A 57,671-nucleotide genomic window follows, 5' to 3' on the forward strand; every position below is an offset into this window, starting at 1 on the left:
AATAATGCCCACCAAAGTTTTATGCCCGTCATTACCGCCACACGGCTGGCAAGTACATTGTCATTAGGGAGACTCTTAAAAAGTGCATAACCGATCCAGAGTAAGAAAATAGCAAGAAACGATTGCCAAAAGGCTATTTTTCCTGTTTTGCCAATGATGCCACAGGTAGCGAAGGAAATTACAATGATGGTCCACCAGGGAGCGATCATTTGTAAGAAAAAGCAGATTATTGCGATAACGATGAAAACCATTTTACCTATTTAGAAATTTTTAAACGAGAGATAACTGTGCCCGATTTATCGTCAGGACTTTGCATATAAAACAGATCGTATAGTTTACCATTTGCCCAGGTATCGATCATGTTATCATAGAATTTACTTCCGGGGTTACCCGATTGGCCCCCGGGATAAACACCGTGTCCTTTTGGCGTTTTACCAAGCTCAATCACCATTCTCCATGATGGTCCGTTGCTTTCTCCCAGTGCATTAATAGTCGATTTCGCACCTCCGATCTGTAGAATTTTAGATCCGAATCCCGGTATTTTGGCCAGGTGCGGTACATTGCTCTGCTTTACATTTGCCCAGTCCCAATCTTTATTTATCGGCCCAAAACGTCTCTCCAAACTATCGCAGCTATATTTAAAAGATTCATTTACCAGATCAGTAAGTGTTTCTTTTTTAGGTGTGTTGATGTTGTCGTACCAGGATGCATTTGGTTCTTTTAGAATCATTTCTACCGTGCGGTCTCTGGATGGGTAACGCATCGGGATTCCTTTTACCTCAAATTCATCCGCCCAGATATCGTAAGTTAAACGTTTAGTCCATATTTCGAATACGCTGGCTGCAATTTCGTGCGCATCATAACGTTTGTTCCATTTGTTCACATAAGATAATGCTTCCTTTTGCGTGGCGTTTAACTGTTCGTTATTTAATAAAGGTAATAATGCCGGAACCAGGTTTTGGGCCAAAATGCTGTAATTATCTGTCTGCATTAAACGAATGCTATCCATGGTGGCCTTGTTCATGGCCGATAAACGGTCGTTAATTCTCTTTCCACGTTCGTAAGGCGAAAATTCCCAGTTAATGTAATATGGATAAGTGGTATCGGTAGAAGATTGATTGGCCGAGCTTACAAAACCACGAGGCGGATTTTTTACCGTTGGGTTCTGCGTATTTGGGATCCAGCCCTGCCAATCGTAAGCCGGATCAGTACCATCAAGGATAAATTTACCCTGGTCTTTCCATTTCAAAGGAAATTTACCATTTGGGGTAATGGCGATATCGTTATCCACACTGGCAAAAACAAAATTCTGAGCAGGTGCCGTATAAAAAGTTAATGCTTTGCGGTAATCGTTATAATTTTTTCCCCGGTTGAGGTAATAAAAAGTCATCAGCTCATTCGATTCTTCATGGGCAATCCACCTTAACGCATCGCCAACCGGTACATTATCGGCCCTGCCATATTTTGGTTTCTGGAAATAAACTACTGGCCCGTGGTGGGTGTAATAAACGGTATCTATTTCATCTTTTTCACCGCGGATTTTGATCGTTTCCAGGCGTTTCTTTGTCGCTTTCCACTGGTTATTGTACCAGTACTCGTTATGTGATGAATCCTTAAACTTGATCTGATAAAAATCCAGTACATCGGCAGCTACATTGGTTACGCCCCAGGCAATTTTCTGGTTAAAGCCGATAATAACCCCAGGTGCACCAGGCAGGGAAACACCATATGTATTTACGCCAGGGGCATGTAGCTGGATCTGGTACCAGATTGATGGAAGCGTTAAATCTAAATGCGGATCGTTTGCCAAAATTGGGTAACCCGAAGCCGTTTTAGCCCCAGATAGCGCCCAGTTATTACTGCCAATACCTTCTACCTTTTCTTTTGTTTTTACTTCTCCCGTTTGGGCCTGCGTAAAGCTTTCTGGTGTTTTAGGGATTGTTAGAGGTGAGAAATTCCATTTGGTGCCTACCGGGATAATCGGATCTTCACGGAACGGATAATCTGGGAAAAGATTTTTGGTCACCTCCGGCCCGAATTTCTTCAGGATGTTGGTCATGTAAAATTCGTCTGATCCCATGGCCAAAACGGCCGACATCTGCTTTAGCAGTAAAGCACATTTTACAGGTGTCCAGTCTTCGGGTTTAAAATCGAGTATTTTATATTCTAAAGGATAATTGGCATGCGAAAGCGTTTTGATATAAGCATTGATCCCTTCGGTATAAGCGAGGATCATTTCTTTTGCTTTTGGATCGGCCATCATGCCTTTTAAAGAATTTTCGGCACCGTACACCATGCCCATTCTGCGTTGGTAACGGTCAACCTCAATGGCTTTACTGCCCACCACTTCACTGATTCTGCCTGCAGCAAAACGGGTCTGAAAATCCATCTGCCAGAGGCGGTGCATAGCGGTTACGTAACCTTGTGCCAGGTAAAGATCGTGATCGTTTTGCGCAAAAATATGGGGAATCATGCGGTCATCAAAAACGATTTCGATTTTATCTATCGCTCCTTTAATTTTCGCTTTATGGTTAAACATAAAGTGATTATTCTCTGCATTTTGCCAGAAACCCATAAAAGGATTAAGGAATTTTAACAAAGGAGGTGTACTACCTAATTTGGTATTAAATAAAAAAGCTAGTGCTATCGGAACGATGACGCAGAATAAGGCCTTAATTTTATTCATAATGGTTAGCTAACAAGTCAGTTCACTAAGATAGCGCAAAATGACGGTTTATGTTCAATGCAAAATACAACAAACTGTATATCAATCAAAATTATAATTTACATTGAGATTATTATGCTAACATAATTTGTTTAATTCAAAAAAAGAGTTTAAGTTTATATAACTAATAATACAAACAACAGAATTAACTAATCACCCAATAACCAAATTAACAATCTTTTATGAGCAGAATTTTTACACAGATCTTCTATGTGTTATTATTAATGTGTGCAATTAATGTTGCTGCACAGGCACAGAGCATTACGGTGAGCGGAACCGTGAAAGATAAGCAATCAAAAGAAGGCCTTGCAGGCGTAAGTTTAACCATCAAGGGACAGTCAGGCGGTACGGCATCTGCCAGCAATGGAAGTTTCAGTTTTACCACAACGGCAAAAGTCCCTTTTACTTTAGTAGCCTCTTATGTGGGTTACGGTACGGTAGAACAACAGATTACCGGAAGTACTACAGGTATTAACTTCGAAATTGAAACTGCTGTTGTATTAGGCGGCGATGTGGTGGTTTCGGCTTCACGTACGCCAGAACGTATTTTAGAATCACCGGTTTCAATCGAACGGATGAGTGCAGCCTCAATCAGGGAAATAGCCGCTCCATCATTTTATGATGCCTTAAATAATATGAAAGGTGTAGAAAGCAGCACACAGAGTTTAACTTTTAAATCAATCAATACCCGTGGATTCAACTCGAACGGAAACACGCGTTTTAACCAATATATTGATGGAATGGATAACCAGGCGCCGGGCCTGAATTTCTCGGTAGGTAATATTGTGGGCATCACCGAACTTGATGTAGATAATGTAGAGTTATTGCCAGGTGCTTCCTCAGCGCTTTATGGTGCTGGCGGAATTAACGGTACCTTATTAATGACATCAAAAGATCCTTTTAAATATCCTGGGAATAGTTTTCAATTTAAAACCGGTATGAACCATGTTAACGATGGCGACAGTAAAGTACAGCCGTTTAAACAATTAGATGTACGTGTGGCAAGATCGTGGAACAATAAGTTTGGGGTAAAAGCAGCATTCTCGTTTTTACAGGCCAAAGATTGGTTCGGTAATAACTATTCAAACTTTGACAGGGTAGCCAGAACGGCTAAATCCGGTGACAGAAGCAGCGATCCCAACTATGACGGTATCAACGTATATGGTGATGAAGTGAGCCAGAATATGCGTAATGTGGCTCAGAGTGTATTGGCAGCAGGAACAGCAACGTTTATTAAAAATTATGGATTAGCAACAGGTGGTGGAGTGCCAAGCCAGGCACAGATTACGAATTTTCTTGCTACAAATGCTCAAACGCAACCTTTTTATGTAGGTTTAAACACACCAGGATTAATTCCTAATCAAAATATATCAAGAACAGGATATAATGAAGAAAACCTGGTTGATTATGATACCAAATCGTTAAAAGCATCAGGAGCATTATATTACAACATCAGCAATACAGTTCAGGTAGTTGGTCAGGCCAATTGGGGCACTGGAACTTCTGTTTACACCGGTTCTGACCGATATTCATTGCGTAATTTTAACATCGGGCAATACAAACTGGAGCTAAAAGGAGAAGACTTTTTCTTAAAAGCCTACACCACCCAGGAACGTTCCGGCGATTCTTATATCTCTTCTATTTTAGGAAGTTATATCAATGAGGTATCTAAACCATCAACTACCTGGTTTCCTCAGTATATCGGTAATTATGTAGGTGCAAGGGCTGCGGGACAAACAGATGCACAGGCACAGGCTTTTGCCAGGAGTGTTGCCGATCAGGGACGTTTTGTGCCAGGCAGCGCACAGTATGAGGTAGCAAAAGATAAAATTTTGAACACTACTATCAGTGCGACCAATATTAATTCTGTTGATCCTTCTAAAAGTGTTTACGGCGCTAAATTCGATGATAAATCGAACCTGTACCACTACGAAGGCATGTATAACTTCACCAACCTTTTTAATAAGGTAGTGGAGTTTCAGGTAGGTGCATCTTATCGTTTATACGATTTAAATTCGGCAGGTACCATTTTTAATGATTTAAATGAATCTATCGACATTAAAGAATATGGTGCTTTCGCGCAGATTGGTAAAAAACTCTTTAACGATAAAGTTAAATTTACTTTTGCCGGCCGTTATGATAAAAGCCAGAATTTTGAAGGCAGGTTTACTCCAAGGATAACAGGTGTATTCACTGTGGCCAAGAACAATAACATCAGGGTTTCTTATCAAACAGGCTACCGTAATCCAACTACCCAGAACCAATATATCGACCTTTCGGTAGGTGGCGGATCTCAAAGACTGATAGGTGGTTTACCTGAAATTATGTTCAGTAAATATCATCTAGACAGCAACAAACCATTTACAGATGTAAGTTACCGTGCGTTTTTAGCTTCAGCAGCAAGCGGAGCGCCTAATCAGGCACTTTTACAACAATATACTTTTGATGCAAAAGGTGTCCGTCCGGAAAGCGTTCAGTCTTACGAATTAGGCTACAAAGGTTTAATCCTTCCTAATTTATTGATTGATGCTTATGGTTATTACAACATTTACAAAGATTTTATTACCGCTGTTGATGTATATCAGAACGTGAACGGAAGTTTTGTGAAATTCGGTGTTCCCGTAAATGCAGCAGGCAAAGTAACTTCATATGGTGCTGCTTTAGGACTGGATTATCTGGTTGGTAAATATGCCATTAGTGGTAACGTTTCTTATAACCAGATTGGCGATCTTCCTGAAAATTACATTAACGATTTCAATACGCCAAAAATCCGTTACAATCTGGGCCTTGGCAATAAAGAAATCATCAAAAACTTTGGTTTCAACGTTTCTTACCGTTGGCAGGATCAGTTCTACTGGAATTCTTCTTTTGCCTCAGGTCAGGTGCCAGCCTATAGCTCGCTTGATGCGCAGGTTAGTTTAAGAATCCCTTCGGTACAATCGGTAATTAAACTGGGTGGCTCGAACGTATTGAACAAATATTATTTTACTTCTTACGGAAACCCATCAGCCGGGGCAATTTATTATATAGCTTATAGCTTTAATCCATAAGAATTCTAATAATGCTTAAAGGCCCTTCATACATTACGTTTGAAGGGCTTTTTTGTGAAATACGCTTTTGTTCGTTTGATCTTGCTTGAAGAAAAGCCGTAAAATTTGTAGTTAATGATTAGGTCGCTAGTGGAACAGTGCTAGAGATTGTTTTTCAAAAACTCCTTTAATTCCACAGTGGAAAGTCCTGTAGCTACAATCTTACCTTGCTGGTTAACCAACAAACTTGTTGGGAAAATATGGACACCATATTTGCTGGTTTCAATGCCGTTCAAATCTAAATATTGAGGCCATGTTAGTTTATATTTATCGATAGCAAGTTTCCAATCTTCTACATATTTAGTTTTATCTGTTGATATTCCAATGATTTCGAATCCCTTATCGTGGAATGCATTTCTGATAGCTTTTAAGTCTTCAAACTGTGCGATACAAGGCATGCAATGGCTATACCACATATCTATAAGTGTTAATTTGTTTGAATCGTAATGGTTGCTTGCAATTTTTTTTCCTTTTAAATCAACAATGTTAAAGTTTGGTATTGTTTCTCCAATAGCTATCTGCTTCGAAGATAAAATCCGTTGCAAGGTAGCCTGGCCAAGCCTTGATGTTTTGAGCAAAGGTGAAAAACGTTCAAAGGTATTTCCCAAAGTAGCATTATAACCAAAATTTAAAAGGGCGTACAATTTGTAAAGCGCATAATAAGAATTTGGATTTTCCTTAACAAACGAGAAAAGTGTAGCATCGTGAACAAAATAAGTTGCTTTCAGCTCCTGCATTGATTTAAGCTCAAGTTCTTCGGGGAATTTTCTGCCATAAATATTAAACAAACTATCATAATGTAACCGGTATTGCTTGCGTTGGTCCTCTACGCTCTTAAATGCCTTGTCATAACTCTTAGCATCCTTCATAACCAGATTATCATTTATTGGATCTCCGTAATTTAATGCAGTATCAATAGAAATCTGCTGCGCTCCTGTGCTTATAGCTGTACCCGCAGATTGATATTTGTCTCCAATTTTAAAGTACATCCATACGGGGCCATCTATCTGTCCGTTAAATTTGAACTTTCCTTTATTTATTTTGGCCGTTACTGGTTTAAAGCCAGTTGGGTAAAGCGCTGTGTTTAATTCATTAGGGATGATTTGAACAGTTCCTGTATCAAGGTTTACCTCTCCGGAAATGGTAAAGTTTTTTAAGTTTTTTGTTTGCCCGAGGGTAAATAGTGGAAACGACGAGGCAAAGATTAAGGCGACGGCAATTTTTTTCATGTTAGCGCTATTGGTAAAGCTATTAATGGAGCATTATTAAAAATGTAATATAGTTTTTAATGAAAAGTTTTTTGCGGTAACCGATGTTATCTTATGTTAAAATTTGCCTTGATTTTTTTTAACGCTATTCTTTAGGTGATTCGGTTAATTTTATTTATCCATTGCTTCGGTTAGATCTTCCTTTATAAATTCCCAGATTTTTCCTTTTAGACAGATTGGATCAAAATCATTATCTGCCTGATGAAAATTAGTGAAGTTTTCCCTGATCTGAACTTCATCGTGCGTCCATTCGAAACGTTTTTTATGCAGTTCGATCATTGCTGTTGGGTTATAAATGTCTAAAAGTTCGTGCAGATCCCAAAAGTCTTTTTTTCTCCCGCCTCTTAGTACAATATCCATCTTCATTGCAATAATTTCTGGTATGGATGCCATCCGGATTTTTTCTTGATATACGGGTTTTTCAAAAAATGGATCCATACTGTAAAAGAGGTCAAGTTTAACAACATTGTCTTTTTCTGTGCCAACAAGGTAGGATTTTCCTAAACCGGCAAATAGTCCGAAATCGCCTTGAACATAATTGAACTTTTTTCTTAACAGTCTTTCAATGCGTTCAAAATCAATTGATCCGTACTTTGCATCAGTAAAAAGGTCTATGTCAACTGATAAACGATGACCAAGATAAAGACTTAGTGCAGTTCCACCAACCAATCTAAACTCTGCTAATTCGGGAACCTGCATCAGCTCAAGTAAAGTCTTTTTTAATAGTTGATTAACTGTATTCCAATACATAATTATTTATGCTATGATTTTCTTAGGTTAAAGGAATTATTGGTCATTTTAACCTCATCAACTTTTTGTTTCCCGTAAAATCTGATTATTTCATCTTTTTCATCATCATTTCCCCGCTCCATTACCCTTTTAATAACTGCTTGATATTGTTTTTGCCAGTTTATTTTTTCGAACTCAGTGTCCCAAAAGAGAATCTGTCTAATAATTGAAAAATCAGGTTTATCGTTTGAAGTTTTTTTGTCTTTTTCTTTTTGTATTTCATAATAGGCCTGGAGTAGGAACATCGTGCCTTCTTCCAAGCCAAGACTCTGGTCTAATTTAATCGAAAGAGAGGCTGTTATCCCTCTTTTGCCTTTTGTAATGTCATTTAAAGTTTGTGGATATTCATTCAGTGAAAGTGCGAACGGACCTTTTTTAAATCCTTTCCTTTTAAGTTCCCGTTCCAAAATAATCCCTGGATGGATTCCTTTAAATTTACTGATCAATTTTTCCATAATCAAAAATAAACAAAAATGTTTATAATTTATTGCTTATATTTAAGTTTTGTTTTCTCAAATGCCTTAACTGATTTTTAGTTTTTCAACCAGATCATGGAAATATTGTGTTGACCATATTTCGAGTTTTTTAGGATCCTTAATAAAACGTGAGATATCTGCCTTAACAAAATCTAATTTTACATGATTAATCTTTTCGCTTAATAAAGCCCTAAATTCTGCTTCACTGATTTTATCCTTTTTCCAATCGCCACTATCTATCGCTCGCAGGAGGAAGTGATTGAGGTTAAGTTCATAACCTTTTTTAATATACCATTCCATGTCGTACCAATCGCGCCCTTTAACATTGGTGCCCCATTTGCGGAATAAAAGTGCGTGCATTTTTCCAGCGAAAAGATCAGGAAGTGAAAGACACTTTACATAAAACGAAAAGGGTTGCAACAATAGTTTTTCTTCTGTTGCAAAACCCAGTGGCGGTTCTATGTCTACCTCGATTTTGATTTTGATATTTGCCATTTCTTTAAGCCCGTTTTGAGGGATAATCTCTTTCAAGACGAGTTCTTTCCAGATGGTTTCTGATTTTAAAAATGCTGAATTGATATTATTATTTATTGTTTTCTTTTTTTTAGTAATGGATACTTGCATGCCCAGTGCCGCAAATTCGTTTACAATAGCATCCTGGTATTTTTCTAAGGAAAAATCAGGATTTTGGGCGAGCAGGGAAAAATCCAGGTCTTCTGAAAAACGGTCTAAACCATAAAATATCCTCAACGCTGTTCCCCCATAAAATGCTGCCTTTTCAAAAAAGCCAGCCCGGTTTAGTCCGGCAAGAGCAATTTCCTGCATAATTTCCCTTAATGCATCTTTTGCCTCTTCTCTGTTAGCTGGATGATAGCTATCTAGCCAGTCTTTTATCATAGTGTCTCGATCATTTTAGTTAGCATTTCCAGGCTTGTACTTTTAGGGGCATGTTCAAGCCAGCTATTTATAGTTGATGTATCAAATTTTGCAATTTCAATTTCTTCCATCCGCAGATTTCTGAATACATAATCTTTTGCTGTGGAAACGCTCCTTAAATTAATACCTGCTGTTGTGACAATTTTATCACATAAGGCTTTTTCCGGGGTTGCAACCATTGCTTTCTGATCTTTGGAAAAGTTTATCATGGCCAAGCCGAAAGCATAGTAGGGCAAAGAAAGGTTTGTATAGGTGAATAGCCCTATTTGAGTTTCGAATTTTCTTGATGCCTTTGTTGTCATTGAGGTAACTGCGTAAACTTTTTCCGGGATGAGCCCGTAATGCGACAATGCGCTCTCCATCGAAAGATAACTCGGCCCGAGTATATGGTTAGCCAATAATGCGTTTTCAGGCCTCTCCGTTCCGACAGATCTCCCTACAATATAAAGTCCTTTTTTTATGGGTTCGATCAATCCATCAGCCTTTAATGCCAGTATTTTATCATTTGGTCTTTTATAATCTTTTAATAAATCGACCAACAGTTGATGGGTTATCGGTTGATGAGATTTGCCTATAAGAGCTGTCTGGATATTCATAATGTAAAAATTAAATAAGATAAACGATTTTTATCCGATTATCTTATGTTAAAATTACATTTAATAATTTATATTGCCAAATTTAAATAGGATAAACGGTTATTTTTAGTTTATCCTATGCTAAATTTACATATTTAAGTAGTCTTCGCTATAATAATTTATCATTCATCTCAGCCATATCTTACTTAAATGCCCTAGGTTAGTGTAAAACTTACACTATTAAATGCATCTTTTATAAAAAAGCTACATCCCTTTTATAAAATATTTGTATTATAGTACTTTCTTAAGCACATCCCGGTTTAAGAGCTATGAATTTAAAAATTTGAATAAATAAGGATGGAAGCGCAAAACGACAAACCGAATGAAACAAATGACCTGATCGAAAAAGAGCAGGAAATACAGCATTTAAACAATCCGGTTGATATATCGGTAAAACCAATCGTTAAACAATACCTCGGCGAAGTTAAAAAAGTAAAGAAAGAAGGTAACCGTTTTTATTTTTCAGATGGCGATGCAAGGGTAGAGGTAAGGGTAGTAAGTGATGATATTATCAGGGTGCGCCTTGCGCCACATGGCGTTTTTCTGGATGATTTTTCTTACGCTGTGCCGGAAGTAGATCAAAAAGTTTCTGTTTTTAAAATGCAGGAGCACGAAGATCACTATACCATTTCTACACACTCTGTAACCTGTAAGATCGAAAAAGCAAACTTTCATGTTTCTTTCTCTGATAATATTACCAATGTGGTGATGGTTGACGAAGCCAACTCCATGCACTGGGAAGAAAATGTAGATTTTGGCGGTTATTACATTTATGCAACTAAAAAATGCCATCCTGAAGAAAATTTCTTTGGCTTAGGTGATAAATCGGGCAATTTTAACCTGCGTGGCCGCCGTTTCGAAAACTGGAATACCGATGCTTATTCTTTCGGCTGGAACCAGGATCCGCTATACAGAACTATACCTTTCTATATCGGTTTACATAACCAGGCTGCCTATGGTATCTTTTTCGATAATACCTTTAAATCGTATTTTGATTTTGGGAACGAAGATGTAAATAAAACCAGTTTCTGGGCTGATGGTGGCGAACTGCAGTATTATTATATCCACGGTCCGCACATTATGGATGTGGTTAAACGTTATGCAACCTTAACAGGAACGCATCCTATGCCTCCAAAATGGACACTAGGTTATCAGCAGTGCCGCTGGAGTTATTATCCCGAAACAAAGGTTAAAGAAATAGCTAAACAGTTCAGAGACCGTAAAATTCCTTGTGATGCCATTTACCTGGATATCGATTATATGGACGGTTACCGCTGTTTTACCTGGAATAAAAAATACTTTCCAGATCCACGCAGGATGATCAAAGAACTTTCTGATGATGGTTTTAAAACCGTTGTAATGATCGATCCCGGAATTAAGGTTGATGATGATTACTGGGTTTTTAAAGAAGGTAAAGAGAAAAGATTTTTCTGTCGCCGCAGCGACGATTATTATATGGAAGGGCATGTTTGGCCAGGCCGTTGCCAATTTCCTGATTTTACCAATCCAAAAGTACGTGCCTGGTGGGGCAATCTGTACAAGGAACTGGTAGATATGGGCGTGGCAGGTTTCTGGAACGATATGAACGAACCTGCAGTATTCGGTTCGGGGACTTTCCCTAACGATGTACGCCATAACTATGATGGTTACCGTGGTTCGCACCGTAAAGCACACAATGTTTACGGTATGCAAATGGTACGCTCTACTTACGAAGGGCTTAAAAAACTGATGCGCAATAAACGTCCGTTTACCATTACAAGGGCAGGTTATTCGGGCATGCAGCGTTATGCCAGCGTTTGGACGGGTGATAATATTGCTACATGGGAACACCTAAAAATAGGTAATATCCAGTGTCAGCGCTTGTCTGTTTCTGGTGTGCCTTTCTGCGGAACTGATATTGGCGGCTTTAGTGGTGAACCAGATGGTGAATTGTTTACCCGCTGGATTCAATTGGGTACTTTTTCTCCTTTTATGCGGGCACACTCTGCAGGTGACACTGCCGAACGTGAACCCTGGAGCTTTGGCGAATTTTTTGAAGACATTAACCGCAAGTTTATCGAGTTAAGGTACCGTTTAATGCCTTACCTGTATTCTGTGTTCTGGGAACACCACCGTTATGGCTTCCCGATTTTAAGGCCGTTGGTCATGCTAGAGCAGGAAAATATCAGCAACAGTTTCCGTCAGGATGAATTCTGTTATGGTGATAAGCTGTTGATCTGCCCTGTTTTAGAACAAGGTGCAATCTCAAGAAAAGTATACCTGCCAAAAGGAACATGGTACAATTTCTGGACCAACGAAATCCTGGATGGCGGTAATGAATATACCGTTGATGCCAAGATAGACAGTATGCCAATGTTCGTGCGTGCAGGTACCGTTTTACCCGAATATCCGGTAATGCAGTATGTGGATGAAAAATCGATCACCGAGGTAATCCTGAATATTTATCATAGCGATTACGAAGTGAACTCGTACATGTACGAAGATCACGGCGATACCTTTGCCTACGAACAGGATATTTACCTGGAAAAGAAATTTACCGTAAAAGGAGATAGTCAGGCCATTAAGGTTAACCAGCGTAACGAAGGATTATATACACCAAATTACGAATTTTATGTTTGCAATATTATCGGCGTAAAATTCCAGGTTAAAAAGATCATCATAGATAATAAAGAAGTTCAGGATTTTTATACCGACGATCAGAACATCCTGCATTTCAAATGCAATAAAAATTTCTTAGAAATTCAGATCTTAAGTCTGTAACATTTAGCCCCAAATGCTGTTTAGTGTTTGGGGCTTCATTTATCTAGCCAAAATATCTATGTCAGCAAAAAAAGTTCCTGCAAAAAAAGCAGCCTTACCAAAAATCGATAAAAAGAAATCCGTTTGGGCACACAGTTTATTTACCGATTACGACATTGATCTTTTCCTTGTTGGGAAACATTTTAGGCTGTATGAAAAAATGGGCTCACATTTAATTAGTGTTGACGCTACAGCCGGAACCTATTTTTCAGTTTGGGCGCCAAATGCCATCAATGTAAGTGTGGTTGGTAATTTTAACGATTGGAGCAATTCATCGCATCCGCTAAACAAGCGCTGGGATAAATCGGGCATTTGGGAAGGTTTTATTCCTGGCATTGCAAAAGGCGAGGTGTATAAATACTTTGTTAAAGGCTTTGATGAATCAGAACATTTAAAAGGTGATCCTTATGCCCGCAGATGGGAACATCCACCGCAAACGGCCTGTATCGTTTGGGATACCGATTATACCTGGAAAGATAAAGCCTGGCTTAATAAAAGGGCAAAAATCAATGCTTTAGATCAACCCATTTCCGTTTACGAAATACATTTGGGTTCCTGGGAGCGTGATCCCGATAACCCTGAGCGCGTACTGAACTGTAGGGAAGTAGCCAGCAGGCTCGTACCTTATGTAAAAGAAATGGGTTTTACCCATGTAGAACTGATGCCGGTAATGGAATTTCCTTATTTTCCAAGTTGGGGATATCAGATTACAGGTTATTTTGGTGCCAGCTCGCGTTATGGTTCACCACAGGATTTAATGTACCTGATTGATGAACTACACAAAGCCAATATTGCCGTAATACTTGATTGGGTTCCTTCTCATTTCCCCGGCGATAGGCATGGTTTATATGAGTTCGATGGTACGCATCTCTACGAACACGCCGATATGAAAAAAGGCTTTCATCCTGATTGGAAATCCTACATTTTCAACTATGACAGGAACGAGGTACGCTCTTTCCTCATCAGTAATGCTTTGTTCTGGTTAGATCAGTATCATGCCGATGGATTGAGGGTTGATGCTGTGGCCTCTATGTTATACTTTAATTTCTCAAGAGAAGATGGTGATGCTGCCACTAATGAATACGGTGGAAGTGAAAATATTGGTGCCATCCAGTTTCTGCAGGATTTGAATGTGGCCGTTTATGGTAATTTTGAAGGCGTGCAGACCATTGCCGAAGAAAGCAGTACTTATCCGGGGGTAACCCATCCGGTGCATAATGGCGGATTGGGTTTTGGAATGAAATGGATGATGGGCTGGATGAACGATACGCTTAAATATTTTAAAGTAGATACCCTTGGCCGGAAACACCATCACCACCAGTTGAGCTTTAGCATGACTTATGCCTTTACCGAAAACTTTATGCTGCCTTTTTCGCATGATGAGGTGGTGCACGGCAAATCGCCCATGCTGTATAAAATGCCTGGCGACGACTGGCAGAAATTCGCCAACCTAAGGGCGCTTTACGGTTACATGTTTACCCATCCAGGAGCAAAATTGCTATTTATGGGCAATGAGTTTGGCCAAACCAACGAATGGAATTTTACACAATCTTTAGATTGGCATTTGCTGCAATATCCGCCACATAAAGGCATGCAGGAAACGGTTAAAGCCTTAAATTTCCTGTACAGGAAAGAACCTGCTTTATATCATTTCAACTTTAGCTACGAAGGTTTCCAGTGGCTCGATGCCGATAATGCAAACGAATCGGTATTTACCTATATGCGTAAAGGGCCAAAGGCAAAAGATACTTTGATTATTGCCATAAACCTCACTCCTGTAGTCCGCGAGAATTATAAAATTGGTGTTCCTTTTAAAACCAGGTGGAAAGAAATTTTCAATACTGATGATATTGTATATTATGGAGGTGGCATTAATAACCGAGGGGATATTGTGCCTCACTTAGAAGGTTATAATGGACAGGAATATTCGATAATTGTTGATCTGCCACCGCTAGCTGTGGTTATTTTCAAGAGCAAATAAAGTCATTTTCCTTTTTATATTACGCCAAAACTACCATTAAATGTATAGTTTTGGCGTGATATAGTTTTTTATAATACGCCAAAACAACTATAAAAAAACACTTTTGGCGTGATATAATTATTTGTAATACGCCAAAACTTATAAATTTATTACCTTTGTTGTTGTAAATTAATTGTTTATGGAGCAGGTAGTGGGTAGGACTGAAGAAAGATTGTTGTTAAATAAGATTGAGAAATCTGGCGAATCAGAACTGATCGCTATGTATGGACGTAGGCGGGTTGGAAAAACTTATTTAATCAGAAACGGTTTTAGCAAGGAAATTGCATTCGAATTTTCAGGAATTCATCATGCAACATTAAACCAGCAATTGGAAAATTTTAGTTTGGCGCTTACAAAAGCAACAGGAGGACTTCCGCTCGCCAAGCCCGAAAGTTGGATCGCTGCTTTCCAAATGCTTAGCCAATACCTTACGCCTTTAGTAAAAAAGGAAAGAACAATCATTTTTATCGACGAATTCCCATGGATCAATACCGCCCGGTCTGGTTTTTTGCCTGCTTTCGAAAACTTTTGGAACAGCTGGGCCTCTAAAGAAAAGAAACTTATTGTGGTGATCTGTGGTTCAGCTGCCTCGTGGATGATTAATAAAGTGATCAATAACCGCGGTGGCCTGCATAACCGTGTTACCCGAAGGATCAGACTTTTGCCATTTACCATTAGCGAAACAGCTGCTTACCTGAAACATAGAAAGATAAAATTGGATAAATACCAGCTTTTACAGGTTTATATGGCTATGGGCGGCATCCCCCAATACCTTAAAGAGATAGAACCAGGGGAGAGTGTTGCCCAGATTATCGATCGGTTATTTTTTACCAAAGACGGCTTGCTGCTAGAAGAATTTAAAAATCTGTATTATTCCCTCTTTGATAAAGCCGAAAACCACATTGATATTGTACAGGCATTGGCGAAAAAAAACAAAGGCTTAACGCGTACCGAAATTATTAATGCCTGTAAACTAAGCAGTGGTGGTTACGCCACACAATTACTTGCAGAACTGGCCGAATCGGGTTTTATTACACCACATATTCCTTTCGGTAAAAGCACTAAAGATGCCTTATACAAACTTACGGATGAGTATTCTATTTTTTACCTCAAATTTATCGACGGTAATAAGGCAACAGGAGCGGGTACCTGGTTAAAATTCTATTCGGGTGCCTCATGGAAAAGTTGGAGCGGATATGCTTTCGAGAGCATCTGTATGAAACATACGGCCCAGATTAAAAAGGCCATAGGGATAGAAAATGTTTATGCCGAGATATCAGTATGGCGTTACCTGCCTAAAAATAAAGAGGAGCAGGGTGCACAGATCGATCTTTTGATCGACCGTAACGATTCCTGTATCAATATCTGCGAAATCAAATTTTCAGTTGCAGCTTTCGAAATCAGCAAATCATACGAAAGAGAGCTGAATAATAAACTAAAAGTATTTCAATTACAAACTGGAACAAGAAAGGCGTTATTTTTAACTATGATTACCACTTATGGATTAAAGAATGCGACGAACTACCCAGGGTTAGTACAAAAAGAGATCACCATGGATATATTTTTTAAGGATTAACCAGGTTGATCTTAACCCTTGTAAATAAGAAAAGCCTCCCATTGCTGGAAAGCTTTCTTAAACTCTGGAGTGGAAGCTTCCAGAGAGGGTGCAAAGATACAATAACTCTTTTCTTATGCAAATATTATTTGCTAAATAATTTATGGCGATCAAGCTTCATTTTCAGATTTTTTTCAATAACCTCCCTTTAATTTTCTAATATTCCTGATTTGTTTGCTTTTTGTTTGTGGTCGCATGGTTTCTTAACATGGATTAAATGAGTGTTGTTTAGTTTTGTCGCGGTTAAAAAAAATAAAATGAATGTTTGAGAAAACCGTTTGTTTCATTTTTACGTAACCAAAAGATAACCCTGAATTTTTGCTCTCCCAAACAAATTGAAGCGGTTTTTTTGTCTATTCTTATTATTAGGACTGTTATTCGTCCTTTCCGGACCTTTGTATGCACAGTTGTGTACGAATCAAAGTCGTGTATACGCTAGTTTTCAGGATTCACAAAGTGCTCCTGCGGGGCTTGGATCGGTATCTATCAGCAATAATGCGAAGTCAGTTGATACGGATCCTTCAACAGCATCTACCTTATCTATAACTAATGTGCTGGGCGCTTCTTCCATTACACAATACCTCGAGTTTAGTACCGATGGTACCCACAACGGCAAGAGATTGCTTCCTGCAACTACACCAGTTATTATCAAGGTATCTATCCCATCTTCCTTTTTGGCTGTAGCAGCAACTATTGAGATAGGTACATTTGTTGATTTAAGTACAGCGACCAAAGTAGCCACCAGAACCTCACTTTATTCGGCCTCTACAATTGGGCTGTTAAATGGAGCAGGTGCTATCGAAATCCCTTTAACACCCACTCAAGCATATAATGGTGTTTATGTTAAATTTTCGGCACCCGTTATTTCAGTTGGGGCATCCGCCGAAATATATGGGGCCTATATTCTTGAGAGTAACCCTTCAGATATTGAGTGTGATAAAGGTATTGATGTATTAACAGGGGTAAATGGGGCAGGTTTGCTGAATGCTACTGCTTCGGTAAGCAATCCTTATGCCGCTATAGATGCTGATCCGGCCTATACGACTTATGCTACCATTAATACCGGATTGCAGGCTGCCAACGAAGCTTACCTCACTGCCATATTTGCCAAGGAAAGTCAACCGCTCGATTCGATCAAAGTTGTTTATGATGGCGGTGGAGGGTTAAGTCTGTTTAGTGGCTTTACCATTCAGCCCTATTTAGGCGATGCAGTTGCTGGCGGTGCTTTTAACAATGGAAATGTAACCATTAAAGCAATTCCAAACACTACAAAATTCGAAGTTTCCTTTCCGGTTTCAACTATTTTCGACCGTGTAAAAATCTCCTGGGGAGGGCTGTTGGCAATTGGCACCGAACTTCATATTTATAATGTAACCAAGGTAATACCCAAACCGATACCCTTAATTGATGGACAGCAGCTTTACAATGCTAATGTATGTTCTGGCCATGCTACAACCTTATCTATCAGTAATCTGCAAGACTGTACTACTTATAAGTGGTATGCAGATAAAACCACCACCACACCTTTGTTTACCGGCAGTACTTATAACTTGGGTATATTGCCTGTTGGCGATTATGTTTATTATGTAGAATCGAGACGCAATAACTGTATTTCGTCTATTTCGGAGCGGGTAAAAGTAACATTAAAGGTTAATCCGCTGCCTACGGTTTCAGCAACCAACGTAATTTCCTGCAGTGGCTCGGCGGTAAATCTTTCAGCAGATAATCCACTTGCCGGCATCACCTATAACTGGTATGATGCTGCCACGGGGGGTAATTTAAAATATACGGGTAATAACTATACCACACCTGTACTAACTGCTAATGCCACCTATTATATAGAAGCGGTAAACCAGACTACGGGTTGTGTGAGCGCTAACCGGGCAGCACTTGCTATTCAGGTAAAGCCACTTGCTGTGATAGGCTCTACAACCGGTATAAATAAAATCTGTATTGGTTCTGCAACTACTTTAAGCAATTTAAATGCTGGAGGCAGCTGGTTGAGTGCTAATCCGCTCATTGCCACTGTAAACGCTAATACTGGTGAGGTAACAGGCCTTGCTGCCGGCTCAACAGTAATCAGGTACATCATTCCTGATGGACCCGCTATCTGTTCAAATTTTACCGATTTTAATTTAACGATAGCATCACCCCCAAATTTAACATTAGGGCCAGCGCCAGAAATTTGCTCGGGCTTTACAAGTTCATCATTAAGTTATACCAATCCGGTAAACAGTCCGGTAACTTACAGTATCAGTTGGAGCACAGCAGGATTTACATCAATAAACAACCAGACTTTACCCCTGGGCAATATTCCTTTTACCGTGCCTTTTGATGCTGCAACAGGTACGCATTCGGGTATCCTCACCATCAAAAATGCCGATGGCTGCAGTACTCAGCTCAATTTCACAATTAAAATAAACCCTAAACCACCAGCACCGCATGTGTTGGTGCCCATAACATCACAATATTAATTAAACAAATTAAAAATCCCCATCCCCATGAACAGTACCATTAAAAAAAGCTTATTCGTAGTCGCATTATTGCTGATCTGTAACTTTTTACGCGTTTCTGCGCAAATTACACCAACCACAACAGGCGTTAATCTATTTTGCAAAGGTTCCGATCTTACCCTGCCTGCACCTCCCGCTGGCTCAAATTGGATTGTAAGGTTTAGCGCAGCGTCTACTACCACACCATCTGCCGTAGTTACCTTAGTAGGCGGAAACAAAATTGCGGCTGCAGATTTACAGAACGGATATTATTATTTAAGCTCAAAAGCCACCACAGCAGGTTCCTGCGAATCGGATATGCAGGAAATCCCGGTTTATGTGCTTAAACCATTGGTACCTGATTTTGCCGCGGCTAATTTTTGTGTGGAAACGCCGATCGCACAGGTTGGAAGTATTACCAATCCGGAAGATCCAACCATTACCATTTTGGCTTATCAATGGTACACTGTTATAGGTTCAACTGAAACTGCAATTGCTGGCGCAACCCAAAAAGATTATACACCAGCTTCGCCAACAGTGGGTATTACAAAATACCGCTTAAAAGTGGGTTATGTAATCAATGGTAATAAATATTGTGCGCAAACGGTAGACCATGATGTAACGGTAACAGCCAAACCAAGCAAACCAACCATCACACCTGCACAGATTTCGGGAACAGCCAGCGCAGTTACTTTTTAATTCAGGTAGATATCATTTTTCCTATTTGTAAATCTATAAATGAGGCTTAGGTTTTATACCTTCCTGTTTATGGCTTTTCTGTTATTTTCATTTATAACAGCATTTAGCCAGACCGTACCCAATGGGCGGCAGAAAATCACGATCAAAAAAGGATCGTCGGTTTCTTTGCGCGCAAATTCGGGAGGGGCAAGCACGTACATCTGGTATAAGGATGGCGTATTGGTGCCTGGTCAGAACAAGCAGAATCTCATTACCGCAACAGCAGGGATTTATAAAGTCGCGGCAATCAACAGTTTTGGATGTACATCAGATCTATCGGATGAGATAGAGGTTGAAGTGATAAATCAGCTTATGGCAGATGTAGCCATTACCAAACGATCGGAAACTAAAAATGTACTCAGCAACCAGGTTTTTGATTACTACCTGGATGTGCGGAACAATGGTGCAGATGATGCTACAATTGTTAAAGTGAAGGATGTTTTGCCTGATAACCTCATTTTCGAAAGCCTGGCACAACCAACGGATGGAGTTGCTAATTACGATCCAGCTACGAGGACTATTCAATGGGGGATAGCGCTTCTTGGTAATGGAAAATTTGCGGAACTCGTGGTGCATGTAAAAGCTAAACAACCTGGCATGGTAATCAATACCGCAACAGTGATTGCAACCGAGAACGATCCTATATTATCAAATAACACTTCAACCGATTTAAAAGAAATTTCAGGTTTAAGGATACCAAATGTATTTACACCCAATGGGGATGGGAAAAATGATACATTTTATCTCGAAAATCTGCAATCTTTTGAGTTTAACGAGGTAACGGTAATCAATAGGTGGGGGAGTACAGTATATCAATCAAACAAATACCTAAATGACTGGACTGCTCCGGGATTAAGTGATGGGACTTATTTCTATGTGGTTAAGGTGAAAAATGGTAATACCGATTGGTTGGAATATAAGGGATATATCACCATCATCAGGTAAATACAATTAAGCTAATATGATAAGTTTAAAGAAGATCATTTTTATTGTTGGCTGTTTTTGGTGTGCTAAACTGCATGCTCAACAGAACGCACAGTTTGGTCAGTATGTTTTTAACGGGATGTATATTAATCCGGCATATACCGGTTATAAGGAAGAGCTATATCTGCAGGCTTTTGCACGTGCACAGTGGACAGGCGTTAAAGGTGCACCACAAACTCTGTCTATTTCGGCTGATGAAGCCATAAACGATGAAAGTTTAGGCATAGGTGCAATTATTACCAAAGATAAAATCGGTGCGCAGAGTGCTTTAAACGCCTCAGCCAATTTTGCCTACCGCATTAAGTTAGACCGTACCGAAACGAATATCCTCGCTTTTGGTTTGGGGGTTGGGGTGATTCAAACCGGGTTGAACGGAAATCTGCTCGACCCGATTGAACAGGGCGATAACCGCATCCCAACAGGAAGCATTAGTCAGGTGATGCCCGATATCCGTGCAGGGATCCATTATTCTAACGAGAAATTTTTTATTGGTTTCTCTGCAGATAACCTTTTATCTAAATCTTTATCTGTTTTTACCGATTATAACCTGCTCAATGTTAAGGTACAGCCTCATTTTTATTTAAGCTCGGGCCTGGCACTTTCATTGAATGATGAATTTGTATTTAAACCCACTTTTTTAATTAAAGATGACCTCCACGGACCAACCTCTTTAGATTTAAATGCATTTTTACTGGTAAAAGAACGCTTTTGGTTAGGGGCAGTGTACCGCACTTCCGTTAAAATATATCCTAAGCAGAATTTGGAAAACAATCTTCGTGATCGTGCAGCTATTGGATTTATTACCGAACTTTTTGTTCGTCAAAACCTGCGCCTTGGCTATGGATATGATTATAGTTTAAATAAACTGGGCAACTATGATTATGGTTCGCACGAAATTTCTGTAGGGTATTATCTTGTTACCAAAAAAAGCAGAAGGCCAAAGTGTTACTTTTAGTTTAGCACTTTTAGGTGTACTCTTTTGGGTTGTTTGATTGCTGGGCCCCAGGGTAAACAAATCCATATTCTCCATGTTAAGTGTATAATAGCAATTTATCATGAATGTGTCAATTAATCGGGTAATAGGTCAAGATGCCAATCTCAAAGTATGGCTATCCGATCAAGAAGTCATCATCAGCAAGTTAAGAGCGCATGATGTAATTGCTTTCAAAATGCTTTATCAAAAATATGCTTCGGCCATCTATGGATCAATTATCAGGCAAGTTAGCGACGAAGAAAAAGCAAAATCAATTTTAACACAAACCTTTTGCGAGGTATGGCAATCTTTTGCTGATTACGACGAAACCAAGTTGCGGATATTTACCTGGATCAATCAACTTGCAGTGCAGAACATTAAAAAAGCTACCGTATAATAAGTTTTTGGCAGCACAATCGTCTCAATAGCCTATTTTATTTTTATGTTCCAGTTGGATTTGCTATTATTAAGGGTCTAAAGTCTATCCCTATATTGTATGCTCGAATCCCGCAAGGTATTTTTAGTTAATGCTGTATTGAATTATTTCAGCAGTTTAAGCCCGATAACGCCGGGTTTTATTCACGAAATTGAAAAAAATCTTCAACCCATCCTCGTTAAAAAGAATAAATACATTCTCTCACCGATTGATAATAATGATGATGTTTTTTTTGTGGTAAGTGGATTGGTAAGAGGTTTTATAAAAGATGATGGTAAGGAAATCACCACCTGGATCAGTTTAGGGAATGAATTTATCGGGGCAATTCAACATCCCGATGAAAACGTCCAGCCCTCAATTGAATATTTACAGGCCCTCGAAAATTCTGAACTGGTACCCATGCCACGTACATTTATAAACAAGTTGTACTCAAGTCATCAGGAAACCAATGTGATTGGACGAAAAATACTGGCCCTGCAGTATCATGCTGCTTCAGAGCGATCGATCCTGGCCCGTATCCCATCAGCCGAAAGGCGCTACGAAAAATTTCTGGAGCTAAATTCTTTTGATGTGTCCAAGGTCCCGTTACGCTGTATTGCAAGTTATTTAGGCATGCGCCTCGAAACGCTGAGCAGGATCCGTAGCAGATTGGTAAAAGAATTGGTATAGTTGTCTTGATTAAATCCTTATTTAGTATTATATTTAGAGTATGGAAGTAATCGTTGGATTATTATTTATGCTGCTATCCACTCAGTGGAAAAAGATAGGAAAGAAGCTGAAGTTTGAAAAATAACGTAAACTGAATATGAACGAATCGCTGTGAAATTAGGTCTTGCAATTTGATCTCGATAATCCAGCGGGCGAATATTCTTTTTCGGTTAGGCTGGCCAGTGAAAGCCGGTGGCGATTAACCAAAAAAATCTTTAATAAAATTTTCAATAAATTAAAATCTTCATCAAATCTTAATCTTTCTGCCGTAATATTGTAGGCATAAGGGGTGAGAGCCTTATATCAACTTCATAGTTGAGAGCGTTAATTTAGATAGAGGGTGTAGCCAGTGGCTACATCCTTTTTTATTTGGGTTACAACTTTAGCCCATTCTGAATATTGAAAAGAGCCAATTAAGATAAAATTCCGGTTATATTTTCCTTCAGACTAATTATATTTATACTTATATTATTAATTTCTGCCAGAAAACCGATTCTGTGTCGAAATTTACGAGCGAACAGGTAGATTATTTTTTCTTAAGAGATAGACAAAATTGGAACGTCAGTTTAAGTAATGATAAAATTAATACAATAATGACCCAGGATGATTCACAGGACTTTGTTCCCGAAACAGTACTTTTTGGGACTACTTTGGCAATTGCTGTAGCCACGAAGCTCAAGTCTGGCCTTTCGTTTGGTTACAGTCACCGCGATTATTGCGGTATGGGAATTTTGTTTCAAGATGGCATGTATTACTATGGCGAGATTTGGGATGGCTATTTGGAACCTATGCTTTCATTTGAAGGGGAGGTGGCATTTATTGCTTGGCTTGCTATGCAATCAACTTCATCACTCGCAAGGTTAGATGATGAAGAGTTCTTTCGTGGTAATCAGATTGTCAGCAGGTTGCGGCTGGAGGGTTTCCTAGAAGGAACATCGTCAATTCGTGACTATTTGTTGCTTTATCATAAATTATAACATCATTGAATTGACTGATACATCATTTTAATGACTACCTGCCTATAGCCTGACCTTAACCATTTCTTTTTTGTATAAAACGGCACATTTTGAAGAATAATTATTAAAATTCACCTTTAAAGTTTCCAGATCAGCTTTAGATATTTTATACCGGGGAACCTGATCAACCAGTCCTTTTTATAATAAAAGTAATTCCATTGACTGCTTAAAAAGGTTACTCCAGAATCGGCCTGGTCTGTTTTTATTATGCCAATGTCAGGTTTTCCTCTTCCAGTTGCTTTAGCAGAGCTGGTACCTCGTTCCAGTGATTAATCCGCTGGTGATGATCTTTTTCTACATTATGAAAAGCAGTAAACATTAAAGCTTTGCCTTTGCAGAAATCGAGGTTTTTGCAATGATCATCAATTAAATAATCAGTATCTATAATGCTTTTGTCGCCACATAAGATGATGTTCTTCCAACTGATAAAAGGGAAATGCTCTGCCAGCCATTCGTGTTTTTCGAAAAGCGATAAAGGAAATTCCATGGCTGCCGAAACTATATAGATTTCATACTCTTCCATAAGCTGTTTTACCGTTTCAACGGCACCTTCCATAACGGGCAGGTTCCTGAAAAAGCCCACCCTATTGCAAATTTTCATTACTACAGCTCTATCGGGGAAAAGTTCCTCTTCCGATTTGCCCTTAATATCATCGCGTGTTAGCGAAATGCCTGTTTCAGTATAATAAGTCTGTAATATATGATCTTCGATGTCGGCCAGGACGCCATCCATATCTATGCCTATTGTCTTTTTCATGATTTGCTATATTTTGCAACAAAAATAATTAATATTGCAATATATTGCAAATTGTAATGGATAAAAATTTTTATATTTGCAATATATTGCAGTAATATGGTAAAGGAAGAGCGACTACAAATCATCATAGATACCCTGGAAAAAGACAGTAAGGTAAGACTGGATGGGTTAAGTGCATTATTGAATGTATCAGAGGATACCGTGCGCCGCGACATTAAAGAGCTCGATTCGCAAGGGCTGCTCCTTGCAGTTCGCGGCGGTGCAATTTCCCGCTCTCCTATACCTCAACACTACAGGGATAGGGAAAAATACAACCAGCAGCATAAGCAAGTCATTGCCAACAAGGCTTTGCAGTTTCTGAAAGATGGCCAGGTAGTATTTTTTGATGGTGGTACTTCGGTAGTTGCACTTGCAGCGGCATTGCCAAAAGATTTAAAGATTACCATCATCACCAATAGCTTTCCGGTAGCTAATATTTTAGAAGATCATCCAGGTGCCGAAGTGATATTTGCCGGTGGAAGATTGCACAAAACTGCATTTACCACTATGGGGCAGGAAACCATTGATACTTTTAAGAAAGTGAGGGCCGATATTTGTATGTTGGGTATCTGTAGCTTGCACCACAGTATGGGCATTACATCCATTAGTTATGAAGATGCACAGTTAAACAACATCATAATCAACCAGGCGCAGAAAACCATTGCACTTTCTGCACTCGAAAAAATAAATACCGTAGAACCTTATTATGTTTGTCCGGTAACCGATGTCGATGTAATCATTACTGAAACCGATCCTAATGATGCTGCTTTAGCACCTTATAAGCATTTGGGGATTGAAGTAGTGTAGTGAATTTTTTATATCTTCATTAAATGAAAAACGCCTCCCTAATTTTTTTGGCTTTAATCTCGGTATACTCATATAGTAGCTATGCTCAAATCAAAACGATAGCTGCTTCCCAGCCTCATTATGAAAGTGCATTGCCTACCTATGCAAAAGGAGGGATGAGCGTTTTTTATAAATACTTAGATAAAGAGGTATTGTCTTTAATGAACAAAGAAAGTGGCAAGAATAGCTCATTCCCGCCAACAAGTTTAAAGATACTATTGTATATCAATGAGAAGGGAGAGATAACTGATGTTGGTTTCCCAGATGAAAGCCTGAGCAAAGTCTGCGAAACTAAAATGAAGGCAAAGCTTGTAGCATTAGAAGGTTGGAAAGCTCCGCTGGTTGATGGAAAGCCCATTAGAAGCACTTTCCTTTGCAATATCAGTTGTATTTTGTGGCAATAATAATTGTAGAAACGATTGAAAATACAAATTATCAGCGATCTGCATCAGGAATTTGGCGTTTCGGAGTTAAGTTTTGAAAATGCTGATCTGGTTATCTTGGCTGGCGACATTAACTTGGGTACGAAGGGGATAGAGTGGGTAAAGCAAAATATTTCTGATAAACCCGTAATTTATGTTTTAGGTAACCACAAATATTATAAAGGTACTTATCCAAATACACTCAATAAAATAGTTGCCCTGGCGAAAGGTTCGAATATTCACGTGCTGGAGAATAATTTTGTTGAATTTGAAGGAATCAGATTTCATGGCGCTACCTTATGGACCGATTTTTCCCTGTTAGGTAATCCTGTAGAATATGGCATTATTTGCCAAAGTAAAATGAACGATTATAAGTTAATCAGGCGTGATCCTTCTTATTCGAAGTTAAGAACAATTGATACTTACAAAATTCATCAACTTTCTAAAAACTGGTTACAAAAAAGCTTAGCAGAATCAAAGGGATATAAAAATGTGGTGATCACACATCATGCACCAAGTATACAGTCGCTCCCTTCCTTATATAAGGATGATCCCGTATCTTCTGCGTATGCTTCAAACCTTGAAGATATGATTGGGCAATACAAACCTGCATATTGGATACATGGGCATATTCATACGCCGGTAAGGTACAAAATAGATCAAACAGAAATTATTTGTAACCCACGTGGTTATATCAGTGAAAAATATAACGGTTACAGCAAAGAATTAATAATAGAAATTTGATACGTTGTTCTGAGCAATATTTGGTCTATAATTAAACGATTGTTAATTCAACTTAAGCAAATATTCTTAATGTTAAATTGGGAGAGCACTGTAGCAGATTTCTCGGCTGCGTTGCACTTCGCTTGAAGTGAGGAACTATTGGTGGAAGGGAATAAGCTATTGCAATTTCCCCTAAAATAAGAAAAGAGACAATCTATCCAGACTTGTCTCTTTTTTCTAACCAAATATAAACCTGTTATGAGCCAGGCTTTGTCTTTAATCTTCTATCTAAACCGGGGTTTTTCAAGAAAATGATTTATCTTTTTTAATGGTGATAAACATCGTTCCGTTTATTACTCTACAAATATAGTAAAAAATTTGATAGTGTAAAAAATACACTAAGAAAAATTTAAGTATTTTTTTTGTCATTTTTTATTTACTGATCTTTTTCTGGAAGATTTAGGTGTTTAAAACGACTGTATTGCAAAGATAACTCAAAAATATGTTAAATAATTGTTAAATATTGTCAAATTATAATACGATATAGTTAAATCGTGTCAATTTTTTGGTGTAAAATGACTTTAGTCAATTTTTTAAGGTGTTTTTGTGGTTTTTTAGGTTAATAAAACTGTTTTATGAGTGATTTTTTTAATAAAAAATATTTTTCAGGCTAAAATTGAAATGTAATTTATAGGTGAAAAACATGTTTAAAACAAAAAGGCAACATTAAATGAATAATGTTGCCTTTTAAATATGTTGTAAAAGCGCTTAGTGCACTTTTTTTGTTACAAACTTGCGTAATATTCTACGAATTTAGCCAATGCAGAAGAATATCCCCATTCGTTATCGTACCAAGATACCACTTTAACGAAATTATCGTTCAATGAGATACCTGCTTTTGCATCAAAAATAGATGCGTGGTCATCACCAATAAAGTCAGAAGAAACAACTTCGTCTTCAGTATAAGCCAACACACCTTTTAATTCACCTTCTGAAGCAGCTTTCATAGCGGCTTTAATTTGCTCATAAGTAGCTGGTTTTTCTAAACGTGCAGTTAAATCTACAACAGAAACGTCAGCAACAGGAACACGGAAAGACATACCAGTTAATTTACCTTTTAATTCAGGTAGAACCATACCAACTGCTTTAGCAGCACCTGTAGAAGAAGGGATAATGTTAGAGAAACCACCACGGCCACCTCTCCAGTCTTTAGCAGATGGACCATCAACTGTTTTTTGAGTTGCCGTTACCGCGTGGATTGTGCTCATTAAACCTTCAACGATACCGAAGTTATCATTTAAAACTTTAGCAATAGGAGCTAAACAGTTTGTGGTACAAGATGCATTAGAAACGATAGTTTGATCTGCAGTTAATTTATGGTGGTTAACGCCCATTACATAAGTTGGGATATCGCTATCTTTTGCAGGAGCAGAGAAAACTACCTTTTTAGCACCTGCAGCGATGTGTTTTTCAGCATCAGCACGGGTTAAAAATAAACCTGTTGATTCGATTACCACTTCAACACCTACAGCATCCCATTTTAGATCAGCCGGGTTTCTTTCAGCAGTTACACGGATTGTTTTGCCATTAACCACTAAGTTACCGTCAACAACTTCGATGGTACCATCAAATTTACCGTGGGTTGTATCATATTTTAACATGTATGCCATATAATCTGGCTCGATCAAATCATTGATCGCAACGATATCTAATCCTCTTTTTAATGCAGCCCTGAAAACCAGTCTGCCAATACGGCCAAAGCCGTTTATTCCAATTTTGCTCATTGTTTTTGTTAATTAGTGTAATGTTTTAATAAATTTTGTATTGGTTCTTTAATAATGCTTTTTATTTCCAGGTCGTATTTGCCTGCTATGTACCTTAAACGGTCTTCAAGTTCGGCTGCTACTTTACCTACTATATGTACCTCACGCATTTTATGTTTTTCTACCGTTGGTAAAATATAGGTTTCGAAGTATTTTTCAAAACCCTCATCAATCAGCTTACAGATATATTCGTGTTTGCTGTTCTGGGTGATAAAATCGAAAAATGAGGTTAAAAATATATTCGCCTGTGGCTTATTATAAATACGTTCTAATATCTGAGGGCGGTCCAGGTTGTGCGTTAACGTAAATTTGGCTTCAATATCCTTTGGCATTTTATGGCTTAAAAATTCTTTCAGGAGTATTTTTCCAAAATAATTTGAAGAACCTTCATCTCCCAGGATATAACCTAATCCAAAGTTGTTGTTTACCGGTTTTTTTCCGTCGAAGTAAGCGCAATGTGCACCACTGCCCAACATGCCTACAATACCTGGCTGATTGTAACAAGCAGCTTTGGCTGCCCCGAAAAGATCATTTTCTACTACAATTTTGCTGTATTTAAAAAATGACGAAAGGGTTTTGGCCAATTCCTCTTTTCTATCTGCTGATGATGCCCCGGCTGCAAAGAAATAAATCTTTTTTATGTTTTCAGCATTGTTAACCAGGGCTACTTTTTTATTTAAAATCTGTAAAATCGTTTTCGGATCAACAAAGCAGGGGTTTAAACCAGTAGTATTGCAATGTGCCACTACCTGTCCATTTTGGGTGATTTTCCAGAATGCTGTTTTTGATCCGCTATAAACAACTGCTATCATATTATATTGAAAGTACCTCCGTCATTTCCATTAAATCGGGTTCGAGTTTAAAGGAGTGAGCTGTTAAAGCCTCTCTTATGCTGGTTAATTTTATTTCGTTTCCTTTTAAACCCACCATTTGTTCTGTTTCGCCTGCAATTAACGCATTTACAGCCGCAAAACCTAAACGACTGCCTAAAATTCTGTCGAAACTGCTTGGACTACCACCACGTTGCAGGTGGCCAAGGATGGTTACTTTTGTGTCGTAATGATCAAAAGTTTCCTTTACCTTTTTGGCAATATCATAAGCGCCACCTTGTTTATGTCCTTCCGCAACGATCACAATACTCGACGATTTTTTGGTCGCAGCTCCCAAAGCCAGTTTATTGATCAATTCGGTTACGCTGGTTTCCCTTTCAGGCAAAAGCACCGCTTCAGCACCGCTGGCAATCGAACTTCTTAAAGCGATACATCCGGAATCGCGTCCCATTACCTCTACAAAGAATAAACGGTCATGCGCATCAGCTGTATCCCTGATTTTATCAATCGCTTCGATAACTGTATTAATCGCAGTATCGTAACCCAAAGTAAAATCTGATCCAACCAAATCGTTATCAATTGTACCTGGTATACCGATTACTTTAACACCGAAAGTTTCAGAAAAGCGTTTGGCTCCGGTAAAGGTTCCATCACCACCGATTACCACTAAACCGTCGATATTATTTTTCTTTAAATTATTATAAGCAATCTGCTGACCTTCTTCTGTTTTAAATTCTAAACAGCGTGCAGTTTTTAATATGGTACCGCCCAGGTGTAAAATATTACTTACCGAACGGGCGTCCATTGGTTTTATGTTGTCGGTTATTAAACCCTGGTAACCTTGCATTACACCGAACATATTAATGCCATGGTAAATTCCGGTACGAACAACAGCTCTTATTGCAGCATTCATTCCTGGGGCATCGCCTCCAGAAGTTAGTACAGCTATATTTTTTATATTTGGCTCCATCTTTATAATACGAATATAGTGTGTATTTTTTACACTAAGTAATTTATTTTATTTTTTTTACTTAATATTGAAAGTCATACCTTTATCTGCTTAAAATAACTAAATTTTACTTTGGAACAAATTTTACCTCATTTAGATTCTGTATTCTCGATAGATTGCGTTTTGTTTGGATTTGATGGTAAGGAACTCAAAATCTTACTCATTGAAAGGAATGAAGAACCGTTTAAAGATTGGTGGGCACTGCCCGGTAACATTGTTGGTCCTGATGAGAGTTTAGATCAATCAGCCTCACGGATTTTGTACGAACTTACCGGTTTGCGCGGTATTTTTATGGAGCAATATTATGCTTTTGGTGATCCGCACAGGCACCCACAGGGTAGGGTAATAACGCTAGCCTACTACGCTTTAATCCGTTTGGGCGGTGATAAAGAGCTGCGCCCGATCAGTACCTATGCTAAACGAGCCAACTGGTTGCCGATTACCGATCTGCCTAAACTGGCTTTTGATCACCAAAAAATATATGACAAAGGTTTAGAGAAAATAAAACGCCGGATTAAACACCAGCCGATTGCTTTCGAACTGCTGCCTGAGAAATTTACCTTAACTCAGCTACAGCATGTATATGAACTGGTTTTGGGCAAAAAACTGGATAAACGGAACTTTAGAAAAAAGATTGTAAGTTTTGGTGTGTTAAAAGAACTCGACGAAAAACAAAAAGGTGTATCATACCGCGCAGCTACTTTGTACCGCTTTGATAAGCGTAAATACGCGAAGCTTTTTGGTAAGGAGATTTCGTTTTAGCGGGTTGAGATTTGAGATGTTAGATTTGAGACGTAAGATAGCGGAGCGCTGAGACACTCAAGACCAAAGCAATATGGCCTTTTATAAATAGAAAAATCCCGGTTTGATTTCAAACCGGGATTTTTTTTGCTCATATATCTTATACGATTCTGGACTAAAGACTCCAGACTTAGGACTGAAGACTATGCTTTCGGTGCTAACTCTAAGTGATAATGAACCAAATCATCTATAGGTGAGCGGATAATTTTACCCACGCCCATTTCGTAACGGTCGGCTACAATACTTAAAATATCGCGGAAACTATAACCTACAGAACCCACACAGTTTAATTTGTGGTCTTTGTAGTTAGGGTAGTGGATTACCAAAGCTTCGAAAAATGCAGTAAAAGCATAATCGATGGTTGCAAAAGCGTAATCCTCATAATTATCTTTAAAGTCGTATAAAAATTTACTAAAGCTTGCGCAGAAACGGTTTGGCAAAGGTTTATTGTAAATGTTATCGAAAATATCTTCGTTGGTTAAAGCATAGTTATCGTAAAAAGCTTCACGTAAACCTTTTGGCATGTAACCTTTCATGTAATCGCTCAAAATACGTTTACCGATGTACGAACCGCTGCCTTCATCACCTAAGAAATAACCTAATGAATCGATGTTCATGGTAATTTCAGTTCCATCATATAAACATGAGTTTGTACCTGTACCTAAGATAGCAGCAAATCCTGGCTCGTTTCCAAGAAGTGCCCTCGAAGAGGCAAGTAAATCATGACCTACAAAAATGGTTGCATTGGTAAAAATTTGTTGCATGGCATCAGCCACAATCTTTACATTTGCTGGCGTAGAACAACCTGCACCGTAGTAATAAACTGCTGTTAATTTTTCTCTTTCCAAGTGGTCTGGAAGAGTCTCATTCAAAGACTTTACAATGTACTCTCCCTTGGAAAAATATGGATTGTAACCTTCGGTGTTAAAGTAAATTTTTCTGCCGGCCTCGTTAATCAAGCACCAATTTGTTTTGGTAGATCCGCCGTCTGCAATTACTATCATTTTATTTATTTTTGGTTTTAGCACGATAAAAGTATAAAAACTCTTATATTTTGTATCCTTTTTTTTAATAATTTTTTAACAATTTGTTGTTGTCGGAAATTAAGTGTGTAAAAAATACACTATATAGGGCGTTTAATCGGCGAAAAACCTTAAAATTATACCAGAAAAGGCATTGGTCTTTTTTTTAACATCAAAAATATTTTACAATCCAATAGCGAAATGAATAACAGATTTTTAGACTTCAGGAGTGATACCGTAACCAAACCAACAGCCGGAATGTTGGATGCCATGATGACTGCAAAAGTGGGCGATGATGTTTTTGGGGAAGATGAAACGGTGCATGCATTGGAGACAAAACTGGCTTCAACTTTTAATATGGAAGCCGGACTATTTTGCCCATCAGGAACGATGACCAACCAGATTGCGATCAAGTGTTTTACCCAGCCAATGGACGAAGTCATCTGTGATCAAACGGCACATGTTTACCGTTACGAAATCGGGGGTATTGCTTACCATTCGGCAGCATCGGTAAGACTGTTGCATGGCGAACGGGGCATCTTAACTCCTGAGTTAATCGAACCTGAAATTAATGAAGATAATATCCATTACCCGAACTCCAGTTTGGTGGTTTTAGAAAATACAGTAAATAAAGGCGGTGGAAGTTGTTATACTTTATCGCAGATTGCCCCAATCCATCATCTTTGTAATATAAAGGGATTAAAACTGCATTTAGATGGTGCACGTATTTTTAATGCCCTCGCGGCAACAGGCGATCATGCAAATGAGTATGGCAAGTATTTCGATGGCATTTCGGTATGCTTATCTAAAGGCCTTGGTGCACCGGTTGGCTCTGTGCTTTTGGGGACCAAACAGATGATCCATAAAGCACGAAAAATCAGAAAAGCCTTTGGTGGAGGCATGCGTCAGGCCGGATTTTTGGCTGCTGCAGGTATTTATGCGCTTGATAACCACGTAATACGTTTAAAGGAAGATCACGCCCATGCACAGGCTCTGGCCAATGCATTAGCAACAGCAAAATATGTAAAATCGGTTATGCCGGTAGAAACCAATATTGTAATCTTTGAAGTAGAAAAAGGATCGGCAGAGAAAATTGTAAACCAGTTAAAGGAAAAAGGATTGCATTGCAATACCACCAGCGCGAGTACCATCCGTTTAGTTACCCATCTGGATTTAAGCGCCGAAATGATCGATCAGGCTATTGAAATAATATTACATTTGTCTTAGATAGAGCCCTAAGTCGTGAGTCTTTAGTCTTAAGTCAATATGTCTAATGAAATTCTAACCAAAATGCCCGAAAACTCCAAACTCCAAACCCCAATCTCCAAGCTCTTAATCGCTAACCGTGGCGAAATTGCTTTACGTATTATGCGTTCTGCGAAAGAGATGGGAATAAAAACGGTTGCTGTTTTTTCTGAAGCCGACCGCAATGCATTACATGTGCGTTATGCAGATGAGGCCATTTTTATCGGACCAGCACCTTCAAATCAAAGTTATCTGGTGGGAGAGAAAATTATAGATGCCTGTAAACTAACAGGAGCCGAAGCCATTCACCCAGGTTACGGTTTCTTGTCCGAAAATGCAGGATTTGCGCAAAAAGTTGCCGATGCCGGGCTGATTTTAGTAGGCCCTTCGCCGCAGGCAATGGAAACGATGGGTAATAAACTCTCGGCAAAGGCAGCGGCATTAAAATATAATATCCCCATGGTGCCTGGCACGGAAGAAGCCATTCAGGATGTGAATGAGGCTAAACAGCGTGCCATCGAAGTTGGCTTTCCGATTTTAATCAAAGCTGCTGCTGGCGGTGGTGGTAAAGGTATGCGCATAGTAGAACGGGCAGAAGACTTTGAAGAGCAGATGCAGCTTGCCGTGAGCGAGGCTACTTCAGCCTTTGGAGACGGAGCCGTTTTTATCGAACGTTATGTTACTTCGCCCAGGCATATCGAAATACAGGTTTTGGGCGATACCCATGGAAATATTGTTCACCTTTTTGAACGCGAATGTTCTGTACAACGCCGTCACCAAAAGGTAGTGGAAGAAGCGCCTTCTTCGGTTTTAACAGAAGAAATTCGGAAACAGATGGGCAAATGTGCGGTAGATGTGGCCCGTTCCGTAAACTATACCGGAGCCGGTACCGTAGAGTTTATTCTTGATGAAAACCTTGATTTCTTTTTCCTTGAAATGAATACCCGTTTGCAGGTAGAACACCCGGTAAGCGAGCTAATTACAGGAATTGACCTGGTAAAAGAGCAGATCAAAATTGCCTCAGGCGAAAAATTAAGCTTTAATCAGGAAGATTTAAAAATCAACGGACACGCCATCGAACTTAGGGTTTATGCAGAAGATCCGGCCAATAATTTCCTGCCTGACATCGGTACTTTACAGACATACAATACCCCTAAAGGGAATGGCGTAAGGGTTGATGACGGCTTTGAACAGGGCATGGAAATCCCGATTTATTATGATCCCATGATAGCTAAACTGATTACGTATGGCAAAGATAGGGAAGAAGCTATCGAACGAATGGTGAGGGCAATTGAAGAATATGATATTACGGGGATAGAAACTACCCTGGGTTTTGGTAAATTTGTCATGCAGCACGAAGCCTTTAAAAGCGGAAATTTTGATACCCATTTTGTAGGGAAATATTTTAAACCCGAAAGTTTAAAAGTTCAGGATGAAACAGAAGCGTTGATTGCCGCACTGATTGCTGCAAAACTTTTTCAAAAGAATGAACAGGTAAAACCTGGAGGTGCTGAGGTTAAAAAGGCTTCGGATTGGAGAAAGAATAGATTGACATACTAGAGAATAGTTTTAAAACGATCGTCATTCCCAACTTGATTGGGAATCGTAATGCTTTAGCAGGATTTGTATGTGGCATTAAGGTTCCCGCCTGCGCGGGAATGACGTTGTAGAAAAAAGAGAAATATAAAATGTTCACAGGAATTATAGAAACACTTGGCGAGGTTACCGCCATCAAAAACGATCATACCAATATCCACTTTACCATTTCATCGGCCATCAGTCATGAATTAAAGATTGACCAAAGCGTAGCCCATAACGGGGTTTGCTTAACTGTGGTAGCTTTAAATAATGGAACACATACCGTTACCGCCATTGATGAAACGCTAAATAAAACCAATCTTGATGGTTTAAAAGTAGGCAGTAAAATCAACCTGGAACGCTGCATGCAGATGAATGCCCGTTTAGATGGTCATATTGTACAAGGCCATGTAGACCAGACTGCGGTTTGCGTTAAACGCGAAGAACTGGATGGCAGCTGGGAATACCGTTTTAAATATGATGGTTCTGCCGGAAATGTAACCGTAGAAAAAGGCTCGGCCTGTGTAAATGGTATCAGCTTAACCGTAGTAAATTCTGAAGTTGACGAATTTTCGGTATTTATCATCCCTTATACTTTTGAACACACCAATTTACAGGAGGTTAATGTTGGTGATACCGTAAATTTAGAATTCGATATTATCGGGAAGTACGTAGCCCGTTTAATGAACAGGTAATTTTGCCTCCCTTTTTTTATGTGTAATTAATTGATTTTTAGTTTTTTGAATGATAATAGGCGTTGTTTTAACGCTTAATTTTTCATGACAGTGCAGGATGGTTGGTTGAATTATATTGTTGAATATAGCAGTGTTAAAACTAAAAATTTAACGCTAACCATTTATGAACAGAATCTCCCGCATGTTAAGCGCAATGTTTACCATTGCCTTGCTATTTTTATTTACAGTAAATGCTTCAGCTCAAAAAATCTCTTTAAAAGATTTAACTGTTGAGCATTTGGTAAATCCTTTTAGTATTGATAATCCTAAACCCAGGTTTAGCTGGAAAATCATTTCTGCAGCAAAAAAAACCAAACAGAGCAATTACGAAATCAGGTTGGGTACCTCGCCAAAAATTGACAAAGTTTTTTGGAAAACCGCCGTTAATAATGATCAATCGGTTTTAGTAACTTACAATGGTCCTCAGTTATCATCTAAAACAAAATATTACTGGCAGGTTAGGGCAAAAGATAACCACGGAAATACTTCTGCATGGTCGACGGTGCAATATTTTCAAACGGGTTTAAAAGCTGAAGACTGGAAAGCAAAATGGATCGCTGTGGAAGGTAAAGATACTTCACTCGCCAGCCCATTGTTCAGAAAAGAGTTTAACCTAAAAAAAGAAGTCCGCTCTGCAACCGCCTACATTACTGCAAAAGGATTATACGAAGCCAGCATCAATGGCGGGCGTGTGGGCGATGCTTATTTCGCACCGGGCTGGACCAGCTATAAAAACCACATTCAATACCAGGTTTACGAGCTGAAAAATACTTTGAAAAAAGGTGTCAACGTAATCGGTGTTTCACTGGGCGATGGCTGGTATAAAGGACGCATCGGTTTTGGCTCACAAAAAGAGTTTTATGGCAATACAAGAGCTTTATTACTGCAACTTGAAGTGGAATATACCGATGGAAGCAAAGAAACTATTCTGAGCGATAACAGCTGGAAATCCAGTTACGGAGCGATAAGATCGTCTAATATCTACGATGGGGATACTTATGATGCCAGGTTAGAACAAAATAGTTGGAACAACACTAACTTTAAAGAAAATACCAATTGGAAACCTGTGCAGGAGCTGCCAAACGGACCGGAAAAACTAGTAGGCATGAGTGGTCCGCAGGTGAGTAAACACGAAGAATTTAAAGCCTTAAAAATATTTAAAACACCTTTGGGCGAAACTGTGGTCGATTTCGGGCAAAACCTGGTAGGTTGGGTAATGCTAAAAGCAAAAGGTCCGGCAGGTACAAAAATTACCATCAGCCATGCTGAAGTATTAACCAAAGAAGGAAATTTTTACACCACCAATCTTCGTACGGCCAAACAACAGAACAATTATATCTTAAAAGGGGAAACTGAGCAGGTATTCGAGCCACATTTTTCTTTTCAGGGTTTCAGGTATGTAAAAATAGATGGTTATCCAGGCGAGCTTAAACTGGAAAACCTGACCGCTGTAGCGGTTTATTCGGATATGAAAACAAGTGGGAAATTTAGCACTTCAAATCCTTTATTAAATCAATTGCAGCATAACATTTCCTGGGGGCAGAAAGGAAATTTTGTTGATGTACCTACAGATTGTCCGCAAAGGGACGAACGTTTGGGCTGGACAGGTGATGCACAGGCTTTTGCTACAACAGCAGCTTACAATATGGATGTTGCGGGTTTTTTTACCAAATGGTTAAAAGATGTTTCAGCCGATCAGCTTCCTAGCGGTAGCGTTCCTTTTGTGGTACCCAATGTGTTAAACCAAAATGATGCAGGTTCTGCAGGTTGGGCAGATGTAGCCACCATTATTCCCTGGGATATGTATGTGATATACGGTGATAAAGGCCTGTTGGAAACCCAGTACAGTAGCATGAAAAAATGGGTCGATTACATGTCTTCAAAATCCAAAAACAACCTTTGGAATACCGGTTTCCATTTTGGCGACTGGTTATTTTACCGCCCGAACGATGATAATGATGGCCGTGCCGCGGTTACGGATAAATACATGATTGCACAAACATTTTATGCGCATTCTACACAATTGCTTTTAAATGCGGCAAAAGTATTGGGCAAAACAGAAGATATAGCAAAGTACAGTGATCTGTTAGCAAAAATAAAAGAAGCGTACATTAAAGAAAACATGACGCCGAGCGGTAAGTTGATCTCGAATACACAAACCGCTTATGTTTTGGCTTTACAATTTGATATGCTGCCCGAAAATTTGCGTGCGCAGGCTGCACAGAGATTGGTTGACAATGTAAGGGATTATGGAAATCACCTTACCACGGGATTTTTAGGTACGCCTTACCTTTGCCATGTGTTAAGCAGGTTCGGGCATGAAGATGTAGCTTACGACCTGTTAATGCAAGAAAGTTATCCTTCATGGCTTTATCCGGTAAAAATGGGTGCAACCACTATCTGGGAGCGTTGGGATGGCATTAAGCAGGATGGGTCTTTCCAAACGGCAGATATGAATTCTTTTAACCACTATGCTTATGGGGCCATTGGCGATTGGATGTATAAAAATATTGCAGGGATCAATCCTGTAGCAGCACAACCGGGTTACAAAGCCATTTTAATTGCACCAAGACCAGGCGGAAAACTAACCAATGCTTCGGCAGAACTGGAAACCGTTTACGGTACTGTTAAATCATCATGGACAATTGCTGATGGTGTGTTTAAACTGGATGTAACTGTTCCTGTAAATGCCACTGCTACCGTAATTTTGCCAAAAACTGATAAAAAAGAAGAAATAGGCTCTGGTAGCTATCATTTTGAATATAAATATTAATCGCTAATATTGCAGCGGTGTAAAAAGGACGCGAATGATCGTCATTCCCAACTTGATTGGGAATCTTAATGCGCTGAGTAGTAAGATTCCCGCCTGCGCGGGAATGACGATTTATGTTAATGATGATAAAGCCTCTATGAGATGCGGCAAAAAATAAATGTACAGTAAAGAAGAATCAGCGAGGTTACGTCAACAGTTTTGGATCAGTTTCGGGCAATACATGAAACCGGTTCCTTCTGCGAGTGGTTCTACCATAAACTGGACGAACTATAAAACTGGGGTAAAGAATATCTTCTTTAAAATGGATGTTGACGGTAAAAAAGCTTTTATCAGCATTCAGCTTTCCCATCCTGATGCCGATATCAGGCACCTCATATTTGAACAATTTGAAGAGTTTAAACTGATGTTTACCAATACTGTAAATGAAGAATGGGACTGGATCAAAGATGCAACTGATGATTTCGGGAAAACGGTTTCTTTAATTTCCATCAGCATCAGCGGCGTAAGCATATTTAACCAGCAACACTGGCCAGAACTCATTTCCTTTTTTAAACCAAGAATAATTGCCCTGGATGAATTTTGGGATAATGTAAAACCTGTTTTCGAAGATCTGGTCTAATCAGTCAGGTTCAATTGTGCGATTCTATCTTTCGTAAATCTGATCTCTTCCTTGTCGTCCATTATGCTTGGTTTGCTTTTTAAATACAGATTATAATATTTAAGTGCATTTTTCCCTTGTTTTAAGCGCGTATCATAAAATACCGCCATGCGATAGTACAGGGCAGGAACGACTTTAAATTGAAGCCCTTTTTTATAAGCAGCATTTGCCATGCTCAATTGATTGTTTTCTTCATAAACCAGTCCCAATAAAGAATAATAGCTGGAAGTATTGGGAGAAATGGCTTCATCGATTGTTTTTTGGGTATAAGCCGCAGCCTGCGCGTAATTTTTCAGTGCTCGGTAACTGAGTGAGGTATAATATAAAGTAGCTTCATTTTGCATGGCTTGTACTTCAAGCAGTTTAAAAAGATTGATGGCTTTTTGATATTTTTTAGTGTAATAATATGCCTTGGCCACATCTTTTATTACTCCTGCATCAGCACCATCTTTTAACAACTTTTCTCCGGAGGCAATTACCTCTGCATATTTTTTTAGCTGATTGGCTATCGGGAGTTTCGCCCTTTGCAGAAAAAGATTATCACTATCTCCTTTAATTGCGATATCAAGCACATTATAAGCCTTTTCGTATTGTTGATAGGCAGAATGAACCTCAGCCAGATCGGCAGCAACATCACCCTCCAAAGGATTAATGCTGTTGGCTTTTAGCAGGTAAATGAGTTTCATTGAATCTGTTGGCAAAGAATAAAGATTGGCTAACAGTTTGTACACATTAAAATTATTGCTGTCTATTTTTATGATTTCCCCATAATATTTTTTGGCCTTTTCACTATTCCCCCTTTTGTTATTGATGCTGCCCAAACTAAAAAGAATGGGGAGGTTTTGTGGCTGTAGCGCATAGGCCTTGCTATAAAATTTTTCTGCTTCAACATTATTGCCCGCCATTAAAAAACAGTAACCGATCTGGCTCAGGGTTTTAAAATCATTCAGTTCCTCACCATAAATACTTTTCAGGTACTGGGCGGCATCGGCATAACGCTGTGATTGGTAAAAATCGAAAAGTTTTTCTTTATCTACCGCTGGCGCATTTTGTGCGAAAAGGGTAAGATTTAAACTAAACAATGTCAATAACAAAAGCAGAGTTTTCATAACCAGAAATTTTAAACTAATTTATTAGTTGTTTTTAGGATTTCCAAATCTGTTTGTTAAAAATCGATAAAATCAAACAAAATAAATGCTAAAGCGTTTATACAGAATAGTTGAACTAAAATATAAGACCTATGAACACTTTAAAGAAGTATGAGTTAATGGAGAAAATAGTACGTGAATTGGAAGATTTACAAAACTCTCAACAAGCACTTATTCAAAAAATTGGAAAAATTGAAGTAGATAATATCGAACTTGGCGATGGTCGCCTTGAAAAAGATTTACCAGATATACATCAAAATTTAGCTGATAACTTAGATACTATATCAGGAATTTTAGATTACTTTGCAGGTAAAACACAAAACTTTGGTGATAAAAACAATGTTGAGGCTTTAAAAGAACAAGAAGCCATTAACAATGCCACCAGCTAAATTAACATAATATGAAATTTTTATCTTTAACCGTTGCATTTTTACTGGCAGGCTTGTTTGCAAGTGCACAGGTATTGCCATCTTTCCAGCTGGGCATTAAAGCTGGTGCAAATTTTTCGAAATTTGATAGTGATAACACTTTTAGCAGTGAAAACCGGGCTGGTTTTTATGGCGGCCTTTGGGCGAGGGTAGGTGCTGCAGGCGTTTACTTCCAACCAGAACTTTATGTTTCTGGTAAAAAAGCAAATTTGGTAAGCGATGCAACAGGTGAGGTAAATAAAGTAAGGTTTACAAGTTTAGATGTGCCTTTATTGGTGGGTACTAAATTCGGTGCTGCTGGTATTGGTGTACGTTTAAATACAGGACCAATGTTTTCATTAATTTTAGATGAAAACCAGAGTTTCAGTCAGGCGGCAGGAAGTGTATTCCGTGCCGATTTCAAAAATCAGGCTTTAGCCTGGCAGTTTGGTGCCGGACTTGACATTAAAAAATTAAGTTTTGATGCCCGTTACGAACTGGGATTATCTAAAATCAACAAATCGGGTTACCCGGGTACTAAGCTAAACTTATTTACAGTTGGCTTAGGATATAGAATTCTTTAGTAGAAATTAACAAAATTGAAAAGGTGTTCATTTAAAATGGACACCTTTTTTTATGCGTTAAATTTCCCTATTTCTATCATTTTCGCTTTACCCGAAAAAAGTTATTATAAATTTTAAAGATAAAATTTGCTTTTATAAAATTGTTATTTACATTTGTATCGTAAACGATATAATCGTTGGCGATTTAAATAAAAAAATATAATATGAAAACGTTGTATGAAACAAGCGCTACAGTAACTGGCGGACGTAATGGAAAAATAACAAGCGAAAATGGTGTTTTAGAACTGGAAGTGAGAATGCCAAAAGAGTTGGGTGGTAATGGTGATGGATATACCAATCCTGAACAGCTTTTTGCTGGCGGATACGCAGCTTGCTTTGATAGCGCATTAAATTTAATTATGCATCAGGATAAGGTTAAGCCTGAAGAGCCATCTACGGTTAAAGCAAATGTTTCGCTGCACCCGGACGGAAACGGTGGCTTCAAGTTAGGGGTTTCTTTACAGGTGCATATCCCAGGAATTGAGGCCACACTGGCTCATCAATTGGTAGAGAAAGCCCATACGATATGTCCATACTCAAATGCCACCCGTGGAAACATTGATGTGAAATTGGAAGTTATTTAATTATTGAATTCAACAATTGCGTAAATCGTCATTGCGAAGTATGAAGCAATGACGATTTTATATAGGATTATGCTATTGGTAAAAAATTTCGGAGAAAATGATTTACTTAGCTGAATATTTTATTGTTGATTATTGATAAAGAAAAACAGTGCGATGGAATTAGATGAGTCTTTAAAACTGGAAAATCAATTGTGTTTTCCCCTTTATGCTGCTTCGAGGTTGGTAACCAAATGTTATCAGCCCGTGCTTGATACGCTGGGCATAACCTATCCGCAATATCTGGTATTGATGGTATTATGGGAAACCGATGCGGTTAGCCTCAGTCTGCTTTCTGAGAAATTAATGTTGCAATCGAACACTTTAACTCCTTTGCTTAAACGCATGCAGGAAACAGGACTAGTAGAACGTGTGAGGTCATTAAAAGATGAAAGAAGTATCGTGATATCCCTTACAGAAAAGGGATTGGCATTAAAAGAAAAAGCACCGGTTTTAAGGGCTCAGCTCGGTGATCATCTGGGGATAAACCTTGAAGAAATCATGCAATTGAAAACCCTGCTTGATAAACTGATCAAAAACCTGACAGTATAAATAAGTCTTACTGATTAAAAAACTGCATTTAGTCTTCTTTTTCCGGTTCAACTTCGGTTAGCTCGTAAGCAAAAGATCCGTTTTTTGGGATAATAGGGGTTGCCCTGCCAACGCTCAATGCTTTTATAAATGAAGCGCCGAAATAGAATATCAGTGAAGAGTAGAATACGAAAAGCATAATCACGATAATCGATCCTGCTGAACCGTAAATATTACTGATATTGCTCAATGGCAATAAAATCCTTAGAATATATTTACCTGCGGTAAAAAGGCATCCGGTTAACAGTCCGCCAGAAATGGCTGCCCTCCAGCTAGGCCTTCCATTGGTTAAATACCTGAATAAGATGGTAAACCATGTGGTTACAATCAGCACAAACACGAATTGATTAATAACAGAGGTTAAAATCAAACCCACGGATGGTGCCCCATTCTTCAAATAAGCGCCAATGTAAGCCTGAACACTATCGGCCAGTAATCCAATAAAAAACAATACTCCCGCCAACAAGATAATGGTAACCGATATGGCCCTAGACTTAAGGGTATTGATGATGCCTTTTTTATCTTTCTGAGCAATATTCCAGATCTGCTCTAGAGAGTTTTTGATCACATTGAACAAAGTAGTAGCTACAAAAAGGAAAAATATAAAACTGAACAGCGTAACGTACCAGGCCTGATCGATACCGCGGATATTTCTTAACGTTGTTCTGATCTGCGTAATGCTCTCGTTGTCGAGTATACTGGCCAAACGTTCGAATAGGTGTGTCGCCAATAATCTTCTATCGGTAAACATCCCGAAGAGCCTGATGAGGATAATTAAGATCGGTGGAAGGGCAAAATTGGTGAAAAATGCAGTTGCCCCAGCCAAGCGTAAAGGATCATTTTGTTGAAATAAATTAAATGCATTCTTTACGGTTGAGAAAAAGAACTTCAGATCTTCTGTTATCGATGGCATTACTCCTGCGTTAAACTCAAAAGGCCGAAATTAGTAAAAATACTTTATTCAGCCTTTTTTATGATTGTAAAGATTTAGTTCGTTTTGGTGAAAACCAGTAGTGTTTTATCGCCATTTAGGAGGTAAAGTTTGTTCTCTTTAACTTTGGCTCCGTTTACCTGGTTTAACGAATGGAGGTAAGAACGTTCTGCTGCATCAGTTTCCTGACAGAACATTCGGGTACCGAAAACATTTTTAACCGTTATCTTATTGTCAGTAATCTCCGCCTGACCACCATAGCTGTTACAGAAAGATTTACCGCTTATTTTTAAGCTGTCGGCAAAGTTTAGGGTTGCTTTTGCCGATGCAGGCAAAGTTAAACCCGGAAGTTCTGTTAATTCCCATTTGGTATTGGTAAAGCTTGCAGGATCTAATTTCTCTTTACACGAACTCAATAAGAAGAGCAGCATTCCACAGAAGATAAGTTGTTTCATGATAATAAGGTTTAATGATTTTCTTATTACCATCAAAAACTAAACCAATAAAAATAGCAATAACCTGTTGACTGATCGATACTTAGTTTTTCTTTTTCAGAAATTCGGTTTTTAACACTAAAACGGTTCCGTTTACTTTACCTTCAATGGCTTTCGGATCGTCGGTTAAACGGATATTTTTAACAGCTGTACCTTGTTTAATATCGCTGGCCATTCCTTTAACTTTTAAGGTTTTGATTACAGTAACCGAATCTCCTTCGTTTAAAATATTGCCGTTGCTGTCTTTAGTTTCCATGTTTTTCAATTTTTGGCGAAATTAGGATTTATAACCGGATAATTTAGGCTTGTTTTTCAATCTTCATCCAATAGTGCTGTATGCCATGGTATCCAAAGGTAGAAATCTGTTTTAAGCCAATTTTTTTTAGCACATGGATTGATCCGAGGTTGCTGATATCTGCTATGCCGATAATTTCATTAAGCTTAAGTTCGTTAAAACCATAGTCTCTTACGGCTATGGCCGCTTCTGTAGCGTAACCCTTACCCCAAAAACGTTTGCTGAACCTGTAGCCCAGATCGTAATAATTATTATGGTTATTGGTGAGTTCTTTAATCAATTTTAATCCTGCCCAACCCACAAAATTGCCCGTCGATTTTTCAATCACTGCCCACCTGCCAATTCCGTTTTCGATATACTGTTTTCTGATAAATTCGATGTCGGCTTTACTTTGCTCGATGGATTGAACAGGTTTATTGCCCAAAAAAAGGTGAACTTCCGGGTCGCCATCCATCTCAAACATACCTGCTGCATCTTCGGGTACCAGCTCCCGCAATATTAAACGTTCAGTTTCGGCAAAAATCTTCATATCGTTGTGTCTTGTGTATCAAAATTAAGATAATTTGGGGAAAGGATGGAAAATGTAATATGCATGATGGAATGGGGTTCTGCGGTGATCTGTGAAATCAGCGGGAGACCATTAGGTTTTTGTTCCCGCAGATTTAAGGAGATTTGCGCAGAGGGTAAAAGATGGAAAATGTAATATGCATGATGGAATGGGGTTCTGTGGTGATCTGTGAAATCAGCGGGAGACCATTAGGTTTTTGTTCCCGCAGATTTAAGGAGACTTGCACAGAGGGTAAAGGTTGGAAGAGGGAAAATGTATGACGGATGATGGAATGGGTTCTGCGGTGATCTGCGAAATCAGCGGGAGACCATTAGGTTTTTGTTCCCGCAGATTTAAGAAGATTTGCGCAGAGGGTAAAAGATGGAAAATGTAATATGCATGATGGAATGGAGTTCTGTGGTGATCTGTGAAATCAGCGGGAGACCATTAGGTTTTTGTTCCAGCAGATTTAAGGAGATTTGCGCAGAGGGTAAAAGATGGAAAATGTAATATGCATGATGGAATGGGTTCTGTGGTGATCTGTGTAATCAGCGGGAGACCATTAGGTTTTTGTTCCAGCAGATTTAAGGAGATTTGCGCAGAGGGTAAAAGATGGAAAATGTAATATGCATGATGGAATGGGGTTCTGCGTTGATCTGTGAAATCAGCGGGAAACTGTTAGAATTTGTTCCCGCAGATTTAAGGAGATTTGCACAGAGGGTAAAAGATGGAAGATGGAAAATGTAAAACGGATGATGGAATTCCAACTCAGTGTTCTCTGTGCATTTTCTTTGTGATCTCTGTGGTAAAAAAATGAGGGATTACAATGAGTACTATTATCTGCTTCGTGGTTAAAAAACTCGTCCAATACCCCTCAAATCAATTTTTTAACTAAAAACCGTAATTTTATGGTGACTTTAACAACAGAAAAGCAATAAAGATTTTAAATTAGCAAAAAATAAAAAACTAAACCATGAAAATTACGCTTTATGCACTCTTTCTTTCCGTTGTTCTATTTGGTTGTAGCGGTAACTCAGAAAAAACTTTCAAAGCACGCCCATTTGCGGTAAGTGATGATTTTAACGTATTCCCAAAATCAACAAAAGACATATTAACCATTGTGAAAACCGATTCGGGTAAATTAGCTGCTGCCGATCGTTTCGCCATTAATACCAGAGATACCACCATTACCATTGATGATGCGCCAAATGCCGCAAGTAAGAAATTTAAGGTTGCTTCTTTTATTAATACACAAAAAACAGCAGTTTTAGTTCAGAGTGACAATGGAAAGGATAAAATGAGCCCTTTTTATATTATTTATGTAAACGGCGGTAAAACAGAAGTGGTGAGTTTAAACAAACCATCAAAAGGAGCTGAGGATCAAAAATATACCAATGGTTTAGAAGAATTGACCAGAAGTAACATGTTGGTGAACAATGATTTCTTTATTACCACAATCAACTCCAGGGTTTATCCAATCAAGCGTCAAAAAGAGGATGAGCGTATTCAGGGAAAATTCTTTATGTATTCAAGCGATAAAACTACATTGGCATTTTTAACGGCTAATGCTTTATACCAGGTAAATACTAAAACTGGCGAAACCTTTAACCTGCCTTTGCCTGCTTCATTAACCAGCCAGCCAGAAACCTTAGTAGGAAATATCCAAAGAGATTATACCTGGGTAGCCAATGAACATGGAACATCTTTCTTAAAGAAAAATGCTGATGATGACCGCATTGTTGATATTAAGGAATTTAAACATTAAAAAATATTAAACATGGCTGTGGTACGTGTCATCACGAACCACTCCACATCATTTAATTTTAATCAGCCAGGATTAAACCACCATTGTTCTAAAGGTGAGGTTTACTCTTGGCTGATTTACTTTTTTAGTAGGAGGGAGGCGGTGCAGCCAGTTCGTTTGGGTTTCATCTTTCATCACCAGCAAACTCCCATGTTCTAAAAATAACGTGATGGTTTCTTTGCTCTGCTTGTGTTTGAAAAGAAATCTTCTTTCGGCGCCAAAACTTAAGGATGCAATGGCAGAATCTTTCGCCAGAGCTTTTTCATCATCACTGTGGTAAGCCATGCCTTCATCTCCATTATGATATAAATTGAGCAAACAAGAGTTGTAAATTACGCCTGTATGTTCTTCCGAAATGTTTTTGAGTTCAAGCAGTTCTTTTGTCCACGGTAGCGCCAGTTTCGATTTATTAGAATAGGTATATGAATAGGCTTCATCTCCATACCAGGCTACTTTTCTTTTGGTAATAATGTGTTTGCCCATAATAAAGGCTTCATCATTTTTCCATTCAACGGTATTCATCAATACATCGAAATAGTGATCTGCTTCTTGTTGTGAAAATAATTTTCCAAAATAATTAACTGTCCCATCATACGGAAGCAGGTTTTGATCAGTATTTATTACTGTATTAAATAAATCTAATGTTTGTATGTTGTTTTTAGCCATTGTTATCCTTGATTAACCTGGGCTGCTTCCCATCCAATTATTGCTGTTTTTCTATTCACACCCCAATGGTATCCACCTAAAGCACCACTTGTTTGAATTACCCGATGGCAGGGAATTAAAAAGGCTACCGGGTTATCGCCTATGGCTGTGCCAACCGCTCTTGATGCATTAGGATTTTGCAGCTGTTTTGCTATACTGCCATAAGTACTCAATTTACCCATAGGGATTTTTAGCAGGGCTTCCCATACTTTCAGCTGGAAATCTGTGCCTTTTAAATGCAGTTTAATCTGATGCAGTTTGCTCCAATCGTGGTTAAAGATGTATAATGCATTTTGTTGCTCTTTGTCTAGTATCAATTGATATTTAGCTGCCGGAAACTGACGTTGAAGATTGTTTAAAGCAAGCTTTTCATCATCAGAAAAAGCAATATGGCAGATTCCTTTCGGAGTACTGGCTACAATAATATTTCCAAACGGACTTTCTGCAAAACTATAATTAATATGGAGATTTTCTCCGCCGTTTTTATATTCTCCGGGCGTCATGCCTTCAATATTTACAAAAAGATCGTGCAGTCTGCTGGTGCCTGATAAGCCGGTTTCTAGTGCTGTATCAAATAAACTGTGATTTTCTTTCAGCATTTCTTTCGCATAGCCGATGCTGATGTACTGTAAAAAACGTTTTGGCGTAGTGCCGGCCCATTCGCTAAACAACCTTTGAAAATGGAAAGGGCTTAAATTTACTTTTTCTGCAATTTCTTCTAAACCAGGCTGTGTTTTAAAATTAGCTTTAATATAACTAATCGCTTCAGCTATCCTATTGAAATTGATTTCTTCTTGTGCTTTCATGGTATTGAATAATTTATATCCAAAAGTAGTATGGAAAGAAAAGGTAAGCTACCCGAATCTTGCTCAATTTTATTTAGCTAAGCATTCAAAAAACATAATTGATTAGAATCTTTAATCATTAAGGAGTTAAGATTATTAAGAAATTCACACGATGTCAATTTTGCCTGTAAAAACTTAATTGTTCTCAGCTAACGAATAACTACAATTCTTCTATGATAGATTGCCCTTCCGATAGATCGCCCGATGTCCATCTCCATGTTTCATGGAGCCTGATTTTGCCATTTGGCAATAGTTCTGGCTTTGAATTACAAATTCCGGTCATCATTTCGCCTTTGTCGTTTACCTGATGGTAACGCATATCGATATGGCCATTTTCATCAACCAGGCCAATTAAATGTCCACAGATAATCTTTCCTCCCGCATATTCAGAAGTTAGGATATTTCCTGTCTGTTTATATTTAAAAATAGTTTCAGCCGAAGTTTCTCCGTTTTCGGTATTACTGACTGGCCTGAAGTGCTTGTTATTGTAATTTATCATCAGGCGATAAATCTAAATATCTCATTGGGAATAAAAAAATAAAACTACTTAAGCCAGCCAGAGGTTTTCTTCTCTTTTAACCAGTAACAATTTTTCTTCACCTAAAACCAGATAGCCGTACTCATAGCAAAAAATGTAGCAATTTCCGCTTTGTGTTTCATAACTATAAGTGTGGTAATCAAAATTAAAGCCTGCCGAAATTAACTTTTTACGGCTAATCTTCGCCTTACCATTCGGGTTAAATTGTGCGAGGATGGTACGGTTCTTTTTTAAAATACTGTTAATCCGCCTAAGTACGAGATTATCCTCGGTTTTTAGGTGGTTATTGTAATTATTGCGACAAGAATCATCGCAGAATTTTTTATCGGTTCTCCCTTTTATCGGAGTTCCGCAATCTAAACATAAGCGTTCCATAATAATATCTTTTTTTATTATGGGATGATGATCTAATTTATGAAATAAAATGATCGAAAGAAAAAAAATATAAACCTTCATTAAAGCCCAAAAAGAGGCATTATCCGTTTATAAACGTTTATAAACGACTATAAATATTTACAATCCGGCTATTTTTTGATCTTGTTTGCAATTTTGTTCTTGTCGGTTGCCGAGGTGGCAGCTGTTCTTTAAACATTTAGAAACTTAAATTTAGAAATCATGGAAAGTGCAATTAACAAAGTAGTATTAAGCGGATTTGCAGGTGCAGATGCAGAAGTGAAAACAGTTATGAATCAAAAATTAGCAAAGGTTAACCTGGCTGTAAATGAATCATATAAAAACTCTTCTGGTGAGGAGATTAAAAAAGTACAATGGTTTAATTTAACTTTTTGGAATGCGAAAGCTGATATTGCTGAGGCACAGATTAAAAAAGGTACAGGCTTAACGATAGAGGGAAGATTGCAGACAAACACTTATGATGCTAAGGATGGATCAAAGCGTTACAGTTTTGATATTATTGTTAACGAAGTGGTAATAAGGGAAAATGAAAAACAAAATGTTGTTTAAGTAGTGCCCATCCGCACCTGGAAAGTTCTGCTTTACAGGTGCGGTTTATTTTGTTATAATCTAACAGAAAGGCCTGTATAAAAATTGATTCCTGCAGCTGGATTAAAATACCTTCCATTCGCGGCATTTAAATCGTTACCTAAGCTGTAATTCACATTAAGTAGGTTATTTACCCCGGCAAATAAATCTAAATAGGTTTTATTTATTTTTAAATTCCTTATGCCCAATTTGCTTTCAACCAAATGGTATCTTTTCGCAAAAACAGTATTGGCATCGTTTAAAGGGATTGAAGAGGTATAATTGTGTTGCACAAACAGGTAAAGTGCTTTCGGAAAGTTAAACTCCAAACTATTTACTAAAATACTTTCCGGAACACCTGTAAGTTTGTTGCCGCTAAAAGCAGTTGTGCCACTTATGAAATCTTTAAATCTGAAATGGCTAAAAGTATAATTACTTCTCCATTGTAAACCTGTTAAAAAGGAAGCATCATTTTTGATGATCCATAAGGCGGTTTCCAGTTCGATTCCTTGCTGTTTGGTTCCTCCGGCATTGATAAAATACTCGGCATCGTTTTGATTTAATCTTCTAACAATGGCATCTTTCAAATGGTAACTGAATATGTTTCCGTTGGCATAAAAACGGTTGTTTTTAGTTTTATAACGCAGGCCTAGTTCATAATTCCAGCCTAGTTCTGCCTGCAGATCATTATTGATATTGTTATCAGATGACCTTACTTCTGCTAGGGTTGGAGGCGAATAACCTTTACTCACCGAAGCCCTTGCCGAAAAATCAGAAGTGATGAGGTAAGATAGCGCTGCTTTTGGCATGAATTGGGTATCGAATTTTCTTTGCTTTGAAGCAATAACCACTGGGAAATAACTTTCGTAATGATACTTGTAGAAATTTAAACTAGAAGCAAGTTCGATCAGGAATTTATTGCTGATGTCGAAATTTAACCTCAAATAAGCAAAATCCTGACTGGCTTTTAAACGGTCAGAAGCTTGCATAGCTGTAGCTTCACCAGCATTATTGTTGAAATTTTTAATCAGACTTTTTGTTGCCGAACTCTCTAATCCAATCTGTGCATTAAATTTAAAACCTTCTTTTGCCTGTACGTAATCCAAAAACGTCCTTAAACCCAATGTGCTTTCGTAACGTTTTTCGTAATTGGTTATAAATGGGTTTTTGAAATCAGTATAGGTCGTAAATAAGGCAATAATATGTTTTAAATGCGAATTGATCTGATAGGAATTGGATAAACCACCAAAAATGGTTTTATTATAAATAGCAGCTTGCTGTGAAATGGCTCCGGGTAGGGTCGGTGTAGCCGGACGTGCCAGTTTAGGATCCTGATCTAACTGAATGGCCGTTAATCCTCCCGGTGTGTTATAACCTAAGTCGCTATAAAAGGCAAAAACTTTTAAATTGCCGGCAGGGCTATAGTTCCATTGCTGAAAAGTCTGGAAATATTTTCTATCCATCGCACTGTTCTGACGGTAACCATCACTTTTTTGATAGCCCTCGCTAAAACTGAAACTATAATTTTTAAACTGGTGTTTAATAGCTGCCGTTTGATGAAAGAGTCCATAAGAACCCGTAATTGCAGAAACATTGATTTCGTTATTGCCTAAAGCGGGAGGATTAATCAAAAGGGCACCACCTGTATTGGCCCCGAATATACTGGCTTCCGGCCCTTTGTAAATCTCCATCGTACCAACGGCAGCCACATCCAAAGCATTTAAATAGGTATTGCCCCCTGCATCGGTTAAAGGGAAATCATCAACATAAATTTTAATATTTCTGATGCCGAAAGGTGATCTTAATAAACTTCCGCGGAGTGATAATCGGTAACTGCCCGGAGAGCGTTCTTCCATTCGTACACCCGGAGTGGCGTTTAAAGTACTCACTAATGAGGTGCTTTGCTGGTTTCTAATTAAACTGCTATCAATCAAGCTCACTGCAGATACCGATCTTAACAAAGGCTGACGATTGTAATAACCTTTTACAGTAACATCTTCTAGTTTTTTGGTTGAATCTTGTTTAACCGTTTGGGCTAAAGCTGTAAATGCGGATAAAGTTAAGATGAAGCTAAGTTTTAATTTCAAGGGAACAAGGATTGATGTTTTAACCACAGATTGGCAGATAAATTTACCGTATATTCTGCTAATCTGTGGTTAATTGATAAACTATTTTGCTGCTACCTTCCAAATTACACCGCTAACATCATCGGCTACCAATAAAGCACCATCTGGTGTGAGTGTAACACCAACCGGACGACCATACACTTCTGCCTTGTCTGCGTCAGCAATAAAACCGGTTAAAAAATCTTCAGGTTTTCCTATTGGTTTCCCAGCTTTAAATGGGACAAAAGCAACTTTGTAACCAGAAATTGCAGACCTGTTCCATGATCCATGCTGACCGATAAACGCACCACCCTGATATTTTTGAGGAAATTTTGTGGCTTTATAAAAGGCGAGACCCAGAGAAGCGGTATGTGCACCAACGGCTACATCAGGAGCTATGGCTTTTTTAACCATTTCAGGATTTTTGCCTTTTAAACGCGGATCTTCATTTTGACCATAGTAAGAAAAAGGCCAGCCATAAAATGCGCCGCGTTTAACACTTGTAATGTAATCGGGTACAAGATCATCCCCAAGGCCATCGCGCTCATTAACAGCGGTCCACAACATATTGGTTGTTGGTGCCCAATCTACCCCTACAGGGTTGCGCAAGCCACTGGCATAAATTTTTTCACCAGTTCCATCCGGATTGATTTCCAATATATTGGCTCTTCTTACTTCGTTTTCCATTCCGTTTTCGCCAACATTACTACCCGACCCTACGGTTACATAAATCTTGCTTTTATCAGCATTGGTGATCAGGTTTCTTGTCCAGTGATTGTTATAGCCACCCGCAGGAAGGCTCAAAATCTTTTTCCCTGTTGCGGTAATTTTGGTATCACCGGTTTTATAAGGATATTGCCACAAACCATCGGTATTGGCTACATAGAATGAATTGCCGATAATCAACATGCCAAAGGGCTGGTTCAAGCCATTTAAAAAGGTTGTAACGGTTTCGGGTTTGCCATCTTTATTATCATCCCTGTAAAGCAATATGGTATTCGCGCTTTTTCCGGGAACTTCCGATTTGGCTTTACCGGTAACCACATTGGCAACAGATTCTGCTGCGCTTCTTTCAGAATTGGAAAGGGCTACCAGTACATCGCCATTTGGTGCAATATAGGTATTCCGCGGACTTTTGATATTGGATGCAAATCTGGTTACCACAAATCCCTCAGGGGCGATTGGTGTTTTTCCTTCTGGCCAGCCAATCACTTTACTGAATTTGTTTTTTGCGGCATTGGTATCAGGTGCCGGTAAATCAACTGCTCCGGTTTTAGTGGTTACCGTGGTATCTTCGCCCTGAGGTTGCTTATTAGAATTGGATTGGCACCCCAGAAAAACCGAAGTTGAAAGGATTGCTGTGTAGAAAATTTTATTTTTCATGTGAACTGGTTTTATTAGTTTTCATGAAATAAACATCGAAAGGAGAGGAGATGTTTTTAATCCGGCCATAATTGCCACAACCGCAAATAAAAAAAGGAAAGTACCCGAAAGTACCTTCCATAGGAGAGAGCGCTCCTTATTTTCCTTTGAAGATGTTCAGTTTATACTGATAGGTTACAAGGAAGTATCGTTTTAATATTTCTCTATCGGAGATGTTAACAGCATTATTATAGGCATACCTGCTTACCGAAATGTTCTGATCGAAAAGATCGTACACCGAGATTTTTAATTGTCCACGGTCTTTTTTAAGCATCTGGAGTGATAAAGCCAGGTTTAAAAGATGGGAGCTTCTTGGAAAACCTTCTGCAATCTGTGGGTTGTAATTATAAGAATAATTGGCATCCAGGATTATTTTTTTAGGCCAGCGAAGGCTAAAATCAGATCCGATTGTATGCGAGTAAGTATTTACATTATTGAAATTTACATCCTTATACCTGGTCATCTGTTTGGTAAAATTATACCTCGCGTTGATGCTCAGTAGTTCGTTATAATTAAAGCTGATATTTTCGCCCAAAGTGGTGTAAAAACTGTTTTCGAAACCTTCATCCATGTTGAGGATAAAAGGTCTTCTATTTAAATTCAGATTTACATTGGTGTTAAAACCAACCTGCCATTTTTGAGATTTTTTTAACTGTTTGCCAAAATTTGCCCCCATGTAGCCGTTGGCACTCCCGTTCCGGTTAACATAAGTGGTGGTATTTGCTCCCGCACTGCTCAGTATGGTTTGTTGGATTACCACATTATTGCTGAAATTTAAGCCTGAATAGATATTGAAGTTGATCTGTTTGCTGTGGTTATATTTATAAAGATTGAAATTTAAATTCCTCACCCTTGATGGTACCAGGTCTGGATTACCGGTTGTTTTATATAAAGAATTGTATTCGCGTACAATAGGCTGCATCTGAGAAATGCCTGGCAGCTCTAACCTTTCATCGTAACTGAACGACAAACTTGGCCCATCAAAACGCATACTTGGAAAGAAATTATAAAACTTTTGGTTAATGTTATCATACCCGTAATTGAAGATGTTTTTTACATCATTTAGTTCAGCTTTAACTCCGAGTCTTATACTGTAGTTTTTGTTTATTTTGTACAATAACTGAGGACGGATATTTTGTGTAAAAATATTACGCTGTAAATCGTTGCTCAGGTTTACCTGTAAAATATCGTAGCTAGTGGTAAGTGGATTTCTTTCTAAAATACTTAGCTGGTCTTTATTGCTGGAGTACTTAGAATAAGCATTCATTTCTAAGATCAGTTTTTCGATGATGAGCGGATAGTTATAGGTCAGGGATAAATCAACTGAGCTCGATTTTCTCCAGCTATCTTCATAACGGTCCTGCCTTTCCGATTTTACATCAGCAGTATAAGAAACAATGTTATAAAGTGAGAATTTATCTCCTCCGTTGTTATTTAACTGAACAGAATGTGTAATATTTAGCGATTCACCTTTTTTCTTTAACCTGTGGTAATAATTAAAATTGTGCGAAAAACTGGTGTTGTTTGCGTTATATCTTGAATCATAGGCAGTTTCTCTCAATTTTGGGAAGGCGGTGTTGGAGCTATTGCCAAAATTACCGCTAAGGTTGTTATCGCTGCCAAAGTTAAATTTAGGTTCGTACCTGACCCTGTTAATGGTATCGGGCACCCATTCAATCAGGCCGCTAATGGCATGTTTATCGTTTTTATTGTTGCTATTATTTTGTGAAAGAGATACAAGTTTGGTATCGTGCAGGAACTGCTCGTTATAATTTTGACTATTATAAATCCGCTCGGTGTGGGTATAAAAATAAACCAGATTGAGTTTTAATTTTTTGCCATAATTATTGTTGATGTTAAAGCCGCCTGAAGCTACGTTTTCCATACCGCCATAACCTCTTCCACCAAATGTTCCATCGTACACCTGCGATCCGCCTGAACGGTCGAAGCCGCCCATAGAATATAAATCCTGACTAGAAAATCCTGTTTTATTAAGGTTATTGGCCAGGCCGATCAAACTGATCTGTAAAGTATCCCTGAAATTACTGAGAATACCAGCTGCTTCATAACGGTCTCTGCTACCCCCACCACCATAAATTTTACCTAAAGTGCTTTTCTTGATTTTGCTTTTCATCTTCAGATTGATGATTTTGGCCACCTGGGTTTCGCTCACCAGATGATCGGGATCGTTCTCCCGGTCATCATAAACCTGGATTTTGTCAACCATATCCGCATCTAGGTTTTTGGTGGCTACTTTCGGGTCGTTACCAAAAAATTCTTTTCCATCAATTAATAGTTTACTGATCGATTTACCGTTTACCAGAATAGAGCCATCCACATTTACCTGTACGCCGGGTAATTTCCGAAGCAATTCTTCTACAACAGCATTAGGCCGGGTTTTAAAAGCTTCGGTATTAAATTCTATGGTATCCTTTTTAATCACAACCGGCGATCTTTCCCCTTTAATCACTACTTCTTCGAGGTTATGGCCTGATAGTAAAACAGTGCCGAAATCCTTGATCACATCCTTTTTCAGCTCGAGTAACCTCCTGAATGTGGTATAGCCAACGTAGGATATAATCAGTTTGGCGGGCCTTTCAATGGGAATTCCCGATAATTTGAAAACGCCGTTTTTATCGGTAAGGGTATAAGAAATTAAGCTGGTATCTTTAGCATTAACAATGGCAACTGTGGCAAATTCTATTGGTGCTTTGGATGATGAATCGGCAACAATACCTTTTACAGTGGTTTTGTTTTGCGCCATCAGGTTAAAACCCATTAAAATAAACAGGAGCAGGGTGAGAAGCTTGAGCATTTAGGTATTTGGTTGAGCTATAATTTGAAACGATTAGTTAAAACTAAATTACAGCATAATAACCAAAGATTTAGTTAAGAATTGTTAAATCATTTTAATCTGCTCTAAAGTTGCTCTTCGCGATTATTTTACCAGGTTTTCCAAAAGCCTGGTTTCAATGTCTTTAGCATTTAGTAACAGTGCAGAGAATTGCGGATCGGATTTAACCAGTAAAAATTTCCCGTTTGGGAGCACAATGGCCGAAGTGCCGCAGGTAGTTGCTTCTTGAAATAATAGTTTCTTTAAAAATCCCGGATCGGTTTCTATTTCCAGACCTTTGGTTTTAACCTGGCTAAAGCTTTCGCCTACCTCACGATATTGATAAATGGCAACCTTTGGCCGGGCTGCTGCTTTTTCGAGGATGTTTTTTTGGAAAGCCCACCTTACATTGTTTAAAAATTCGGCATTTTGATAGTTTAGGTCGTTCCAGCAGGCATCTTTATTGAAATCGTATTTAATAATGATGGTATCTTTTAAGGCAAGCCTTTCGTTTTGTTTTAAGAAAGTATGCAGTGAATCGATTTGTGCATCGGTTAATGCACCCGCCTGATAACGTTTACTTTCGTCAACATACAGTTTGGGAGAACAGGCATATATGAAAATGGAAAGAAGGAGAAAGGTAAATAACTGAGATTTGATTTTAGGGATAAGTTTCATTTATGCGAGCATTAATATTGTCTAATAAATTTATAACTAAAAATTTATTAGACAATATTTTTCAATATAATAATCGCAAAGCAACGCGGACTGGAGAGATCTATACTAGCTAAATTTAGCTTCGCTGAACAATCCTGGGCTGATTCGATTAGCGTAGTCATCAATCCAGCGCAGACGGGAATCTTAAAGCTTATTGCATTAAGATTCCCAATCGGGTTGGGAATGACGATTCCTCGCAGCCTATCAATTCTCTAAAATCCAACTGTCATCCATATTTTTTATGAAATAAATTGAAACTCGAAATGATGACCGCGGGATTAACTCAACTTTTCAAAATCTTAGCTTTCTCTGTATCAAATTCTTCCTGCGATAAAATTCCGGCATCCAACAACTCTTTTAAATCTAATAAAGCCTGTTTTTTAGCAGCCATATCATTTCTTGGAACTTCAGCAGGACTTTCAGCCGATACTGTACTTGTAGCCTGTGCATTTGAGTTGGCCGCAGGACCATATTTCAACAAGAGCTCGGTTATCTCATTAAAGCCTTTAATATTCGAATAATCAATTGCTTTTTGTTCTTTTACATTTACAGTTGATGGATCGGCAGCGTTTTCGAGTAAAAACTTAACCACATCTTTTTTACCGTTTGCAGCTGCATAATGTAAAGCTGTGTTTCCGCTTTCATCCTGAATATTAACATTGGCACCTTTTTCCAATAATAATTTCAACATGCTTAAATGACCGCTTTTGGCCGCAACATGCAACATGCTTTCGCCCCCGTAATTGTAGTTATTATCGAAAGAAAAACTGGCCGAAATGGAAATGTTATTGGCTGTTTCTACCCACTCAAGGTATGAGTACATCGAATCATCATTGCCCGAAAGTGGTTTAGCATAATTTACATCTACACCATTGGCCAAAAATAAATCGACAATTTCTTTCTGGTTATTGGCACAGGCATACCAGATGGGTGATAAACCATTTTTTGAAGAGACAAATACATCTGCACCTTTTTCTACAAGCGTTTTGGTGAGCATCCGGTTGGCATCGTAACAGGCAAGCAATAGTGCCGATTCGCCAGCGTGGTTAATATGATTGATGTTAGCTCCTTTATCAAGGATCAATTCAACCATTGGGTTGTTTTTA

The 57,671-nt window shown here is 38.5% G+C and carries 52 protein-coding genes (2 of these 52 running past the window's edge); 26 read left to right on the top strand and 26 right to left on the bottom strand.

The features are described from left to right. Together U859_RS0116990 and U859_RS0116995 are read right to left on the bottom strand one after the other, a co-directional pair. Nucleotides 1-251: the 5' portion of a hypothetical protein gene (locus U859_RS0116990; RefSeq protein ID WP_025144533.1), read on the bottom strand. 109 nt of this gene lie to the left of the window's left edge; the window shows 251 of its 360 coding nt (coding positions 1-251); the start codon lies at nt 249-251; the stop codon falls past the left edge of the window. Between the two features lie 5 nt (nt 252-256). Then, a complete protein-coding gene (locus U859_RS0116995; RefSeq protein WP_025144534.1) occupies nt 257-2,686 on the bottom strand; it encodes a penicillin acylase family protein in 2,430 nt (809 codons plus the stop codon). Nucleotides 2,687-2,907: 221 nt separating this feature from the next. Here U859_RS0116995 and U859_RS0117000 point away from each other — a divergent pair, with 221 nt between their 5' ends. Continuing rightward, nucleotides 2,908-5,775, top strand: a complete 2,868-nt coding sequence (locus tag U859_RS0117000) for a TonB-dependent receptor (protein ID WP_025144535.1) — start codon at nt 2,908-2,910, stop codon at nt 5,773-5,775. 140 nt (nt 5,776-5,915) lie between these two features. Here the strand turns inward: U859_RS0117000 and U859_RS0117005 are convergent, their stop codons facing one another. From U859_RS0117005 to U859_RS0117025, 5 genes are all read right to left on the bottom strand, one after another. Continuing rightward, nucleotides 5,916-7,043: a TlpA disulfide reductase family protein gene (locus U859_RS0117005; protein WP_025144536.1), complete on the bottom strand. Its 1,128-nt coding sequence runs from the start codon at nt 7,041-7,043 to the stop codon at nt 5,916-5,918. 150 nt (nt 7,044-7,193) lie between these two features. Next, nucleotides 7,194-7,832 (bottom strand): nucleotidyl transferase AbiEii/AbiGii toxin family protein, encoded by a 639-nt coding sequence (locus U859_RS0117010; RefSeq protein WP_037505544.1) that lies wholly within the window; start codon nt 7,830-7,832, stop codon nt 7,194-7,196. 11 nt (nt 7,833-7,843) lie between these two features. After that, entirely contained in the window at nt 7,844-8,326 is a 483-nt protein-coding gene (locus tag U859_RS0117015) for a transcriptional regulator (RefSeq protein ID WP_025144538.1), read from the bottom strand. 66 nt (nt 8,327-8,392) lie between these two features. Next, nucleotides 8,393-9,244 (bottom strand): nucleotidyl transferase AbiEii/AbiGii toxin family protein, encoded by an 852-nt coding sequence (locus U859_RS0117020; protein WP_025144539.1) that lies wholly within the window; start codon nt 9,242-9,244, stop codon nt 8,393-8,395. Continuing rightward, nucleotides 9,241-9,879, bottom strand: coding sequence for a hypothetical protein (locus tag U859_RS0117025; RefSeq protein ID WP_025144540.1), 639 nt, complete (start codon nt 9,877-9,879; stop codon nt 9,241-9,243). Before U859_RS0117025 ends, U859_RS0117020 begins: the two co-directional genes overlap by 4 nt. Before the next feature lie 336 nt (nt 9,880-10,215). Between U859_RS0117025 and U859_RS0117030 the strand changes: the two genes are divergently transcribed. The 10 genes from U859_RS0117030 to U859_RS0117075 all read left to right on the top strand — a co-directional run bounded on the left by U859_RS0117030 (nt 10,216) and on the right by U859_RS0117075 (nt 23,660). Continuing rightward, on the top strand, nt 10,216-12,678 hold the full coding sequence (locus U859_RS0117030; RefSeq protein ID WP_025144541.1) for a glycoside hydrolase family 31 protein: 2,463 nt from the start codon (nt 10,216-10,218) through the stop codon (nt 12,676-12,678). Between the two features lie 58 nt (nt 12,679-12,736). Then, complete coding sequence (gene glgB / locus U859_RS0117035; protein WP_025144542.1) at nt 12,737-14,698, top strand: 1,4-alpha-glucan branching protein GlgB; 1,962 nt, start codon at nt 12,737-12,739, stop codon at nt 14,696-14,698. 178 nt (nt 14,699-14,876) lie between these two features. Further along, nucleotides 14,877-16,313, top strand: a complete 1,437-nt coding sequence (locus U859_RS0117040) for an AAA family ATPase (protein ID WP_025144543.1) — start codon at nt 14,877-14,879, stop codon at nt 16,311-16,313. 446 nt (nt 16,314-16,759) lie between these two features. Then, on the top strand, nt 16,760-18,826 hold the full coding sequence (locus U859_RS0117045; protein WP_025144544.1) for a hypothetical protein: 2,067 nt from the start codon (nt 16,760-16,762) through the stop codon (nt 18,824-18,826). Nucleotides 18,827-18,853: 27 nt separating this feature from the next. Next, nucleotides 18,854-19,543 (top strand): hypothetical protein, encoded by a 690-nt coding sequence (locus U859_RS0117050; protein WP_025144545.1) that lies wholly within the window; start codon nt 18,854-18,856, stop codon nt 19,541-19,543. Nucleotides 19,544-19,612: 69 nt separating this feature from the next. Continuing rightward, the gene (locus U859_RS0117055; RefSeq protein WP_029985883.1) at nt 19,613-20,527 is read left to right on the top strand and encodes a T9SS C-terminal target domain-containing protein; all 915 of its coding nucleotides are present in this window, start codon (nt 19,613-19,615) and stop codon (nt 20,525-20,527) included. 16 nt (nt 20,528-20,543) lie between these two features. Beyond that, complete coding sequence (locus U859_RS0117060; protein WP_025144547.1) at nt 20,544-21,521, top strand: type IX secretion system membrane protein PorP/SprF; 978 nt, start codon at nt 20,544-20,546, stop codon at nt 21,519-21,521. Nucleotides 21,522-21,621: 100 nt separating this feature from the next. Next, entirely contained in the window at nt 21,622-21,936 is a 315-nt protein-coding gene (locus tag U859_RS0117065) for an RNA polymerase sigma factor (protein ID WP_025144548.1), read from the top strand. Between the two features lie 99 nt (nt 21,937-22,035). Continuing rightward, entirely contained in the window at nt 22,036-22,644 is a 609-nt protein-coding gene (locus tag U859_RS0117070) for a Crp/Fnr family transcriptional regulator (protein ID WP_025144549.1), read from the top strand. Nucleotides 22,645-23,180: 536 nt separating this feature from the next. Further along, nucleotides 23,181-23,660: a hypothetical protein gene (locus tag U859_RS0117075; RefSeq protein ID WP_162799975.1), complete on the top strand. Its 480-nt coding sequence runs from the start codon at nt 23,181-23,183 to the stop codon at nt 23,658-23,660. A 244-nt stretch (nt 23,661-23,904) separates the two neighbouring features. Here the strand turns inward: U859_RS0117075 and U859_RS0117080 are convergent, their stop codons facing one another. After that, complete coding sequence (locus U859_RS0117080; RefSeq protein WP_029985886.1) at nt 23,905-24,456, bottom strand: 5' nucleotidase, NT5C type; 552 nt, start codon at nt 24,454-24,456, stop codon at nt 23,905-23,907. A 96-nt stretch (nt 24,457-24,552) separates the two neighbouring features. Between U859_RS0117080 and U859_RS0117085 the strand changes: the two genes are divergently transcribed. The 3 genes from U859_RS0117085 to U859_RS0117095 are packed head-to-tail and all read left to right on the top strand — an operon-like array spanning nt 24,553 to nt 26,507. Beyond that, complete coding sequence (locus U859_RS0117085) at nt 24,553-25,302, top strand: DeoR/GlpR family DNA-binding transcription regulator (protein WP_025144552.1); 750 nt, start codon at nt 24,553-24,555, stop codon at nt 25,300-25,302. 23 nt (nt 25,303-25,325) lie between these two features. Continuing rightward, nucleotides 25,326-25,745 carry a hypothetical protein gene (locus U859_RS0117090; RefSeq protein WP_025144553.1) on the top strand — a complete coding sequence of 140 codons (420 nt, stop codon included), beginning with the start codon at nt 25,326-25,328 and terminating at the stop codon, nt 25,743-25,745. A gap of 15 nt (nt 25,746-25,760) precedes the next feature. Beyond that, nucleotides 25,761-26,507, top strand: a complete 747-nt coding sequence (locus tag U859_RS0117095; protein ID WP_025144554.1) for a metallophosphoesterase — start codon at nt 25,761-25,763, stop codon at nt 26,505-26,507. Between the two features lie 764 nt (nt 26,508-27,271). On the opposite strand, the gene gap is transcribed toward U859_RS0117095, so the two are convergent. Genes gap through pfkA form a run of 3 tightly spaced genes read right to left on the bottom strand, consistent with a single transcriptional unit; the run spans nt 27,272 to nt 30,109 of the window. Continuing rightward, the gene (gap, locus tag U859_RS0117100) at nt 27,272-28,270 is read right to left on the bottom strand and encodes a type I glyceraldehyde-3-phosphate dehydrogenase (protein WP_025144555.1); all 999 of its coding nucleotides are present in this window, start codon (nt 28,268-28,270) and stop codon (nt 27,272-27,274) included. Between the two features lie 8 nt (nt 28,271-28,278). After that, the gene (locus U859_RS0117105; protein ID WP_025144556.1) at nt 28,279-29,121 is read right to left on the bottom strand and encodes a hypothetical protein; all 843 of its coding nucleotides are present in this window, start codon (nt 29,119-29,121) and stop codon (nt 28,279-28,281) included. A 1-nt stretch (nt 29,122) separates the two neighbouring features. Beyond that, a complete protein-coding gene (pfkA, locus tag U859_RS0117110) occupies nt 29,123-30,109 on the bottom strand; it encodes a 6-phosphofructokinase (RefSeq protein WP_025144557.1) in 987 nt (328 codons plus the stop codon). A gap of 111 nt (nt 30,110-30,220) precedes the next feature. Here pfkA and U859_RS0117115 point away from each other — a divergent pair, with 111 nt between their 5' ends. Continuing rightward, the gene (locus tag U859_RS0117115) at nt 30,221-30,910 is read left to right on the top strand and encodes an NUDIX hydrolase (RefSeq protein WP_051584721.1); all 690 of its coding nucleotides are present in this window, start codon (nt 30,221-30,223) and stop codon (nt 30,908-30,910) included. A 182-nt stretch (nt 30,911-31,092) separates the two neighbouring features. Here U859_RS0117115 and U859_RS0117120 read toward each other — a convergent pair whose 3' ends face one another. Further along, nucleotides 31,093-31,953 (bottom strand): N-acetylglucosamine kinase, encoded by an 861-nt coding sequence (locus U859_RS0117120; RefSeq protein ID WP_025144558.1) that lies wholly within the window; start codon nt 31,951-31,953, stop codon nt 31,093-31,095. A gap of 219 nt (nt 31,954-32,172) precedes the next feature. Here U859_RS0117120 and U859_RS0117125 point away from each other — a divergent pair, with 219 nt between their 5' ends. The 5 genes from U859_RS0117125 (at nt 32,173) to U859_RS0117145 (ending at nt 38,920) form a co-directional block, all read left to right on the top strand. Next, on the top strand, nt 32,173-33,198 hold the full coding sequence (locus U859_RS0117125) for a threonine aldolase family protein (RefSeq protein WP_025144559.1): 1,026 nt from the start codon (nt 32,173-32,175) through the stop codon (nt 33,196-33,198). A 39-nt stretch (nt 33,199-33,237) separates the two neighbouring features. Further along, on the top strand, nt 33,238-34,776 hold the full coding sequence (gene accC, locus U859_RS0117130) for an acetyl-CoA carboxylase biotin carboxylase subunit (RefSeq protein ID WP_240183068.1): 1,539 nt from the start codon (nt 33,238-33,240) through the stop codon (nt 34,774-34,776). Between the two features lie 128 nt (nt 34,777-34,904). Beyond that, nucleotides 34,905-35,489, top strand: coding sequence for a riboflavin synthase (locus tag U859_RS0117135; RefSeq protein WP_025144561.1), 585 nt, complete (start codon nt 34,905-34,907; stop codon nt 35,487-35,489). A gap of 163 nt (nt 35,490-35,652) precedes the next feature. After that, nucleotides 35,653-38,301, top strand: coding sequence for a glycoside hydrolase family 78 protein (locus tag U859_RS0117140; protein WP_025144562.1), 2,649 nt, complete (start codon nt 35,653-35,655; stop codon nt 38,299-38,301). A 157-nt stretch (nt 38,302-38,458) separates the two neighbouring features. Further along, entirely contained in the window at nt 38,459-38,920 is a 462-nt protein-coding gene (locus tag U859_RS0117145) for a DUF4268 domain-containing protein (protein ID WP_025144563.1), read from the top strand. Here the strand turns inward: U859_RS0117145 and U859_RS0117150 are convergent. Further along, a complete protein-coding gene (locus U859_RS0117150) occupies nt 38,917-40,068 on the bottom strand; it encodes a tetratricopeptide repeat protein (protein ID WP_025144564.1) in 1,152 nt (383 codons plus the stop codon). The two genes, U859_RS0117145 and U859_RS0117150, sit on opposite strands and share 4 nt — an antisense overlap. A gap of 131 nt (nt 40,069-40,199) precedes the next feature. On the opposite strand from U859_RS0117150, the gene U859_RS0117155 reads away from it, so the two are divergent. The 4 genes from U859_RS0117155 to U859_RS0117170 all read left to right on the top strand — a co-directional run bounded on the left by U859_RS0117155 (nt 40,200) and on the right by U859_RS0117170 (nt 42,309). Then, nucleotides 40,200-40,496 (top strand): hypothetical protein, encoded by a 297-nt coding sequence (locus tag U859_RS0117155; RefSeq protein ID WP_025144565.1) that lies wholly within the window; start codon nt 40,200-40,202, stop codon nt 40,494-40,496. A gap of 11 nt (nt 40,497-40,507) precedes the next feature. After that, on the top strand, nt 40,508-41,098 hold the full coding sequence (locus U859_RS0117160) for a porin family protein (protein WP_025144566.1): 591 nt from the start codon (nt 40,508-40,510) through the stop codon (nt 41,096-41,098). Nucleotides 41,099-41,301: 203 nt separating this feature from the next. Further along, nucleotides 41,302-41,721: an organic hydroperoxide resistance protein gene (locus tag U859_RS0117165; protein WP_025144567.1), complete on the top strand. Its 420-nt coding sequence runs from the start codon at nt 41,302-41,304 to the stop codon at nt 41,719-41,721. Nucleotides 41,722-41,874: 153 nt separating this feature from the next. Continuing rightward, on the top strand, nt 41,875-42,309 hold the full coding sequence (locus tag U859_RS0117170) for a MarR family winged helix-turn-helix transcriptional regulator (protein WP_025144568.1): 435 nt from the start codon (nt 41,875-41,877) through the stop codon (nt 42,307-42,309). A gap of 28 nt (nt 42,310-42,337) precedes the next feature. Here the strand turns inward: U859_RS0117170 and U859_RS0117175 are convergent, their stop codons facing one another. The 4 genes from U859_RS0117175 to U859_RS0117190 form a co-directional block, all read right to left on the bottom strand. After that, nucleotides 42,338-43,261, bottom strand: a complete 924-nt coding sequence (locus tag U859_RS0117175; protein ID WP_025144569.1) for a YihY/virulence factor BrkB family protein — start codon at nt 43,259-43,261, stop codon at nt 42,338-42,340. Nucleotides 43,262-43,335: 74 nt separating this feature from the next. After that, complete coding sequence (locus U859_RS0117180; RefSeq protein ID WP_162799976.1) at nt 43,336-43,734, bottom strand: META domain-containing protein; 399 nt, start codon at nt 43,732-43,734, stop codon at nt 43,336-43,338. An 82-nt stretch (nt 43,735-43,816) separates the two neighbouring features. Next, on the bottom strand, nt 43,817-44,029 hold the full coding sequence (locus U859_RS0117185; protein ID WP_025144571.1) for an alkylphosphonate utilization protein: 213 nt from the start codon (nt 44,027-44,029) through the stop codon (nt 43,817-43,819). A gap of 43 nt (nt 44,030-44,072) precedes the next feature. After that, a complete protein-coding gene (locus U859_RS0117190) occupies nt 44,073-44,597 on the bottom strand; it encodes a GNAT family N-acetyltransferase (protein WP_025144572.1) in 525 nt (174 codons plus the stop codon). A 991-nt stretch (nt 44,598-45,588) separates the two neighbouring features. On the opposite strand from U859_RS0117190, the gene U859_RS0117200 reads away from it, so the two are divergent. Further along, a complete protein-coding gene (locus U859_RS0117200; RefSeq protein WP_025144573.1) occupies nt 45,589-46,380 on the top strand; it encodes a hypothetical protein in 792 nt (263 codons plus the stop codon). Between the two features lie 72 nt (nt 46,381-46,452). Here the strand turns inward: U859_RS0117200 and U859_RS0117205 are convergent, their stop codons facing one another. From U859_RS0117205 to U859_RS0117220, 4 genes are all read right to left on the bottom strand, one after another. Then, entirely contained in the window at nt 46,453-47,085 is a 633-nt protein-coding gene (locus tag U859_RS0117205) for an alpha-ketoglutarate-dependent dioxygenase AlkB family protein (RefSeq protein ID WP_025144574.1), read from the bottom strand. A 2-nt stretch (nt 47,086-47,087) separates the two neighbouring features. After that, entirely contained in the window at nt 47,088-47,930 is an 843-nt protein-coding gene (locus U859_RS0117210; RefSeq protein WP_025144575.1) for a methylated-DNA--[protein]-cysteine S-methyltransferase, read from the bottom strand. Nucleotides 47,931-48,129: 199 nt separating this feature from the next. Continuing rightward, nucleotides 48,130-48,468, bottom strand: coding sequence for a hypothetical protein (locus U859_RS0117215; RefSeq protein ID WP_025144576.1), 339 nt, complete (start codon nt 48,466-48,468; stop codon nt 48,130-48,132). A gap of 48 nt (nt 48,469-48,516) precedes the next feature. Beyond that, the gene (locus tag U859_RS0117220) at nt 48,517-48,882 is read right to left on the bottom strand and encodes a DUF2116 family Zn-ribbon domain-containing protein (protein ID WP_025144577.1); all 366 of its coding nucleotides are present in this window, start codon (nt 48,880-48,882) and stop codon (nt 48,517-48,519) included. Nucleotides 48,883-49,122: 240 nt separating this feature from the next. Here U859_RS0117220 and U859_RS0117225 point away from each other — a divergent pair, with 240 nt between their 5' ends. After that, nucleotides 49,123-49,470 carry a single-stranded DNA-binding protein gene (locus U859_RS0117225; protein ID WP_025144578.1) on the top strand — a complete coding sequence of 116 codons (348 nt, stop codon included), beginning with the start codon at nt 49,123-49,125 and terminating at the stop codon, nt 49,468-49,470. 53 nt (nt 49,471-49,523) lie between these two features. Here the strand turns inward: U859_RS0117225 and U859_RS0117230 are convergent, their stop codons facing one another. The 5 genes from U859_RS0117230 to U859_RS0117255 all read right to left on the bottom strand — a co-directional run. After that, nucleotides 49,524-51,575: a TonB-dependent receptor gene (locus U859_RS0117230; RefSeq protein ID WP_025144579.1), complete on the bottom strand. Its 2,052-nt coding sequence runs from the start codon at nt 51,573-51,575 to the stop codon at nt 49,524-49,526. A gap of 81 nt (nt 51,576-51,656) precedes the next feature. Next, on the bottom strand, nt 51,657-52,976 hold the full coding sequence (locus U859_RS0117235) for a PQQ-dependent sugar dehydrogenase (RefSeq protein WP_025144580.1): 1,320 nt from the start codon (nt 52,974-52,976) through the stop codon (nt 51,657-51,659). 136 nt (nt 52,977-53,112) lie between these two features. After that, complete coding sequence (locus tag U859_RS0117245; RefSeq protein ID WP_025144581.1) at nt 53,113-55,830, bottom strand: outer membrane beta-barrel protein; 2,718 nt, start codon at nt 55,828-55,830, stop codon at nt 53,113-53,115. A gap of 123 nt (nt 55,831-55,953) precedes the next feature. Next, nucleotides 55,954-56,526 (bottom strand): hypothetical protein, encoded by a 573-nt coding sequence (locus U859_RS0117250; RefSeq protein ID WP_025144582.1) that lies wholly within the window; start codon nt 56,524-56,526, stop codon nt 55,954-55,956. A 322-nt stretch (nt 56,527-56,848) separates the two neighbouring features. Beyond that, nucleotides 56,849-57,671, bottom strand: the 3' portion of a protein-coding gene (locus U859_RS0117255; protein ID WP_240183069.1) for an ankyrin repeat domain-containing protein. It continues 524 nt past the right edge of the window; 823 of the gene's 1,347 nt are visible here — the last part of the coding sequence; its start codon lies off the right edge, out of view; the stop codon is at nt 56,849-56,851.

It is taken from the genome of Pedobacter jeongneungensis, assembly GCF_000633455.1.
GTDB lineage: Bacteria > Bacteroidota > Bacteroidia > Sphingobacteriales > Sphingobacteriaceae > Pedobacter > Pedobacter jeongneungensis_A.

What these genes read in the sequence shown, in the direction of transcription:
- U859_RS0117170 (WP_025144568.1), top strand. Translation starts at nt 41,875, where the DNA reads ATGGAATTAGATGAGTCTTTAAAACTGGAAAATCAATTGTGTTTTCCC.
- U859_RS0117150 (WP_025144564.1), bottom strand. Translation starts at nt 40,068, where the DNA reads ATGAAAACTCTGCTTTTGTTATTGACATTGTTTAGTTTAAATCTTACC.
- U859_RS0117025 (WP_025144540.1), bottom strand. Translation starts at nt 9,879, where the DNA reads ATGAATATCCAGACAGCTCTTATAGGCAAATCTCATCAACCGATAACC.
- U859_RS0117235 (WP_025144580.1), bottom strand. Translation starts at nt 52,976, where the DNA reads ATGAAAAATAAAATTTTCTACACAGCAATCCTTTCAACTTCGGTTTTT.
- U859_RS0117210 (WP_025144575.1), bottom strand. Translation starts at nt 47,930, where the DNA reads ATGAAAGCACAAGAAGAAATCAATTTCAATAGGATAGCTGAAGCGATT.
- U859_RS0117175 (WP_025144569.1), bottom strand. Translation starts at nt 43,261, where the DNA reads ATGCCATCGATAACAGAAGATCTGAAGTTCTTTTTCTCAACCGTAAAG.
- U859_RS0117155 (WP_025144565.1), top strand. Translation starts at nt 40,200, where the DNA reads ATGAACACTTTAAAGAAGTATGAGTTAATGGAGAAAATAGTACGTGAA.
- U859_RS0117105 (WP_025144556.1), bottom strand. Translation starts at nt 29,121, where the DNA reads ATGATAGCAGTTGTTTATAGCGGATCAAAAACAGCATTCTGGAAAATC.
- U859_RS0117190 (WP_025144572.1), bottom strand. Translation starts at nt 44,597, where the DNA reads ATGAAGATTTTTGCCGAAACTGAACGTTTAATATTGCGGGAGCTGGTA.
- U859_RS0117055 (WP_029985883.1), top strand. Translation starts at nt 19,613, where the DNA reads ATGGCTTTTCTGTTATTTTCATTTATAACAGCATTTAGCCAGACCGTA.
- U859_RS0117135 (WP_025144561.1), top strand. Translation starts at nt 34,905, where the DNA reads ATGTTCACAGGAATTATAGAAACACTTGGCGAGGTTACCGCCATCAAA.
- U859_RS0117120 (WP_025144558.1), bottom strand. Translation starts at nt 31,953, where the DNA reads ATGATAGTAATTGCAGACGGCGGATCTACCAAAACAAATTGGTGCTTG.
- U859_RS0117165 (WP_025144567.1), top strand. Translation starts at nt 41,302, where the DNA reads ATGAAAACGTTGTATGAAACAAGCGCTACAGTAACTGGCGGACGTAAT.
- U859_RS0117060 (WP_025144547.1), top strand. Translation starts at nt 20,544, where the DNA reads ATGATAAGTTTAAAGAAGATCATTTTTATTGTTGGCTGTTTTTGGTGT.
- U859_RS0117020 (WP_025144539.1), bottom strand. Translation starts at nt 9,244, where the DNA reads ATGATAAAAGACTGGCTAGATAGCTATCATCCAGCTAACAGAGAAGAG.
- U859_RS0117050 (WP_025144545.1), top strand. Translation starts at nt 18,854, where the DNA reads ATGAACAGTACCATTAAAAAAAGCTTATTCGTAGTCGCATTATTGCTG.
- gap (WP_025144555.1), bottom strand. Translation starts at nt 28,270, where the DNA reads ATGAGCAAAATTGGAATAAACGGCTTTGGCCGTATTGGCAGACTGGTT.
- U859_RS0117180 (WP_162799976.1), bottom strand. Translation starts at nt 43,734, where the DNA reads ATGAAACAACTTATCTTCTGTGGAATGCTGCTCTTCTTATTGAGTTCG.
- U859_RS0117205 (WP_025144574.1), bottom strand. Translation starts at nt 47,085, where the DNA reads ATGGCTAAAAACAACATACAAACATTAGATTTATTTAATACAGTAATA.
- U859_RS0117040 (WP_025144543.1), top strand. Translation starts at nt 14,877, where the DNA reads ATGGAGCAGGTAGTGGGTAGGACTGAAGAAAGATTGTTGTTAAATAAG.
- U859_RS0117085 (WP_025144552.1), top strand. Translation starts at nt 24,553, where the DNA reads ATGGTAAAGGAAGAGCGACTACAAATCATCATAGATACCCTGGAAAAA.
- U859_RS0117250 (WP_025144582.1), bottom strand. Translation starts at nt 56,526, where the DNA reads ATGAAACTTATCCCTAAAATCAAATCTCAGTTATTTACCTTTCTCCTT.
- U859_RS0117245 (WP_025144581.1), bottom strand. Translation starts at nt 55,830, where the DNA reads ATGCTCAAGCTTCTCACCCTGCTCCTGTTTATTTTAATGGGTTTTAAC.
- U859_RS0117005 (WP_025144536.1), bottom strand. Translation starts at nt 7,043, where the DNA reads ATGAAAAAAATTGCCGTCGCCTTAATCTTTGCCTCGTCGTTTCCACTA.
- U859_RS0117000 (WP_025144535.1), top strand. Translation starts at nt 2,908, where the DNA reads ATGAGCAGAATTTTTACACAGATCTTCTATGTGTTATTATTAATGTGT.
- U859_RS0117220 (WP_025144577.1), bottom strand. Translation starts at nt 48,882, where the DNA reads ATGGAACGCTTATGTTTAGATTGCGGAACTCCGATAAAAGGGAGAACC.
- U859_RS0117065 (WP_025144548.1), top strand. Translation starts at nt 21,622, where the DNA reads ATGAATGTGTCAATTAATCGGGTAATAGGTCAAGATGCCAATCTCAAA.
- accC (WP_240183068.1), top strand. Translation starts at nt 33,238, where the DNA reads ATGTCTAATGAAATTCTAACCAAAATGCCCGAAAACTCCAAACTCCAA.
- U859_RS0117140 (WP_025144562.1), top strand. Translation starts at nt 35,653, where the DNA reads ATGAACAGAATCTCCCGCATGTTAAGCGCAATGTTTACCATTGCCTTG.
- glgB (WP_025144542.1), top strand. Translation starts at nt 12,737, where the DNA reads ATGTCAGCAAAAAAAGTTCCTGCAAAAAAAGCAGCCTTACCAAAAATC.
- U859_RS0116995 (WP_025144534.1), bottom strand. Translation starts at nt 2,686, where the DNA reads ATGAATAAAATTAAGGCCTTATTCTGCGTCATCGTTCCGATAGCACTA.
- U859_RS0117200 (WP_025144573.1), top strand. Translation starts at nt 45,589, where the DNA reads ATGAAAATTACGCTTTATGCACTCTTTCTTTCCGTTGTTCTATTTGGT.
- U859_RS0117070 (WP_025144549.1), top strand. Translation starts at nt 22,036, where the DNA reads ATGCTCGAATCCCGCAAGGTATTTTTAGTTAATGCTGTATTGAATTAT.
- U859_RS0117090 (WP_025144553.1), top strand. Translation starts at nt 25,326, where the DNA reads ATGAAAAACGCCTCCCTAATTTTTTTGGCTTTAATCTCGGTATACTCA.
- U859_RS0117225 (WP_025144578.1), top strand. Translation starts at nt 49,123, where the DNA reads ATGGAAAGTGCAATTAACAAAGTAGTATTAAGCGGATTTGCAGGTGCA.
- U859_RS0117215 (WP_025144576.1), bottom strand. Translation starts at nt 48,468, where the DNA reads ATGATAAATTACAATAACAAGCACTTCAGGCCAGTCAGTAATACCGAA.
- U859_RS0117160 (WP_025144566.1), top strand. Translation starts at nt 40,508, where the DNA reads ATGAAATTTTTATCTTTAACCGTTGCATTTTTACTGGCAGGCTTGTTT.
- pfkA (WP_025144557.1), bottom strand. Translation starts at nt 30,109, where the DNA reads ATGGAGCCAAATATAAAAAATATAGCTGTACTAACTTCTGGAGGCGAT.
- U859_RS0117015 (WP_025144538.1), bottom strand. Translation starts at nt 8,326, where the DNA reads ATGGAAAAATTGATCAGTAAATTTAAAGGAATCCATCCAGGGATTATT.
- U859_RS0117145 (WP_025144563.1), top strand. Translation starts at nt 38,459, where the DNA reads ATGTACAGTAAAGAAGAATCAGCGAGGTTACGTCAACAGTTTTGGATC.
- U859_RS0117125 (WP_025144559.1), top strand. Translation starts at nt 32,173, where the DNA reads ATGAATAACAGATTTTTAGACTTCAGGAGTGATACCGTAACCAAACCA.
- U859_RS0117010 (WP_037505544.1), bottom strand. Translation starts at nt 7,832, where the DNA reads ATGTATTGGAATACAGTTAATCAACTATTAAAAAAGACTTTACTTGAG.
- U859_RS0117185 (WP_025144571.1), bottom strand. Translation starts at nt 44,029, where the DNA reads ATGGAAACTAAAGACAGCAACGGCAATATTTTAAACGAAGGAGATTCG.
- U859_RS0117080 (WP_029985886.1), bottom strand. Translation starts at nt 24,456, where the DNA reads ATGAAAAAGACAATAGGCATAGATATGGATGGCGTCCTGGCCGACATC.
- U859_RS0117030 (WP_025144541.1), top strand. Translation starts at nt 10,216, where the DNA reads ATGGAAGCGCAAAACGACAAACCGAATGAAACAAATGACCTGATCGAA.